The following is a 53847-nucleotide window of genomic DNA, read 5'->3' on the forward strand; positions in this document are numbered from 1 at the left end:
CCGCCGCGAGCAGGCCGGGGTACCCGGCCGGCCGACCGCCCCGGCGCAGCAGCGACGCGGTGCCGAAGGCCCACGCGGCGACCGGCGGATGACCCAGCGCCGCCGCCCGGTCCGCCGCGCGCAGCCGACCCAACGCCCGGTACGCCGCCTCGACCGCCGTCCGGTCCGGATGACCCACCTCGCCGGCGAGCAGCACCACGGCCCGCACCAGCAGCAGGTTCTTGCTGTGCTGGGCGGCCCGCAGCCGGTCGACGGCGTCCGGCCCGCCCCGGCCCGCGGCCAGCTCGTCGAGGACCGCGCGGGGCATCCGGTGCCCGGTCGGGATCACCGCACCGCTCCCCGCAGGGCGGCGACGTCCCGGCGCAGCGCGCGGCGGATGTGGCTGATCAGCCGGTACAGGTCGGCGCAGTAGACCGACGGGTTGTCGAAGCCGGCACCGGCGCGGTAGCGGTGCGTGTAGAGGCCGCCCCCGCAGATCCGGTGCAGGTCACAGGCCCGGCACTCGGCGGGCAACCCGGCCACCCCGGCCTGCTGGGCGCGGATCCCCGGCTGCGCCAGCGCGGCGTCGAAGGTGTCCCGGCCGACGTGCAGCCCGGTCCGCCCGGCGCCGGCGTGCGCGGCGCCGAGGGTGTCGTCCATCTCGATCGCGCCGTCGGTCTCCACCACCGCGACGGCGACCGGGCTGGTCCCCACCCCGGACAGCCGTGAGGCGCCCCCGAGCAGCAGCTGGATGATCTCGTCGAAGAGCCGGACCCGGGTGCGCTGGCCGGGGGTCGCGTACCACTCGTCGAAGACCGCGGTCAGCCAGCGCGCGTACGGAGCCTGCCGGGGGTCCGGTGGGCGGCCCGGGGGCGGGGCCGTCCAGGTGCCGTGCGGCAGGAGGAAGTCCACCGTCGGCGGGTCGTACGCCAGCAGGCTCCGGTAGGTGGTGGCCGGATCGTTGCGCAGGTCCACCGTGCAGAGCAGACCGTTGAACAGCCGCGGGTACGAGGCGGTCAGCCGGCGCAGCGCCGCCTGGACGCGGTCGTGGCTGCCCCGCCCGTCGGGACCGCGCCGGCGCCGGTCGTGGGCGGTCCGGTCCCCGTCGAGGCTGACGCTGACCCGCACGTCGAGGCGGTCGAACAGCCGCAGGAAGGTGTCGTCCAACCGGACCCCGTTGGTCTGCACCGTCACCCGCGCCACCGCCGGTGCGGCGCCGCTCCGGATCAGCGCGACGGCGCGTGCGACGCCCGCCGGGCCGGCCAGCAGCGGCTCCCCGCCGTGCAGGATGACGCCCACCCGGTCCAGGCCGTGCCGGCGGGCGTGCTCGCCGATCCGCTCCCCGGTGAGGGCCAGCACCCGTTCCGACATGGACCGGGGGCGGGAGCGCCAGCGCTGGTCCGCCATCGTGTACACGTAGCAGTGGTCGCAGGCCAGGTCACATCGACTGTGCAGCTTCACCACGAACTGTCTGAAGGGGACGGACCTGCCCGGCGGCGCGGGGCGGGCTGCGGTGCCGCCACAGGGCCACTGGCCGCCAACCGATCCGGGCATCAGACGCTCCGCCGTCCTGTCGGTCGCCGACACCGGCCACCTGCCGAGCAACGAGCATACATCGACAAATGCCGTTCAGTGGGGTGTGGACGGTCGCCGGACCGCCGCGCGGTGGGCCTGTCGTCCCTGCTCGTGCCGCCGTCCGGGTGGCCTCCCGGGGTGCGGCGCACGGTTATCATGATGACACTCAGCGGATCTGGCCACCGGTCGATGGCATGCCCGGCGGTAGGACGGACGGGCACGACGCGCAGACAGGCGGTGGTCGGGGGATGGACACCGGGAAGGACGACGTCCGATCGGATCTGATCGACCTGACCGAGCTCGACCTCGCCGAGCTCGACGCCCTTCCGAGCGCGGTCCTCGTCGCCGCGCTGCGCCGCCTGGAACGCCGCGGCTCCGCCCCCGGCGACCAGTACGCCGGCTTCGAGAGCGCCCTCGATGGCGACGACTGACCCCACGGGCGCCGCGGCCCGCACCCGCCGGCGACCCGCACCACCGCCCGGGCACCGGGGAGAGCCATGACCAGCAGCAGGGATGAGACACCCGGCGCGGCCACGATCGTCTCGTTCGTGGCGCCAGCCAACGGCACCGGGCGCAGCAGCGCCGTCGCCAACGTCGCGTGGATCCTCGCCGGCAACGGCAAGCGGGTGCTCGCCGTCGACTGGTGCGCCAAGACCCCCCGCGTCTACGACTACCTGCGCTCGTTCCAGGTGGACGCCGCCCCGGCCGCCCGGGTGCTTGGCGAGGAACTCGCCACCCTGCTGACCCCCGCACCGGACGCCCCGCCGGTGCGTCCCGCCGCGGTGATCGCGCCGGCGGCCCCCGAACAGGGCACCATCTACCGGTACGCGCTGCCCGGCTCCAGCGCCGGGTTCGCCATGGTCGGTCTCGGCGCCGACGCCCAGGGCCTGCCCCCGGGGGACGCCGCGCGGGTCCGACAGCTGCTCCAGCAGGCGGCCTACGACTACGTCCTGATCGACACCCCGGTGGACCTGACCCTGCCGGGCATCACCTACAGCGCGGTGCTCAGCGACGTCGCCGTGGTCTGCGTACCGCCCCGCCGGGCCGCCATGCAGCAGGCCGCCGGGCTCGCCGGGCAGCTGCAACTGCACGCGACCGGGGGCATCCGGGTGCTCGCCGCGCCGACCGTGCGGGACCTGTCCGAGCCGTGGCACGGCGAGACCCGCGACTCCGCGTGGCGGGCCTTCGCCACCCTGCTCGCCGAGCCGGCGACCGGTGCGCCGGCCACCGCGACGGTGGACATCGTCGAGCTGCCCGAGCAGGACTACGACACCTACGACGACGTGCTGGCCGTGCTCGCCGACGAGCCCGGCGACGAGACCACCCTGCTGGCGGCGTACGAGCGGGTGGCGGCGTGGATCAGCGAGGGCACGGTCGACCGGGCGGCGCCCGTGCCGAAGCGGATCCGCGAGCGCTACCGGCGGGGCGTACAGCTGGAGACGACGGAGCGCCCGGACGACATCTCCGTGGCGTACGAGTCGGCCGACCGGCCCTGGGCGGACTGGATCGCCGGGCAGCTCCGGCGGGCCGGGGTCCGGCCGCACCTACGGGTGGTACGGCCCGGCGTCGACCCGGCGTTCGACGCCGACGCGACCGTCCTGGCGGTGCTCTCGCCGGAGCTCGCCGCCGCGGCCGGAGCCGACCTCGCCGGCCTGCACCCCGGCGCCGCCCACCCGCCCGCGGAGGTGCTCGGGGTGCTGGTCGCCGGCGACCGGTGGCGGGAGCGGTTCGACCCGCAGCGGGTGATCGACCTGCGCGGCGCGGACGCCACCCGCGCGCAGTCGCTGCTGCTGAGCCAGCTCGGCCTCGTCGCGCCCGGCCAGCCGGCCGGCGACGTGCGCAGCGTCCCCCGCTTCCCGGCCGAGGCCGACCGGCGGCTGAGGTCGAACCTGCCGCCGCGCAACCCCTCCTTCGTCGGCCGGGACGACTACCTCGAACGGCTGCGAGACCACCTGGTCAACGACAGCCGGCCGGTCACCCTCACCGGTGGCGCCGGGGTCGGCAAGAGCGAGCTCGCCCGCGAGTTCGCCCACCGCTTCGCCTACGACTACGACGTGGTCTGGTGGATCCCGGCGCAGGACCGGGAAACCGTCCAGACCGGCCTCGGTGCGCTCGCCGAGGAGATCAAGGCGGTGGACAGCACCGGTGCCGCGGAAGCCGCCCTGGACGCGCTCTCCGCGCCCCGCGGCGCCTTCTCGCGGTGGCTGCTGATCTACGACAACGCCGACGACGCCGACGTCCTGACCGGGCTGCTGCCCCGGGCCGGCGCCGGGCACACCCTGATCACCTCCCGCGACGACGGCTCCTCGGGGCTGCCGTCCCCACTGGAGGTCGCGGCGTTCACCGGCGACGAGAGCGTCGCCATGCTGCGCCGGGTGCTCGGCATCAGCACCGAGGACGCCCGCTCGATCGCGGTCGCGCTGGAGCACCTCCCGCTGGCCCTGCGGCTGGCCACCGCCTGGATGCGGGAGAGCACCCGGCGGTTGGAGCGCGACGGCGTACCCAACCTGGAGGCGGTGGGCCGCTGCGTCGTCGAGCTGCTGACCCGGCTGGAGCGTCGCTCCGACGAGGACCCGGACGAGCGGATCCCCGGCTCGCACACGTCCAGCGTGGCGCGGGTGCTGGACATCACCCTCGGCACCCTGCGGCACACCGAGTTCGGTGAGCTCGCGACCAGGCTGGCCGAGCTCAGCGCGTTCCTCTCCCCGGAGGGCATCGGGCTGCCGCTGCTGCGGTCGACCGCCATGCTCACCCAGCTCGCCGCCGCGGCCGGCGTCGACGCCGAGGAGCTGCTGCTCAACGCCGGCGAGATCGACCTGGTGCTCGCCGTGGGCGCCCGCTTCGCGCTCTACGACGTCGACTGGGGGCAGGGTGCGTCGCTGCGGATGCACCGGGCCATCCAGGTCCTGCTGCGGGAGGGGATCGCCGCCCCGCAGCGGCACGAGCGGCACCGCCAGGTCCTGCACGGACTGGCCGGGTACGCCCCGACCGACCCGGAGGCCGACGACGTCCGCTACGCCGGCGTCTTCGACGAGCTGCAACGGCACCTCGTCCCCTCCGGGGCGCTGGACTCCGACGACCGGCGGGTCCGGCACTGGGTGGTCAAGCAGCTGCGCCACCTGTTCCTGCTCAGCGACAGCGACGTCTGGCAGTCGGCGCTGCGGCTGGCCGAGCAGGCCTGCCAGCGCTGGGAGGTGGCGGAGGAACTCGACCAGCTCGGCATGCGGCTCTTCGTCCAGACCGCCAACCTGCACCGGGCGCTCGGGCACTACCAGGAGGCGCTGCGCCTGGACGAGCGGGTCCTCGCCGAGCAGCGCCGCAGCTACGGCCTGCGGCACTTCCGTACCCTGATCGCCGGTCGGGGGCGCGGCGGCGACCTGCGCGGGCTGGGCCGCTTCGAGGACGCCCTGGTCGAGGACCAGGCCACCTTCAAGGGCTTCCGGGAGGTGGTCGGTGACGACCACCCGAACACCCGGATGGCGGTGAACAACCTCGCCATCTCCTTCCTGCTCACCGGGGACGCGCGGGAGGCGCTGCGGCTGGCCCGGCTGGAACGCGACCGCCGGATGGTGCTGTTCGGCCCGGAGGACCCGCGGACCTGGCGGGCGTCGTGCCAGGTCGGCAGCTTCGAGCGGGAGGCCGGCGAGTACGACCGGTCGCTGGCCACCCTGCGCGAGGCGCTGGCCCGGGTGCGTGAACTGCCGGGCGCGCCGGTCCTCGACGAGCTGCGGGTCAACCGCAGCCTCGCGGTCACCGAGCGCCGGCTGGGGCTGACCATCCCGGCCAAGAAGCGCAGCACCGAGACCTTCCGCGGCTACCGGGAGCACCTCGGTGAGGACCACCCGCTCACCCGGGCCAGCCTGCTCAGCCTCGCCGCGGACTACTACCGCGCCGGCGACGCCGGGATCGCCGTGAAGCACGCCATGCGCTGCCTGCGCGGTTACGAGCGGCAGCTGGAGAACGGCCACCCCTTCACCGCGGTCTGCTCGGTCAACCTCGGCCTGTTCCAGCGCGGCGCGGGCGAGCTCGACCAGGCCGTCCACAACGGTGAACGGGGGCTGCGCCTGCTGCGGGCCCGGCTCGGCGAGGTGCACCCGTGGACGCTGGCGGCCACCACCAGCCAGGCCGGTCACCTGGCCGCCCGGGGCGACCTGGACGACGCCCTTCCGATGCAGGAGGAGACGCACCGGGCGTGCCTGCGCTACCTCGGCCGGCGGCACCCCTGCACGGCGGAGGCCGCCGCCAACCTCGCCGCGCTCCGGGCGCTGCGCGACGGCGCCCCGGACGGCGTCGACCTGGCCTTGACCGACACCGACATCGATGTGCCGCAGAGCTGAGGGAGTGACGTGGTGACGGATCCCGAGCTGCTCGACGCCCTGGTCGAGGAATCGGCCGAGCAGGACGTCCCCGGTTTCCGGCGCAAGCGGGACCTCTGCCGGGAGCTGCTGCTCGGCGGGTTCGGCGTCTACCACGTCGCCCACTACACGACAGGGGTGCTCGACTTCGCGCTGGACCTGCTGGCCCACCCGTCGGCGCCCCCTCCGGCGGACGACGCCGACCTGGCGCAGCGCCGCGACGTGTACCGCCGGGTGGGCGCCCAGCTGGTGTACCGCACCGGCGAGCTGAACCGGCGGCTGTGGGAGTTGCAGAGCGGGGCGCTGATCCGCACGGTCGCCCAGACCCGGTCGGGGCTGGTCTTCTGCAACTCGGTGGTCGCCAACGAGCACGTGGTGGGCTTCGGGGCCGTACCGGACGCCGGCGCGGACGCGGTCGCCGACCCGGCCCGGGTGGGCACGATCGACCGGGCGGCCTCGCACCTCGCGACCGACCTGCGGCGGCTGCTGCGGCAGCGGTCGCAGAACCCGGGGGGTTGGCTCACCGACCTGGACGCGTCGCCGACGTCCGGTCCGCCGCCGATCGAGGACGTGGACCTCCCCACCCGGGTGACCGGCCGGCCGGCGCCCGACGGGCTCCTCGAGGGGGCGCTGCGCTCGGCCGGGCTGCACTACCTCAGCCACCACCGGGCGGGGGAGCAGGTGGCGTCGGTCGACATCCTGGAGCACCCCGAGCTGGCCGCGTTCTTCAACCGAGGGATCACCGTCGAGGAGCGCCGGTCGCGCTACCAGCGCCTCGCCGGGGACCTGTCCCTGCTGGCATTGCAGGTCGGTCGGGACCTGCGCCGGGCGGTCGTCGGCGACATCTCCCGGCTGGTCCTCGACGTGGAGATGGGTGCGGTCTTCTACTACCGGCTCTCCCCGGACGACCACCTCTTCGGCGTCACGCTCGACCAGGAGGCGGTGGCGGCGGCCGATCACGCTCTGTGGAGAGTGGCGGCGCGCCTCGCCGAGCAGCCGGTCTGATTCGCGCGGATCATTCGCGCGGTTCGCGATGGAGGGGGGTTTCCCTGCGACGGTATCCTCTCCTCGGATCAACCAGGATCTACGCGTCGGTTGGGTGGCCGTGACCGTACTGGCAAGATCAGCGGCCGTGGTCGCCGCCGCCCTCGCCGGCCTGCTGGTGGCCGGGGTCGGCCACGTCGAGGGGCTGGAACAGGCCCCCGCCTACCTGCTGCTCGCCTCGCTCCTGCTGGCGGTCGGGCTCGTCGGCAGCACCCGGGACATCAGCCTCACCGACGTCCGCGCCCACCTGCGGACCGTCCTGCTGGCCGTCACGATCGGGGTGGTCGCCAAGGCGGCGCTCGTCGCCGCGGTCATGGTCCTGATCTTCCGCGACCCGGCACTGCTGGTCCTCGGCGTGGCGGTGGCCCAGATCGACCCGCTCGCGGTGGCCGCGATGAGCCGCCCCGACCGTACCTCCGCCCGGGCCCGGTCGATCCTGTCCATCTGGGCGTCGTTCGACGACCCGGTGACCGTCCTGCTCACCGTCTACGTCTCCGCCTTCGCCCTCGACCTGCGCGGCGACGGCGGCGGCGCGCTCTCCGGAGCGCTCAGCGACCGCCCGCTCGATCTGCTCCTCGACCTGCTCGCCAACCTGGCCCTCGCGGCGGTCGCCTGGTTGGTGTGGCGGCTGCTGCGCGCCGCCGGCCGGCGCGCCGACGGCGCCCGTCCGGCCCTCAACTGGCTCGCCGTCGCACTGCTGGTCGGCCTCGTCCTCTTCGCCGCCTGGCAGTTCCTCATGCTCGGCCTGGCCATCGCCGGGCTCTTCTTCCGGCCCCGCCTCGGCCCGGTCGTCGGCCGGTCCACCCGGGCCGCCTACCTGATCGCCGCGTTCCTGCTCGGGCTGCTGCTCGTCGACGGCGTCGACGTGCTCACCGGCGTGGTGCTCGGGCTGGCCGCCGTGGCCGCCCAACTGCTGGTCTCCGTACCGATCACCCGGGGCCTGCCCCGCGCCGACCGGCTCTACCTGGCCTGGGGGCAGCAGAACGGCGTCACCGCGGTGATCCTCGCTCTCGTCCTGGAGCAGGACTTCCCCGGCACGGTGGGGGTGGTGGCCACCGCGATCGTGGTGATCAACGCGATCCACGCCGTGGCCACCGCGCTGCTCGACCGGCGCCGGCCACCCAGCGAACCACCGCCGGTCGCGCCCCGCCCGGACGCGGACCCGTCGGGGCCGCCCCGGATGCGGGAGGTCCCGCCGGCGAGGACGCTGGAACCCGAGCGGTAGTCACCGCCCGGCCAGGATCAGCTGACGCACCCGGCCGCCCAGCCCGTCGAAGACCGCACGCGCCTCGGACCAGGTACGCGACCGCTCGGCCGGCTCGGCCCCGTCGTCGCCCCCGTCGTCGACGGTCAAGCCGCCCAGGGTGTCCAGCTGGAACAGCGGCAGGAACTCGGCGATCCCGTCGTACGTCTCGCAGAGCCGGTCCAGCCGTTCCAGGTCGGTGGGCTGGGGATCCGCGCGGTGGTTGTCGTACCACTGCTCGACCCCGTCCCGGAACGCCTCGATCAACCGGCGGAGCAGCACCGACGTGCCCACCGCGCGCTGCACGTCCCGGGAGCGCAGCAGCGACCGCAGCGGAGTCGCGCCGTCGGCGAGCGGGCCGGCCCCGGCCCGTCGGGGGGCGAAGGCGTCCCGCAGCCGCCGTTCGAAGCCGGTGAGCTGGTCCAGCGCCTGGATCGCCTCGACGAAGAGCCGGGCCACCCGCCCCGGCAGCGGGGACGCCGACCCGGCCCGGCGGCGGTCCGGTACGGCCCCGAGCCGACCGGCCGGTTCCTGGCGCAGCGCGCCGCGGATCTCGTCGAGCTGGTACGACAGCTGTTCGATGGAGCGTTGGGTGTTGCTCTGCTGCCGGTGGATCCGCTCGACCCGCTGCCGCACCGAGGTCAGCGCGTCGGCGCCCAGCGCCTCCTCGAGCCGCCGCATCGCGGCCTTCACGCTGCCCGAGAGGTCCTCGGCGAACGACTGCGGGTCGTGCACGATCGGCTCCACGCCGAACGTGACGGACAGTTCCGCGGCGAAGTCGGCCGGGAGGTGGCCGACGACGACCAGGATGACCTCGCTGTCCGGCACCGCCGCCCGGATCGAGACGACCCGGCGGTTCAGCTCGTCGACCTCCTCGGATTTCAGCACCGACTCGGTCAGCAGCACGCAACAGCCGGCGCCCTGCTCCTCCAGCGGTATCCAGTAGTCCACCGGCAGGTCACGCATCGACCCGACCAGATGGTCCCGCTGGTACGACCAGCCGTCCTGGGTGAGCACCCGTCGGACGTCGGCGGCCACGTCCTGCCTGCTGGCCAGGTCGAACTGGACCCGGACCACCTCGCGCACCATCACGTGGGTGACCGGCGTGCCGGCCTGCGCGGCCCGCTGGAAGAGGTGGTAGCAGAGCCGGACCACCCGCCGGGGCACCCCGTCGGCCAGGTTCGTCAGGTATTCGGTGGTCTCCACCGTGAACGGGGCGAGCCGCGCCTCGCCGGACGCCCGCAGCTGGGTCTGCCGGATGAACGCGCGGACGTCCTCGCCGGTGAGCGCGGACATCCGCACGATCGGCCCGATCCGCTGGCGCACGTCGGGGCCGAGCAGGTGCAGCATGTCGGGCAGGCCGGCGATCACCAGCAGGGCGCCGGCCGAGGTGAAGACGCCCAGCAGCCGGGTGAAGCGGGCCATCGTCTCCGGCGCCGGTCGGCCGGCGGCGGCGAGGATCTTGTCGAGCTCGTCGAGGACCAGCACGAAGCGTTCGTGTCGGCGCCCGTACAGCAGGGCGAGGACCCCCATCGCCTCGACCGCGGTCGCCTCGACGTCTCCGTTGGCGGTGACCCCGGCGGCGGTCAGCGCCGGCCCCGGCGGATGGCCGGTCAACCAGTCCCAGCCCGCCGCCTCGGTGGCCGGATCGAGCAGCATCGCCAGGGCGGTGCCGAAGGCCGGGTCGGTGGTGACCTCGGCCAGCTCCTCGGACAACCGGCGGGCCAGCAGGTCGGTGGATTCGACCGGCCCGCTGCCAGCCGGTTCCATCCGGTAGCGCTCCACCAGGTCGCGGACCGCCGTCCGGGTCAACCGGGCCAGGAACCGTCGGTGCAGCGAGAGGAAGGTGTCGCCCGGCGCGTCCAGGTAGATCGCCTGCCCGCGGCCACCGGTGACCCGGTGGGCGTGGGCCAGCAGCTCGCCGGCGAGGTGGGTCTTGCCGGTGCCGTAGTCACCGACCACCGCGACCACCGCGCCGTCCCCGGTCCGCAGGTAGTCGTCGAGGTGGCTGGTCGCGTCGCGGATGGCGGCGGTGACGACGGTGGTCGCGTCGGTGCCCTGCCCGCTCATCCGGGCCACGGCCGTCGGTGAGAAGGGATTGGCCGGGCGTGCCGCCGGGGGACCTTCGAGTGCGTCCATCTCCCTGATCCTCCGGTAGCTCCGGCCTGGGTGCCAGGCGTCCCCGGAGCGGGCGCCGGCTCCGCTCGTCCGCCACCTCCGGGCCGTCTTTGAATCGTAGCCGTCGGCGGCCACCGGCGTGGACCACAACGGAGCCGCCGGATGCCCCGTTCACCTGGGAAAAGAGCCGATCAGCCGGGGTGCCGCTGGTCCGGTCGGATCGACTGCGTCAAATACGATCCAACGGGGGGCGCGCTGGGCGGTTCCGGCGCGGGGGGTGGGCACCGGCACGCGAGGGCGGTGACACTGGTGCGGCGGTGCTCCGCCGACGAGGGAGGTGGTCGATGACCGGTCCGGCACCCGGGGCGTACCGCCCCGGCGGGCGGCTGCTGCGGGTGGTGTTCGCGGTGATCGGACTGGCCGCGCTGGTGCTCGGCTTCATCGGCTTCGAGCGACTGACGAGGGTCCGTCCCGAGACCGGCCACGACCTGTACGACGTGCTCTACTTCGACCTCCAGCTCTTCGTGTTCGGCGCCGAACCCCTGCAGAACCCCGGCCCGTACCCGTGGCAGTTGCAGCTGGCCCGGTTCATCGCGCCGCTGTTCACCCTGCTCGCGGTGGCCGAGGCGAGCCGGCTGCTGCTGGCCGCGGAGATCCGCCGGCTGCGCGCCCGGCGGGCCCGGGACCACGCCGTGGTCTGCGGCGACTCCCAGTTCGCCCACCTGCTCGCCGACCGGCTCTTCGCCGAGGGCACCCGGGTGGTCCTGGTCCGCGCCGCGCCGATCGGCCCGTTGGAGTACCGGCGGCGCCGCTACCTCGGTGTCAGCGGCGACCCGACCAGCGCCGAGGTGCTCCGCGGCGCCGGCCTGCCCCGCGCCCACACCGTGTACGCCTGCACCGACGACGACGACCGCAACCACGCGATCGCCAACGCCGCGAGCCGGCTGATCCAGGACCGGCGCCAACCGGCCCGCGTCTACGTGCAGGTCCACGACCCGGAGTTGTGCCTGTCCCTGCAGGCCCGGCGGCTGGGTGCGGCCGGATCCAGCCGGCTGCGACTGGACTACTTCCACGTCGACGAGGTCGCCGCCCGGGCCCTGCACCGGCACCACCCGTTGCCGTCGCCGTCCGGACGGCCCACCCGGGTGCTCATCGCGGGCGGCGGGAGCTTCCGTCGGGCCGCGCTGGTGGAGAGCGCCCGGCACTGGCGGCTGCGGCAGGCCGCGGCGGCGCCCGGCCGCCCGGTGCCACCGTTGCAGGTGGACCTGGTGGCCCCGGACGCCGGCACCGAACTCGCCCTCGCGGCCGCCCGGCACCCGTTCGTGCGTACCGCCTGCCAGGTGCGGGCCCACGACCTGGACTTCGACGCGCTGGTCGCTTCGTCGATGCTGGGCCGCGGCTACGACCGGATCTACGTCTGCGCGCCCGACGAACGCACCGGGCTCCAGTTGGCGCTGGACACGCCCGCCCTCTGGCAGGGGGCCGGCAGCGCCGTCTTCGTGCCGGTGTACCGGCAGGCGGCGCTCGCCGCCGCCTTTCACGGCGATCGTCGACACGACCTGCTCGACGAGGTGCACGGCCGGCTCCAGCTCTATCCGGTGCTGACCCGCGCCTGCGACGCCCGGCTGATCGCGGAGGACCTCACCGAACGGCTGGCCCGGCAGATCCACGAGCAGTACCTGCGCTCGCGCCTGCGCGCCGGGGCGCGTCCCGGCGACGCGCCGGCCATGGTGGACTGGGCGCGGCTGCCCGAGTCGTTGCGCCGGGCCAACCGCGCCCACGTCCAGGACATCGCCGCCAAGCTGCTGAGTCTCGGCTGCGTGGTGGCGCCCCGGCACGGCTTCGCCGGCGAGGCGGCCGCCGGCCGGGCGATCGACGACCGGGTCGACGAGCTGGCCCGCCGGGAGCACGAACGGTGGTGCCGGGAGCGCCAGGGGGAGGGCTGGGTGTACGGCGACCCGCGCGACGACGCCCGCCGGCGGCATCCCGCGCTGCGGCCCTGGGACGAGTTGACCCCCGACGTCCAGGAGAAGAACCGGGACGAGATCCGGGCGCTGCCGCAGGTGCTGTCGGACGCCGGGTTCGAGATGATCCTGCTGGCCCCCGACGCCGCCGACCCCGGCCGGCCGCCCCGTCAGCCCGACGGTTCGAGCGACTCCCCGCGCGCGTCGGACGAGGCCACGGGGAAGAGAATCCCCTGATGGCGTTGGATCTTCCACCGGTCCGGGTGGGCATCACCGGGCACACCAACCTGACCCCCGCCACCGAGCGGCTCGTCTTCGACGCGCTCCGGGTCGAGCTGCGGCGGATCAGCGACCGGCCGGTGCGGGGCGTGACCTGCCTGGCCGGTGGCGCCGACCAGATCTTCGCCCGGGCCGTGCTGGCCACCGGCGGCGCGTACGAGGTGATCCTGCCGGCCCCCGACTACCGCGAGCTGGCGGTCGCTCCGGCCGGCCGGGCCGCCTTCGACGAACTGCTCGACCGGGCGGCGGAGGTGGTGCACACCGGGCACCGACACGCGGGCACGGCGGCCTACGTGACCGCCAACCGGGAGCTGCTGCGCCGGGTGGACCGACTGGTGGCGGTCTGGGACGGGGAGACCGGCTGCCATGCCGCGGCGACCGACCGGACCGTGGGTCTCGCACGGCAGCTCCACATCCCGACCACCGTGCTCTGGCCGCCGGGGGCGCGACGGACGACGACCACCGGCTGAGCCGGCGGACGCCCTCCGGGAGCCTGTGCGGGGAGCGCCGGTCAGTCGCCCAGCCGCTGCCGGGCGAGGAACTTCGGCACGACCATGCGCCACGCCTCGGTCACCAGCTCGGTCATCTGTTCCTGGTCGAGCCGCTCGGTGTGGCAGCACACCCAGTGAAAGCGCAGGTCGGAAGTGCGCGGCAGGAAGAACAGCTCGGGCTCGGCGGCGATCAGGCCGTCGCGCTGTTCCTTCGGGTAGCCGAAGCCCATTGTCCGCTCGTCCCGGGAGAACGCCACGTAGACGATCGCGCCGACCCGGAACTTCACCCGGTCGTGGATGAGGTGTTCGCTGCTGCGGGGCAGCGTCCGGGCCAGCGCCCGGACGTCGGCGACGGTGACCATGCCCGCACCGTACCGCCGCCCTCCGACGATCCTCCGCAGGCGCCGCGGCCCCTCGGCGGTGCGCCGAGGGGCCGCGGTGAGGCCGTACGCGTCAGGCCCAGTACACGTGGGTGATGACCGCGGTGCCGCCGGCGAAGTGCCGGACGTAGGTGGACTGCCGCTCGGCGCGGGAGCCGCTGACCAGGGTGCCCCACGACTCGGGCGAGTTGCCCACCGACGGCGCGACGGCGGGGGAGGAGCCGACGGTGCTGGTCGAGTCGAGGTGCGAGTAGATGGTCACCAGCTGGTCGTAGTCGTGCTGGTTGGGGTGCTGGTTGGTGCTCGGGTCGTTGGTGTAGTCCATGCAGGTGCCGAGGTTGGCGTTGTTGAAGTTCTCGTCCTGGTGGTCGAGGCCGAAGGTGTGGCCGACCTCCTGGCAGGTGACGAGGTTGCGCCAGGCCGCAGTGTTGTACTGGGCGGTGTTGAAGTAGGTGTCGTTCAGCTTCACCGTGCCCTGGGTGATGTGGGTGCCGCCGGTGACGGAGATCGACGCGATGCCGAGCCAGCCGTTGTTGCCGTAGGTCGAGTTGCAGACCTCGACCCGGCCGGTCGTGCCGCGGCAGTTCTTCGGGTTGCTCTGGCCGGCGACCACCCTGGTGTCCAGCACCGTGGACTTGCTCCAGTCGGTCGACGCACCGTTCAGCGAGGAGTCCCACTGGGAGCTGACGTTGTCACCGAGTTGGAGGGTGAACGGGTTGGCGGTGCGGGCCCAGTGGTAGCCGCCCCAGCTGTGGTTGGCCTGGGCGGACGAGGGGAACATGAGCAGGGCGAGACTCGCGGCGGCGGCGCCGGCCAGCAGTTTCGTGCGCATTGCAGCTCCTCCGAGATGCCGTGGGGATGGGTACGGCAGTGACCCGGGTCACTTCATACGCCCGTCGATGGACCGGCTGGCGGTCGCGGAGGCAACCTTTCACCCGCTGCAAATATGGACGACCGTCGAGTTGTCGGGAGCGGTCCCGAACGCTCCGTGTAGGGCGTCACCCTGCGGTTCTGCGCCGTTCCGGCCCGGTCAGCGGTCGGCGGCGCTCCACGCCCCGGCCGGCACGGCGATGTCGTCGCCGGCGGTACGGGCCCACCGGCCGGCGACCATGGCGTAGCCGGCGGCGAGCGCCGCGAAGCCGGCCGCCGCGCCGGTCAGCAGCAGCGGCGACCGCCCGTCCACCGGTACGACCAGGGACGCCGCCGCCATGCCCAGCACGTACGCGAGGTTGAACGCCGTGTCGTTGACGGCGAACACCCGCCCCCGGAACGCGTCGGCGCACTCGTGCTGCACCATCGTGTCCACCACGATCTTGATGCCGTGACCGGCGACGTTGACCACCAGCACGACCACCACCAGCAGCAGCGGGGCGAACGGCAACCCGAACACGGGCAGCGCCACCGCCACCGCCGCGAGCAGCCCGGTGACCCACCGCCAGCCACCGATTCGCCGGGTCACCGAGGGCGTCACGACCGCGGCGATCAGGACCCCGATTGCGCCCGCGCCGAAGACCAGCCCCAACTGCGTCGGCGCCCCCTCCAGGTCGTGGCCGGCGAAGCGGTTGCGGTAGAGCAGCAGCGTCGCCAGGGCGAGTGCCCCGAACAACAGCCGGAACCCCGTCTGGGCGGCCATCGCGTACGCGGCGCCGCGTGCCCGGGCCAGGTGCCGCACGCCGTCGGCCATGCCACGGACCACCGCCGCCGCCTCCCCGGCGATGCCCGGCCGGTGCGGCAGGGCCTGGTCGGGCCCGAGTTCGTAGCGGGCGAAGGAGAACCGGGCCAGCGCGGCGGCGGCCAGGTAGCCGACCGGGGCGAGCAGGGCGATGGCGGCGTAGCCGGTGTTCCCGGCCGGGAAGACGGTCTGGAGCAGCAGCAGGGCGCACCCCAGGCCCAGCGAGTACGCCACGGAACCGGCGGTGCCGCCGACGGCGTTGGCGGTGACCAGCCGCGCGTCGGTCACCACGTGCGGGGTCGCCGCCGACAGCCCCGACAGCAGCAGCCGTCCCAACCCGATCACCACCAGGGTGGCGACGAAGAAGAGCGGCCCCTCGGAGCCGAGGAAGGTCAGTGCGGCGATCGGCAGTGCGACGCCCGCCCGGATCAGGTTGGTCAGCTCGGCCACCGTCCGGCGGCTCCACCGGTCCAGCAGGACCCCGGCGAACGGCCCCACCAGCGAGTACGGCAGGACCAGCACCGCGGCGGCCAGGGCGATCGCGGTCGGGGTCGCCTGCCGGTCCGGGTTGAACAGCACGCTGCCGGCCAGTGCGGCCTGGAACACCCCGTCGGTGAACTGGCCGCTCAGGCGCAGGGCGAGCAGCCGGCGGAACGCCGGCACGGCGAGGATGGCACGGAGGTCGTGCGTGCGGCGGGCAGCCATGATCCACCAAGCCTACGCGGTGCGCGGCCGGTGCCTCACCGCGTCCGCCGGCTGTCCCCCGGTCGGCCGGCCAGGTGCCGTAGACCTGGAACACCCAGGGGGAATAGCCGTAGCGGGTGGCCGCTGGGTGCCGGACACGCGCACTACTTCCAGACGGCGGTGTCCAGCCCGGTGGTGGCCGGGCCGCCGAAGTCGTCGCTCCGCGTCTCCTGGGGTGGGGTGCGGTGGCGGCAGTCGCACGGCCATCGATGCCTTGCGCTTCGCTGGAGGGCGGATAGACACTGCTCATGACACTAATTCTGAGCTTTTCATAAGACGCGAAATAAGGCGCTGCCGAGTCCACTGGCCATTGACACCGCCCACTGCGCCGGGAAACCTCCACCCCGAACCCGGGCTCGCCGCAACACCGCTGAAACCCGTCCGCAATTCCGGCTCCCCAACCACCAGGGAGAGGTCCATGTCACCCGTCCCACGGAAGGCGACTCCACGCCGACGCCCGGCCGCGCGACTGCTCGCCGCGGCGGTCACCGCCCTGCTCGGCGCCGCCGCGCTGGTCGGCCCGCCGGCCCCGGCCCGCGCCGCCGGCACGCTGCTGTCCCAGGGCAGACCGACCACCGCCTCGTCGGTGGAGAACGCCGGCACCCCCGCCACCAACGCCACCGACGGCAGCGCCACCACCCGCTGGTCCAGCGCCTTCAGCGACCCCCAGTGGCTCCAGGTCGACCTCGGCGCCACCGCCACCATCTCCCAGGTCACCCTCAACTGGGAGGCGGCCTACGCCCGGGCGTACCAGATCCAGACCTCGACCGACGGCGCCACCTGGACCACCGTCTACAGCACCACCAGCGGTGACGGCGGCACCGACGACCTGACGGTGGCCGGCTCCGGCCGGTACGTGCGGCTGTACGGCACCGCCCGGGCCACCGCCTACGGCTACTCCCTCTGGGAGTTCCAGGTCTACGGCACCAGCGGCGGCGGCACCGGTTGCGACACCGCCACCAACGCCGCCCAGGGACGGCCCGCCACCGCCTCCTCCACCGAGAACGCCGGCACCCCGGCCGGCGCCGCCGTCGACGGCAGCCTCACCACCCGGTGGTCCAGCGCCGCCGCCGACCCGCAGTGGCTCCAGGTCGACCTCGGCGCCAGCCGGACCATCTGTCGGGTCACCCTCAACTGGGAGGCCGCCTACGCCCGGGCGTACCAGATCCAGACCTCCGCCGACGGCGCCACCTGGACCACGGTCTACTCGACCACCGGCGGCGACGGCGGCACCGACGCTCTCACCGTCACCGGCGCCGGCCGCTACGTCCGGATGTACGGCACCGCCCGCGCCACCGGCTGGGGCTACTCGCTCTGGGAGTTCGCGATCAACACCACCGGCGGTGGGTCGATCCCCGGCGGCGGGTCGCTCGGCCCGAACGTCATCACCTTCGACCCCTCGATGTCCAGCGCCACCATCCAGAACCAGCTCGACACGGCCTTCCGCAGCCAGGAGGCCAACCAGTTCGGCACCCAGCGCTACGCCCTGATGTTCAAGCCCGGGGACTACTCCGGCATCAACGCGCAGGTCGGCTTCTACACCTCGATCATGGGCCTCGGTCGGAACCCGGACGACGTGCGCATCCACGGCGACATCACGGTCGACGCCGGCTGGTTCAACGGCAACGCCACCCAGAACTTCTGGCGCTCGGCGTCCAACATGCAGGTCTTCCCGTCCGCCGGCTTCACCCGCTGGGCCGTCTCCCAGGCCGCGCCGTTCCGCCGGATGGACATCCAGGGCGACCTCAACCTGGCGCCCGCCGGGTACGGCTGGGCCAGCGGCGGCTACATCGCCGACAGTCGGGTCACCGGCGTCGTCCAGCCCTACTCGCAGCAGCAGTGGTACACCCGGGACAGCAACGTCGGCGGCTACCTCAACGCCGTCTGGAACATGGTCAACTCCGGCGTCGTCGGGGCGCCCGCCACCAGCTTCCCCAACCCGGCCTACACCACCCTCGGCCAGACCCCGGTCAGCCGGGACGCGCCGTACCTCTACCTCGACTCCGCCGGGGCCTACCAGGTCTTCGTGCCGTCGACCCGGACGAACGCCTCGGGCGCGTCCTGGCTGGGCGGATCCACGCCCGGCACCTCGATCCCACTGAGCCAGTTCTACGTCGCCCACCCGGGGGACTCCACCGCCACCATCAACGCGGCCCTCGCCCAGGACCTGAACCTGCTCTTCACCCCCGGCGTCTACAACGTCACCGAGCCGATCACCGTCAGCCGGGCGAACACCGTGGTCCTCGGCATCGGCTTCCCCACGCTCATCCCGCAGAACGGCGTCACCGCGATGACCGTCGCCGACGTCGACGGCGTACGCCTCGCCGGGCTGCTCTTCGACGCCGGGCCGATCAACTCGCCGGTGCTGCTCCGGGTCGGGCCCGCCGGCGGTGGGGTCAGCCACGCCGCCAACCCGACCTCCATCCAGGACGTCTTCTTCCGGATCGGCGGCGCCGGCCCCGGCAAGGCCACCACCAGCCTGATCGTCAACTCCAACGACGCGCTGATCGACCACATCTGGGCCTGGCGCGCCGACCACGGCAGCGGCGTCGGCTGGACCGTCAACACCGCCGACACCGGCCTGATCGTCAACGGCAACAACGTCACCGCGCTCGGCCTCTTCGTCGAGCACTACCAGAAGACCGAGGTGATCTGGAACGGCAGCAACGGCCGGACGATCTTCTTCCAGAACGAACTGCCGTACGACCCGCCGAACGCGGCCGCCTGGATGAACGGCTCACGGGTCGGCTACGCCGCGTTCAAGGTCGCCGACACCGTCACCTCGTTCGAAGGGTGGGGGATGGGCAGCTACTGCTACTTCAACGTGGACCCGACGATCGCCGCGTACCACGGCTTCGAGGCGCCCACCGCCGCGGGCGTGCGCTTCCACGACCTGCTCACCGTCTCCCTCGGCGGCAACGGCTCGATCACCCACGTCATCAACGACACCGGCGCGACCGCGCAGGGCACCAGCACCGTTCCGGTGAACCTGGTCAGCTACCCCTGACGGGACCCCTGGACGCCGTGCCGTTCGACCTCGCCGATCGGGTCGGACGGCACGGCCCTGTCCGGCGACGAACACGGGCAGCGGTCGTGGGACAGCCCAGGGGGACAGTCCCGGCTGTCAACCTGCCGTCATGTCGATCCCAGCGCGCACAGCACGTGATAGGAAGCGACCATAGCGGCTGTTCCGGCTGGGGGTGATGGCGTGGAGCCCGGGATATCGGCCCTCGCGGCGGCGGTCGTGCCGTACGTCTCGGCGGCGGTCGGCGCGTACGGCGCGGGTGTGCTCACCCGGCCCGAGGACGCGGCGACCGACGCCGTGGGCATCGGTGCCCGGCTGCTCCGGCGGCTGCTGAGGAACGACGAGAGTGCCCCGACGGTCTCCGCCGCCGTCGTCGACCTCGCCGACGACCCGGCCGACGAGGATCGCCTGGCGGCGTTGCGCCTCCAGATCCGCAAGGCGCTGGCCGCCGACCCGTCCCTGGTGGCTGACGTGGCGGGCATCGTGGCGGCGGCACGGGCTCCGGTGGTGGTGTCCGGTGAGCGCACCGTCGGCACGCAGGCGATCACCGGCGACTTCAACGTCTTCCTGGGCAACGTCCACTCCGGCTATCCCGGGCGTGGTCGGCCGTGACCGCCGGCTGGGGTTACGTTGCCAGCTTCGTCCTGGGCGGCCTCGTCGCACTCGCGGAGATCGTCTCCCGGTACCGGGACAAGCCGTTCTCGGCGATCCGTGCGCCCGGCGCCTTCTTCTACGTGGCCCTCAACGGGGCCGCGAGCCTGTCCGCCCTGTGGCTGTCGCGGACATTCGGCATCACCTTCGGCGCGAGCGGCAACGCGCTGCTGGTGACGCAGGTTCTGGTCGCGAGCTTCGGCGCGGTCGCCTTCTTTCGGACGAGCCTGTTCGTCACGCGCATCGGCGACGCGGACGTCGGCATCGGCCCGAGCTCCATCCTGGCGACCCTGCTCAGTGCCGCCGACCGGTCGGTGGACCGGCGCCGGGCCACCGTGCGTTCGCAGGAGGTCGCCGAGCTCATGGCGCGGGTCTCCTTCGACAAGGCGCACATCGCCCTGCCCACGCTCTGCCTCGCGCTGCTGCAGAACGTGTCACCGGAGGAGCAGGAGAACCTCGCCGGCGCGGTCAACGCGCTGAAGGCGGTCAACATGAGCGACCGGCAGCGCAGCCTCGCGCTGGGTCTGCGACTGATGAACCTCGCCGGCCCGGACGTGCTCAAGGCGGCGATCGCCGCCCTGGGGGACGAGGTGGCGGCCACCGCCCCCGCGCCGATCGGCTCGCAGCTGGTCGCCGGCGCTCCCGTCCCCGGCTGACGGCCGCCGCCGACCGTTTTCGGGCCGGCCGGCGACGATCTCCGTCAGGTGCCGCGGACGGGCGGGCGCCCGCTCACCAGGCCGACGGTGGCGGCGGGGGGACGACCGGCGGCCGGTCGTCGCAGGTGATGGTGTTCGGCAGCTGCCACCCGGCGAGCCACCCGCCGTCGTTGCCCCCGAGATCCGTCAGGGCGAACTCCGAGCCGGCGGGGGTGAAGTTGAACGACCCGCAGTTGTTGACACCGACCGCGCCCACGTGGCGCGCGTCCACGTTCGCGAACGAGGCCGAGCCCGCCGAGCGGGCGCTCACGACGGACGTTCCCGTGCCGTCGACCCGGATGTCGCGGAAGTGGACGTTCGTGATCGCGTAGCGGTCCTTCACCGGCCAGTCGCTGACCAGCATGATCGCGTTGTAGGTGTTGTCGAGGTAGTGGTCGCCGGCCACCTCGATGTCGGCGTCGATGGTCCCGTCCAGGGCGTAGAACCAGATGGCGCCGAGGCCGATCTTCCAGTTGAGCTCGTAGGTGCCGGCGCGGACGGTGGTGTTCTCCGTGATCCGCAGCCGTCCGGTGAACGGCTCGGCGCCGAACCGGGAGCCGACCTGGATGGCGCTGCCCTCCCGGACGGGGTCGGCGACGAGGTTGTGCGACACGGTGTTGTCCGTGCCGCCGTAGATGGCGATGCCGTTGGCGAGGACCGGTGACTGCACGGTGTTGTGGTCGACGGTGTTGCGGGCGTTGGCCGTCTTCTCCGACCACATCGCCAGCCCGTCGTCGCCGGTGTTGCGCACGACGTTGTTCCGCACGATCGAGTCGGTGACGCCGGTGTGGAAGTTGAGCCCGTCGGCGATCTGGTCGACGATCACGTTGTTGGTGACCCGCAACCCGGTCATCGGCCCGTCGAACCACATTCCCACCTTGGTGTGGTGCAGGTAGAGCCCGTCCACGGTGGAGCGGTTCAGCGCGCCGCCGATGCCGTTGACCTGGTCGGTGTCGATCCGCTCGCGGACGTCACCCTCGATCGCGAAGCCGGACAGGTGGACGTCGTGGCTGCCGCCCGCCGCCGCGTCCCGGCCGTAGAAGCCGACGCCGGTGTGCACCGAGCCGTCCGGGGCGGGGGAGTCCAACGCCACCTCCCGGCCCTTGACGATCGTCCACCAGTTGCCGGCGCCCTCGATCGTCACGTCGTCGACCACGATGTGCCGATTGACCTGGTATGTGCCCGGCGGCAGGTACACCGTCAGGTGGGTGCGCCGGGCGAACGAGATCGCCCGGTCGAACGCGTCGGCCGAGTCGCGCCGGCCGGTGGGGTCGGCGCCGAACGCCAGCACGTTCGCCGCGACCGGTACGACGTGCGGCGGCCCGACCAGCTGGGAGTCGAGCAGGTCGATGACGGTCCACGCGGCGGCGCTGCCGACGGGTGCGGTGAGGCGGACGGTGTCGCCGGCGCGGTAGGTCCGGCCGAGCAGCAGGCGCTGCTCGTCGTAGAAGTGGTGCGGGCGGAAGGGCGTGTCGATCGCCGGGGCGGGTGTGGTGTCCGCCGGGACGCAGGAGCACTCGGTGATCCACCAGTTCGGGTGCAGCAGGCCCTGCCGGGGGTCGTTCGAGAACGGGTACTGGTTGTAGAGCCAGGCGTACGCCGAGGTGAGCGTCATGGTGCGGGCGCGGCCGTGGTTCATCGAGACGTGCAGCGGCGCGGTGATCCCGCCGCCGGTGGCCGAGTCCGGGATGCTGTAGCGGACGGTGATCGCGTTTGCCGCCTCGGGCAGGGTGAACTCGACGTACTGGCCGGGGGTCAGCCGGACCGCCCGGCGCCCGGAGGCCTCGGACGCCAGGGTGTAGGCGGTGCGGTCCGGGCCGATCACCGCCCCGGTCGTGGCGGCGTGTTCCGCCTCCTGTTCGGCGAAGCTGACGTCGGCGCCCCTGCCGGCGACGAGCGTCGGGTCGAGGGCGGCCCGGGTGACCACCGGGGTCGCCCCGGCGGGCGGGGACGCCTCCGCGCGGGCCATGGTGGGTACGCCGATCGTGACGGCGGTCGCCACCGCTGCTGCCGCTACGCGGCTGGCGAGCCGACGTGGCGTTCGGGAGGATGGGTGCGGAGTTTCTCTGGTGCTTCGAGACATCGACCGGTCCGTTCCCTCGAGGTGTCCGACGTCGGGCGGCGACGCCGGGGGCGCCTGCGGGGCGGCCGGAGCGGCGGCGCGGTGCGCGGAAGCGGCGTGAGCCTGGTGCCGGTCATGCTATTTCGCTTTGCTGTCCAGTTTCAAGCAACGATCGGTGCGAAATTTGCTCGTCGGATGGGATGCCAGCCCGGCCGCCGTCGATCCCCCGACGGACGGGGTTGACGTTGGACGGCAGCGCGCCGTTCATTTCTTGCAGGTTTTCTGACGTACGATTGCCGCGTGACGAAGCGACTGACCGAAGTTGCCAGGAAGGCGGGCGTCAGCGAGGCCACCGTCAGCCGGGTACTCAACGGTCGCGGCGGCGTCTCGGAGGCGACCCGGACGGCGGTCCTCACCGCACTGGACGTGCTCGGCTACGAGCGCCCCACGAAGCTGCGGGGGGAACGCGCCCGGCTGGTCGGTCTGGTGCTGCCGGAGCTGCAGAACCCGATCTTCCCGGCGCTCGCCGAGGTGGTCACCGGCACCCTCGCCCAGCGCGGCTACACTCCGGCGCTCTGCGCCCGCACCATCGGCGGGGTGTCCGAACCGGACTACGTCGAGATGCTCCTGGACCACCAGGTCTCCGGCGTCATCTTCGCCGGCGGGTCGTACGCCCTCGCGGACGCCTCGCACGACCACTACCGGCGGCTGACCGACCGGGGGCTTCCCGTGGTCCTGGTCAACGCCGGCGTCGACGACCTCGACTTCCCCCGGGTCTCCACCGACGACGCGGTCGCCGTGGAGCAGGCGTACGGGCACCTGCGCTCGCTCGGGCACGAGCGGATCGGGATGGTGCTCGGCCCGGAGGGGCACGTTCCGTCCCGGCGCAAGCTGGAGGCGATGGTTCGCGCCGCGGGCTGGGCCGACGACCCGGAATACCTCCAGCGCTCCAGCTTCTCCATGGAAGGGGCGCGGGTCGCCGCGACCAAGTTGGTCGAGCGTGGCGTGACCGGCATCATCTGCGCCAGCGATGTGCTGGCCCTGGGCGCCATCCGGGCCGCCCGGCGGCTGGGCCGTGCCGTGCCGACCGAGGTGTCGGTGGTGGGCTTCGACGACTCCGCGTTCATGACCTGCACCGACCCGCCGCTGACCACCGTGCGGCAGCCGATCGAGACGATGGGGCAGGCCGCGGTGGACCTGCTGGTCACCCAGATCGAGGGGGCCGGCGTGCTGCACGACGAGTTGCTGTTCGAGCCCGAACTGGTGGTACGCGGTTCCACCGCGCCCGCCCCCGGCCGCTGACCCGGGTCCGCTCCGGTCGTCGGACGGCCGCCGGCCACCCGTCCCGCCGCTGACCATCGCGCCGCTGACCGACCATCCGGCCGCGGACCGCCGCTCCGACCGCTGAATCGCTGCTTCCGGCCGTCGACCGCTGCTCGCGGTCGACGGCCGTCTCGTCGCTGCCCGCACCGGGCGGCACCAGGGGCGATGACCCTGACCCGCGCAACCGTAAAAGCGGCAAAAGATCCCCAATCCAGGCGGTTCGGCAAAGCGAGGCGAGATCTGCCGCTTGCCTGTCGCGTCCTTCCACGACATCGTCGATTCCTTGCCTAAATCGGTCCGCCTAGCTACAGTGACTCCACTCACACCCCGGCCCTCGCGTCAGCTGGCGGGGGGTCAGGTCGCATGGCGGATACACCACACGAGCAGGGAATCGCCGCGGTGACGATCACCGCAGATCAGCGCAGGTCAGGGAGACACCCGTTCCCGAAGGGATGGACAGATGTCCGTACCGCAGTACCGGAAGGCTGCGGCGTTGGCGCTCGTGGCCGGCCTGGGGCTCAGCCTCGCGGCGTGCTCCACTAAGAGCGACGACGCCACGAACGATGCAGGCGGCAAGGTCACCATCACCGTCGACTGCCAGCCGGTCGGCTCGCAGAAAGAGCTGTTGAAGAACTGGAACGACGATGTCGTCGAGTTCCAGCGGCAGAACCCCAACATCGTCATCAAGAGCGTCAGCGTCGGCGAGCAGTGCAACAACCCGCCGGATTTCACCGCCCGCCTCGCCGGCGGCACCGTGACCGACGTGTTCTACGGGTACATGACCGATCTCCAGCAGGTGCTCGACTCCGGTCAGGCGATGGACATCACCGAGTTCGCCAACAAGGACGCGGTACCGACCTGGGACAGCGTCGACCCCGCACTCAAGGAGGTCTTCACCGACGGCGGCAAGCTCTACGCCGTCCCGGTGAAGAACTACTCGATGGGCCTGGTCTACAACAAGGTCCTGTTCCAGCAGGCCGGGCTCGACGTGAACAGCCCGCCCAGGACGTGGGTCGAGGTCCGGGACGCCGCCAAGAAGATCTCGGCGCTCGGCAAGGGCATCTCCGGCTACTCGGAGTACAGCGCCGGCAACACCGGAGGCTGGCACTTCACCTCGTTGCTCTACTCGCAGGGCGGCCAGGTGCTGACCGCCGACGGCAAGAAGGTCGACTTCAACAACGCGATGGGCAAGCAGGTCCTGCAGAACCTCAAGGACATGCGGTACGGCGACAACAGCATGGGCGACCGCCAACTGCTGCAGTGGGGCGACCTGCTGACCAACGCCGGCGCGGGCAAGGTCGGCATGTTCGTCGGCGCGCCGGACGCCACCCAGGCGATCGTCAGCCAGTTCCAGGGCAAGTTCCAGGACTGGGCGATGGCCCCGCTCCCCGGCCAGGACGGGGCGGCGAAGGCGACCCTCGGTGGTGGTGAGGGGTACTTCTTCAAGAAGGGCCTCACCCCGGAGCAGGTCAAGGCCGGTCTGAAGTGGATCGCGTACCAGAAGCTGACGCCGGGTAAGGGCCAGTTCGACTACGTCCGGGCCAAGCCGCAGAACTACCCGGTGGGCCTGCCCCAGCCGCTGCTGTTCGCCAACGGCAGCGACGCGCAGAAGCAGGAGTTCGAGCTGCGCAAGGCGAACGCGAACGTCGACACCGCGAACTTCGCGATCTTCGAGGCGAACCCGGTCCCGATCAAGGGTGAGCCACGCAACGCGCAGGCGATCTACGCGGTGCTCGACGCCGCGATGTCCGGTGTGCTGACGAACCCGAACGCCAACATCGACGCGCTGCTCAAGACGGCCGAAGACAAGGTGAACAAGCTCCTCGCCGCCGAGAGCTGATCCGCGGTCGGGTGGGGGCCGGCCCGCCGGCCCCCACCCCCGCCGCGCCGCGCCGTTCGCTCGCTGACTCAGGCAGGAGTTGCCTTGGTGATCACCACCCTCCCGGGGACCACGAGAGAACGGGGTCGCCCCACGTCGCCGCACCCGGCGGGGCCGCGGCGTACGAGCCTCGGCCGCAAGGTACGGGACAACCTCACCGGGCACGCGTTCCTGATCGGCGCCGTCATCTGCTTCGCGTTCTTCTCCTGGTACCCGATGATCCGCGGCGTCGTCATGAGCTTCCAGCGCACCCGGCGCGGGGTCACCACCTGGGTCGGCTGGGACAACTACGACCGGGTCATCGCCGATCCCAGCTTCTGGGCGGCCTGGAGGAACACCCTCTACTTCACTGTTCTCGCGCTCGTGCTCGGGTACGCGGTGCCGTTCTTCGTGGCGATCCTGCTCAACGAGTTCCGCCACGCCAAGGGGTACCTGCGGATCCTGGTCTACCTGCCGGTGATGCTGCCGCCGGCCTCGGCGCTCTTCCTCTTCAAGTTCTACGCGTACGACCCCAGCGACGCGGGCCTGTTCAACTCGATCCTCAAGGCGCTGCACCTGCCCACCTCGCAGTGGATGCAGTCCCCCGAGATGACGATGCCGGCGATGGTGATCGCGTCGACCTGGATGAACATGGGCGGCGCGGTACTGATCTACCTGGCGGCGTTGCAGAACATCCCCGGCGAACTCTACGAAGCGGCCGAGCTCGACGGCGCAGGCATCTGGCGGCGGATCCGCCACGTCACTATCCCGCAGACCCGGCTCATCCTCGCGCTCCTGGCGATGCTGCAGATCGTCGCCACGACGCAGTTCTTCATCGAGCCGCTGATCCTCGCGAACGGCACGGGCGCGGAGGACTCCGCGACCTCGGTGGCGTACCTCATCTACCAGCACGGGTTCTTCCAGAACGACCTCAACGGCGCCGCTGCGCTCGGCGTGATCATGCTCGTGGTGCTGGCCGGCTTCTCCGCCGCCTACCTGCGGCTGAGCGCGAAACAGGACTAGGACGGGCGAGGGATGGCACAGGACTCGGGAACCCGGACCCTCATCTCCCACGCCCAGCTCAGGCGGGGGCGCGGCAGGGTCGTCTACTGGACGCTGCTCGCTGTCGTCGTCATGGGCTTCACGCTCGTCTTCCTCGGGCCGCTCTACTGGATGGTCACCGGCGCGCTGAAGTCCGGTCAGGAGATCGCGCAGACCCCGCCATCGCTGTTCCCGAAGGATCCCCAGCCGCGGAACTACGCCGACGCGTGGAACAACCTGGACCTGGCCAAGCTGCTGTTCAACACGTTCTACTACGCGGCCGGCGCGCTGCTGTTCCAGCTCGTGCTCGACACCGCCGCGGCGTACGCCCTGTCGAAGCTCCGACCGGCGTTCGGCAACCTGATCCTCGGCCTGATGCTGGCAACGCTGATGATCCCGGCGATGGTCCTCATCGTTCCGCAGTACGTGACCGTGATCGACCTGCCGATCCTGCACCTCAACCTGCTCGACTCGCCGTTCGCCATATGGCTGCCCGCGGTCGCGAACGCGTTCAACATCTTCCTGCTGAAACGGTTCTTCGACTCGATCCCGGAGGAGCTGATGGCGGCGGCCCTCGTGGACGGAGCGACGCCGCTGCGCACGCTGTGGTCGATCATCCTGCCGATGTCGCGCCCCATCCTCGGCGTGGTCTCGATCTTCGCCGTGACGGCGGTCTGGAAGGACTTCCTCTGGCCGAAGCTCGTCATGCCGTCGCCCGAGACCCGGACGGTCAGCGTCGGCATCTACGCCTTCTCGGGTGGCACGCCGATGAACGTGGTGATCGCCGCGTCGGTCATCGCCGCGATCCCGACCGTCATCGTCTTCCTGATCTTCCAGCGGAACATCATGTCCGGTCTGACCACCGGCAGCCTCAAGGGATAGCCCCGCGGACGCGGACGCCGGCGGAGAACGACCGTTCGCCGGACACACGTTCAGCTCCGGCGGTTCCGCCGACGTACCGACGCAGAAAGCAGGTGCTCGTGTCCACAGCAGACGACGGTCCGTGGTGGCGTGGAGCGGTGATCTACCAGGTGTACCCACGCAGCTTCGCCGACGGCAACGGCGACGGCATCGGCGACATCGCCGGCATCCGGTCCCGGCTGGATCACCTGTCAGCGCTCGGCATCGACGCGATCTGGTTCAGCCCCTGGTACCCCTCCCCGATGGCCGACGCGGGCTACGACGTCGCCGACTACCGCGACATCGACCCGGTCTTCGGCACCCTGGCCGAGGTGGAGGCGCTGATCGCGGAGGCACACGCGCTCGGCATCCGGACCATCGTCGACGTGGTGCCGAACCACTGCTCCGACGCGCACCCCTGGTTCCAGGCGGCGCTTGCCGGGGGACCGGACGCGCCTGAGCGGGATCTGTTCTGGTTCCGCCCCGGCCGGGGCCCGAGCGGCGAGCAGCGGCCCACCGACTGGGTCGGCGAGTTCGGCGGCGAGACCTGGACCCGGACCGTCAACCCGGACGGCACCCCCGGGGACTGGTACCTGCACCTGTTCGCCCCGGAGCAGCCGGACTTCAACTGGGACCACCCCCGGGTGCGGGCCGAGTTCGAGGACATTCTGCGGTTCTGGTTCGACCGTGGTGTGGACGGCATTCGGATCGACTCGGCCGGGCTGCTGGTCAAGGACGGGACGCTGCCCGAGACCCGGCCCGGCCGACCACACCCGTTCCGCGACCTCGACGGGGTGCACGAGATCTACCGCGACTGGCGGCGGATCGCCGACGGATACCCCGGCGACCGGGCGCTGATCGGTGAGGTGTGGCTGCCGGACCGGCAGCGGTTCGCCAACTACCTGCGCCCGGACGAGCTGCACGCGGCGTTCAACTTCGACTTCCTCGGCTGCGCCTGGGACGCTGTGGCGCTGCGCGAGAGCATCGACGGGACGCTGAGCGCGCACGCGCCGGTCGGCGCGCCGGCCACCTGGGTGCTGTCCAACCACGATGTCACCCGCCACGTCACCCGCTACGGCCGGGCGGACACCTCATTCAGCTTCGCCGCCAAGCGTGAGGGCACCCCCACCGACCTGGAGCTGGGCACCCGCCGGGCCCGGGCCGCCGCGCTGCTCTCGCTGTCGCTGCCCGGCGCCGTCTACGTCTACCAGGGCGAGGAACTGGGCCTCTACGAGGTCGAGGACATTCCGTACGCGCTGCGCCAGGACCCGATGTGGCAACGCTCCGGCTGGGTCGACCCCGGTCGGGACGGCTGCCGGGTGCCGCTGCCGTGGGCCGGTGACGAGCCGCCGTTCGGCTTCAGCCCTGACGGCGGCGACGCGCCGTGGCTGCCACAACCGGCGGACTGGAAGGACCGCACGGTCCGGGCCCAGACCGGCGACGCGACCTCGATGCTGGAGCTGTACCGGTCGGCGATCCGCATCCGGCGGGCCGACCCGGCGCTCGGCGACGGTGAGTTGACCTGGCTGCCCGCGCCGGACGGGGTGCTCGCCTTCAGCCGCGGCGCGGGCTTCCGCTGTCTGGTCAACCTCGCCGCCGCGCCGGTCCGGCTGCCCGCCGACGGGGAGCTGCTCCTGGCCAGCGGGCCGCTCGACGATGGTCTGCTGCCCCCGGACACCGCCGTCTGGCTGCGTACCGCCGACCCGGCCGACGCGCCGCGCGCGGCGGACGGAGCCGGCCCGCCGTGATCGCTCGGGTCCCGGCGGCCCGTCCCGTCCGCCGGCACCACGCCACCCACCCTGGCCCCGGGTGGGCCGTCGGGAGGAAGGAGGGGACACCGCTGCACCGCACGGACACGGGGGACCTGGCCTGCCTGACGAAAGGGAGAGCGCAGCTCATGGCCAACCACACCACCGGCACCCCGCATCACCTCCGACACCCGACCCGGGCGGGGCTCGCCGCCGTCGCCGCCACCCTGCTCGTCGCCGCCTAGGTGACCGCCGCCGCGGTCACCGGCACGGCGACCCCGGCCTCGGCGGCCGGGCTGTCCCCCTTCGACATAGCCGGCCGGGGCGCCACCGTGCCGTTCCGAGCAGGAGGCGGAGAAGGCCGCCTACAACGGCACCAGGATCGGCCCGGACCGGTTCTACGGCACGCTGCCGTCGGAGGCGTCCGGCCGGGAGGCGGTCACTCTCGACTCCGTCGGCGAGTACGTCGAGTTCACCCTCACCGTCCCGGCGAACGCGGTCACGTTCCGCTACAGCCTGCCGGACAGCCCGACCGTCGGGGGCACACCGCCTCCGACGGCGCCGGCCCCACGGCCGGCGGTGCCCTCCGGCCGGGTGGCGGTGCTTCGCGGCCGGGCGGTGCGTCGGCCGCGGATCACCCGGGTCGCTCTGCTCGGCGGCGGACCGTCGAGAGGAGACGGCGCGTGCTCAGCGCATGCCCACCGGTTGAGATGACGAGCCGTCGGTAGAGTCCGCCGGCCGGGCCGGGAAACGCGGCGCGAGTCTCCGCGCGCAGCCGCGCCCGGCCGGCATCGAGCTGGTCGATGCGGAAGATCAGCGCGTAGGACGAGAAGCGGTGCCGGCCCTCGAGGACCAGCTCACGCCCCGGCGAGACGGCCACCACCCGGAACCCGGGAAAGGTGGAACCCTCGGCGGGAGGCCGCGGTCCGGCCGCCGCCCTGTCGGCGCACCCCACCAGCCTCGCGTAGCCGGCGGCCGGGCGATGGGAGAAGGAACCGTCCAGCGTCTCGCCCAGGGCGCGCCAGATGGTCTCCGTTCCCGCCACGATGACCGTGGCGTGCTCGTCCAGATACGGCAACGAGTCGTGCTGCATCCCACACCTCCCCGGAGCACCGGCCGCGGTGTGCGGCCGTACCGTCATCCTCCCCGACGGCCCGGCAACCGGACACCCGGCGGGTGCCGGCCATCGGCCGGGTTTCACCCCTGCGGTACGGGGGATCCGGCGGCGATTGACCGCGCGGTGCGGCGGACGGTGTGACGACCTCCGGGAGGACGATGGGCGACGACCGGTGGCCCTCCGGCGGTGGCTTCGGCCGTCGCCTCGACGAGCACGAGCCCGGCGTGCGGGACGACCGGCGGGAACCGGCCGGGCGCGGGCTGGTCGACAACGCCGTCTACACCCACGGCCGCCGCCACGCCTCCCCGGCCACCCTCGGCGACACCTACCGCTGCCTGCAGGAACTCGACCACGCGATGGCCTGGATCGGGCTCTACCGGCCCAGCACCGGCCAGATCCTCTCGCTGGCCAGGGAGTTCCAGTTGCACGAGCTGGCGGTGGAGGACGCCATCAACGCCCACCAGCGGCCCAAGCTGGAGCGCTACGGCAGCACCCTGTTCGTGGTGCTGCGCGCCGCCCGGTACCTCGACGACCGGGAGGCGGTCGAGTTCAGTGAGCTGCACCTGTTCATCGGCCCCGGTTTCGTGATCACCGTCCGGCACGGTGAGACACCCGACCTGGTGGCGACCCGCCGCCGGCTGGAGGCCGACCCGCAGGCGCTCGCCCTCGGCCCGGAGGCGGTCCTCTACGCCGTCCTCGACCGGGTCGTCGACGGGTACGCCCCGGTCGTCGCCGGGTTGGAGAACGACATCGACGAGATCGAGACCGAGGTCTTCGGCGGCGATCCCAACGCCAGCCGCCGCATCTACGAGCTCAGCCGCGAGGTCATCCACTTCCAGCGCGCCGCCCGCCCGCTGCTGAAGGTGCTCGACGCCCTCATCGGCGGCTTCGAGACCCACCGGACCGACGAGGAGTTGCGCCGCCGCCTGCGCGACGTCGCCGACCACCTCACCCAGGTGGTGGAACGCGTCGACGGTTTCCGGCACCTGCTGCAGAACATCCTCACTGTCAACGCCACCCTCGTCACCCAGGCGCAGAACGAGGAGATGCGCACCCTCACCGCCGCCAGCTACGCCCAGAACGAGGAACTCAAGAAGGTGTCCTCGTGGGCGGCGATCCTGTTCGCGCCCACCCTGATCGGCACGGTCTACGGGATGAACTTCGCGCACCTGCCGGAACTGAACTGGCGGTACGGCTACCCCTTCGCCCTGACCCTGATGGCCGTGGTCTGCGGCACGCTCTACCTGGTCTTCAAGCGTCGCGGCTGGCTCTGAGCCGGGACACTTCCGGGCCGCGCCGGCCGCCCCGTGCCGGACGGTGGCCACGCCACCCCGGGCACCCGCCTGGACGCCCCAACTATGATCATGGAAACGGACGAGGGGCGGCCATGAACGCGTGGGGCAACCTGGTGAAGCTGCGGGCGATGGAGCCGTCCGACGCCGAGGCGCTGTGGCGGTGGAACCACGACCCGGATGTGATGCGCTGGATGGACGCGGGCCACCCCCAGCCCCTGACCGTGGTCCGGACGTGGCTGGAGCAGCGGCCCCGCAACGACTACGGCGACGTGCTCTTCGGCATCGAGGTGCTGCACGACGCGCAGCTCATCGGGCTGGTGCGGCTGCACGGCGCCGAGCCGGAGGCGGGCATCGCCGACCTCGACATCTACCTGGGGGAGAAGGAGTACTGGGGCCGTGGGTTCGCCACCGACGCGGTGCGGACGGTGTGCCGCTACGGCTTCGACCGGATGCGCCTGCACAAGATCACGCTGACCGTGGTCGACGGGAACGAGGCGGCCCGGCACGTCTACCGCAAGGTGGGCTTCGTCGACGAGGGCCGGCTGCGTCAGGTCTTCCGCCGCGACGGGCAGTGGCAGGACAAGTTCGCCATGGGGCTGCTGGAGGGCGAGCTGCGCTGAGCCGGCGGTGAGCGCGACGGTGGGCCAGCTCATCGCCCCCGGCGTGCGGGGGCGTCGCACCGGTCGCCGCCCGGTGCGTACAGTTCCCGGGTCGGGTCGGGCGTCGACCCCGGGGACGAGGGCGAGACGGTAGCGGCATGACGGTGGACAACGTCGCACGAACGGGCACGGACGCGGACGTCGTGGGCATCGACGAGGACGAGCTGGCGACCTGCCTGCGGGTCTTCGAGGCGCTGGAGGAGTTGCCGACCGAGCACCCGGACGTGGTGCGGGTGCAGCGGGCCACCGCCCGGCTCTACAAGATGATCAAACAGCGCCGGCGTGAGGAACGCCGCGACGCGATCCTCGCTCACGACCGGGCCGTCACCGCGGCCACCGCCACCGGCGCGCCCGGCCGCATCGACGACGAGACCCAGGGCATCCCGCTCTCCACGCCCACCTCCGGCGCCACCGCCGGCACGCTGATCAACCCGCGCGGCTGCTACATCTGCAAGGAGCGCTACCGCGAGGTCGACGCGTTCTACCACCAGCTCTGCCCGACCTGCGCCGCCACCAACCGGGAGCGCCGCGACGCCCGTACCGACCTGACCGGCCGGCGGGCGCTGCTCACCGGCGGTCGCGCCAAGATCGGCATGTACATCGCGCTGCGGCTGCTGCGCGACGGCGCCCACACCACGATCACCACCCGGTTCCCGCACGACGCCGTCCGCCGGTTCACCGCGATGCCGGACAGCGCGGACTGGTTGCACCGGCTGCGGGTCGTCGGTATCGACCTGCGCGACCCCGCCCAGGTCGTGGCCCTCGCCGACTCGGTCGCCGCGCAGGGCCCGCTGGACATCCTCATCAACAACGCCGCGCAGACCGTCCGGCGCAGCCCCCAGGCGTACGCCCACCTGGTCGCCGCCGAGTCCGCGGCGCTGCCCGAGGGGCCGCTGCCGGAGCTGCTCACCTTCACCGGCGGCCGGGCCGTCGCGGCGGCAGCCCTGCCCGGCGCGGGCTCGCCCACGATCACCCCGCACGCCCTCACCGCGCTCGCGTTGACCGGCCGGTCCGCCACGCCGGAGCGGATCGCGACCGCGACCGCCGTGGACGCGGGTGGCCTCGCGCCCGACCTGGCCCCGGTGAACAGCTGGGTGCAGCGGGTGCACGAGGTGGACCCGGTCGAGCTGCTCGAAGTTCAGCTGTGCAACGTGACGGCCCCGTTCGTACTGGTCAGCCGGCTGCGGCCGGCGATGGCCGCCGCCCCCACCGGGCGCGCGTACGTGGTGAACGTCTCCGCGATGGAGGGGCAGTTCGGCCGGGGCTACAAGGGTGCCGGCCACCCGCACACCAACATGGCCAAGGCCGCGCTGAACATGCTCACCCGGACCAGCGCCGAGGACATGCGCGCCGACGGGATCCTGATGACCAGCGTCGACACCGGGTGGATCACCGACGAGCGGCCGCACCCGACCAAGATGCGCCTCGCCGACGAGGGCTTCCACGCGCCGCTGGACCTGGTCGACGGCGCCGCCCGGGTGTACGACCCGATCGTGCGCGGCGAGCGCGGCGAGGAGCTCTACGGCTGCTTCCTCAAGGACTACGCCCCCTGCGCCTGGTGAGGCGCCCGCGGTGTGACGACGGCCGGGTGAACCGCCGGCCGTCGTCGTAGGGAGCGCGGCGCGTCAGCCCTGCCGGGCCTTCTGGCGCCGGTCCGTCTTGTTGATCACGAAGACCTTGCCGCGCCGGCGCACCACGATCGAGTTCATCTTGCGCTTCAACCCGCGCAACGAGTTCCTGACCTTCATCGCACCCACTCCTTCCCGCTCGTGTCCGGTCCCGCCCGACCATCGGCAGGCCCATCCGGGCCACCATCCCTGCGACCGTGACGCTGCGTACCCGGCGGGAAAACGGTCATGCGTCGAGCCGGTCACGGCAGGGCTCAGCGCTGCGCGGCGCGGCGTCGCAGCAGCTCGTGCGCCATGACGAGCGGCACCACCCCGACCGGATACCAGGCCAGGTCTATCGGATCGAACTGCACGCCCAGCGCCAGCCGGGCCGCCAGGCTGCGCGCCGACAGCTCCGCCGGCACCCCGGTCAGCTGCGCGCACTCCACCGCCCAGCAGAACGCCACCGCGACCACCCCGACCGGCAGCGGCGCCAGCCGCGGCCACAGGAAGAGCACCGCCGCCCACACCATCGACGCGTACAGCGCGGTACCCGAGTACTGGCGCAGGGCGCCGTCGTCGACGGCCCGGATGAGCAGCGCCACGGCCAGGAAGAGCGCTGCCGCCGGCGGCATGAGCAGCCGTACCGTCCTCGGCGTGATCGACATTCCGGCGATCCTAGGGCAACCACGGCGCCACGACGGCCCGCGCGGGCGGCCGACCGAACTGGTTCCCTAGGCGACCCGGGGGACCGGCAGGATCGGCAGCGCGCCGCGGTGGGCCGTGCCCGAGATGTCGCCGGTCTGGTCGACGGCCGGCGCCGGCGGCGCGGCCCGGCCCCCGACGGCGACCGTCGCGCCCGGCCCGCCGACGGTCGGGAGCGGCGCGGGCGGCGCGGCCGACGCCTCGATCTCGGCCAGCAGGGTCCGCGGCGTGGCCACGTCGCCGACCGCCATCCGGAAGGAGCCCCGGCAGGTCGTGCCGTGCCACAGGGACAGCACCACCGCCCCGCGCTCCGGGTGGTAGCTGACCCGCATCGTCCGGTCGTCGCCCCGGGTGTCGGTGAACAGGTCACCGAAGCCGGGCATCGGCAGCACCTCTCCCATCGATCCAGCATGCCCCACCGAGGGCGGGGCCGGAAGGCCGCGACTCAGTCCGGCAGGCGGGGCATCTCGAGCCCCGGGTCGCGGCCGAGCAGCGTGGCCCGGGTCAGTGCCCCCGACCCGAACCGGTCCCGGACCGCGTCCACCGCCGCGTCGAGCTCCGCACCGGGGTGAGGTGTGAACGGCAGTTCCGGCTGCACGGGCGAGTCGTCGAGGTTGCCCACCGACACGCCGACCAGCGTCACGCCCCGTCGGTCGATCTCCGGCAACGCCGCCCGCAGCAGCGCGCGAACCGCGTCGAGCAGGACACCGGTCTGCGCGGTCGCCTTGCCCAGGGTGCGCGAGCGGGTGGCCCCGGTGTAGTCGGCGAAGCGCAGCCGCAGCACCACCGTCCGGCCGGACCGGTCGGCCGCCCGCATCCGCCGGGCCACCCGGTCCACCAGCCCGGACAGGACGGCGTCCAGGTCGGCCGCCGACCGGGGCTCCCGGCCCAGCGCGTGCTGGGCGCCCATCGAGGAGCGGCGCCGACCCACCTGCACCGGCCGGGGGTCACGGTTGTGGGCCAGGGCGTGCAGGTGCCGGCCGGCGCCGGCGCCGAGCAGCGAGACCAGCGCCGGTTCGTCGAGCCAGGCCACCTGGCCGACGGTACGGATGCCGCGCTCCCGCAGCCGCGCCGCCGTGACCGGCCCGACTCCCCAGAGCCGCTCCACCGGCAGCGGATGCAGGAACGCCAGCTCGCCGTCGGGCGGCACCAACAGCAGCCCGTCCGGCTTGGCCACCCCGCTGGCCACCTTCGCCAGGAACTTCGTCCGGGCCACCCCCACGGTGATCGGCAGGCCGACCCGGTCGCGGACCTCCCGGCGCAGCCGCGCCGCGATCTCCGGCGGCGGGCCGACCAGCCGGCGCAGGCCGCCCACGTCGAGGAACGCCTCGTCGATGGAGAGCCCCTCGACCAGGGGAGTGGTCCGCCGGAAGATGTCGAAGACCGCCCGGCTGGCCGCCGTGTACGCCGCCATCCTCGGCGGCACCACCACCGCGTCCGGGCAGAGCCGGCGGGCCTGCCGCCCACCCATCGCGCTGCGCACCCCGTACGCCTTGGCCTCGTAGCTGCAGGCGAGCACCACCCCGCCGCCGACGATCACCGGCCGGCCGCGCAGCCGGGGATCGTCGCGCTGCTCGACCGAGGCGTAGAACGCGTCCAGGTCGGCGTGCAGGATGGTGGCGTCATCACTCGACACGAACACATGTTCGCATGGCGGTCGGCTTCCCCGCGATGACCTGCCCGGACGTCCCCCCGGCCGGCCCGGGACCTCACCCCTCCAACAGCGCCTTCAGCGTGGCCAGGTCCTTGCGGTTGGCCCGGCGCATCGCCGCCGCCAGCACCGGGGCGGCCACCGCGGCGAACCCGCTCGGCTCACCCCGGTTGCGCAGGATCATCCGGGTCCGCCCGGCGCCCTGCGGCTCCCAGCGGTAGGTCGTCTCCATCGGGAACGGCCCCTGCGCGGTCCGCATCACTAGGAGTTCGCCGGGCACCAGCTGCACGATCTCGTAGGTGTAGGCCAACCGCCGACCGAGGAAGTGCGCGACGAACGCCACCCGGGAGCCGACCCGCGGCGGTGGGGGCGTCAGCCACTCGACCGACTCGATGTTCACGTACCAGCTGGGCGCGTTGCCCGGATCGCCCGCGTAGGCGGCCACCTGGTCGACCGGTCGGTCGATCAGCACCTCCGTCACCACGTCCACCGCCACGGCGGTTCTCCCGTCAGGTCGGGTCCGATGTCCAGTTCCGGTCCCCGCCTCGCCCGGACGCCCCCATTCTGGTCGGCGGTCGCCGTCGGCGCCGGACGTTCCCGGCCCGCCGGGCGGGGACGATTCACCCGCCACCGGTCGGGTAACCGCCGCCATGGCCGAGGAGCGCCCGGTTGACACCGTGAGATCGCCGCTGGACGAGGTCGCCGCGCGCGGCGGGCAGGCGGTAGACCGGGTACGGCGTTCCGGCGGGCACGCCGGCCGGGTCCGGATACGCCAGCTGGAGGTCACCATGGTGATCGCCGTGCAGGCCGGGCTGGCCGCGGCACTCGCCGCCCTCATCGCTCAGCGCCTGCTCGGCCCCGGCGCGCACGTCTTCGCCCCGGCCGCCGCCGTCGGTACGATCGCCACCGCCATCGGGCAGCGGGCCCGCCGGACCTTCGAACTGCTCGCCGGGGTCGGGCTCGGCATCGTCATCGGGGACCTGCTGCGCTTCCTGCTCGGCACCGGTCCCTGGCAGACCGGGCTGGTCGTCGCGCTGGCGATCGCGACGGCGCTGGTGGTCGCCGGCCGGGGTGGGGCACTGGTCGGTCAGGCGGGCGGTACCGCGGTGCTGATCTCCACCCTGGCGCCGATGGAACGCAACCTGGAGCTACCCCGGATCTTCGACGCGCTGGTCGGCGCTGCGGTCGGCATCGTGGTGGTGGCCGTGCTGCTGCCGATCAACCCGCTGCGCGTGCTGGACCGGGCCGCCGCGCCGATCTTCGCCACGGTGACCGACCAGTTGCGTGCGGTCGCCCACGCCCTGTCCAACCGGGACGCCGACGCGGCGGTCCGGGCCCTGGAGGCGATGCGTGGGCTGGACGACGACATCGGGCGGCTGCACGAGTCGCTCAGCGGCGCCGAGGAGGTGGTCACCATCGCCCCGGCCCGCTGGCACCGGCGGGCCCAGTACCACCGGTACGCCACAGGTACGCAACACCTCGAACGGCTCATCCTCTACGGCCGCTCGGTGGCCCGCCGTTCGGCGACCGCCCTGCAGTACGGCGAGCCGATCCCGGCGCCGCTGCCGCAGGCCGTCGACCGGCTCGCCGACGCCGTCACCGAGCTGCGCCGCGAGTCCCAGGGCGGCGAGGAGCCGCAGCGGACCCGCCAGCGGGGCTTGGAGAGCGCCACCCTGGCCGGCCGGGCCTGGGCGGAGGGTGTGGGGACCTTCGGCGACGCGGTCGTCACCGACCTGCGCACCGCCGGCAGCGAGCTGCTCCGGGCGACCGGCTGCGAACCCGACGACGCCAATCGGCTGGTGCGGCACGCCGCCGACGCGGGGGCGGCCGAGGTCCGACCCCCGGTTCACCACCAGATGACCCGGCCCGTCACGCGGGCGCGCACCGGGCGGGCCCGGCGTCACCGCCGCTGGGCGGGCCGCCGCCGTACCGAACCGGCCGCGGATTCGCGGTCGCGGTGACCCCCGGGGTGTTCAGCCCTGCGCGGTGGCCGACGGCGGCGCGCTGCCGCCCCGGGGCGCCTCCCCGGTCATCAGCGCGACGATCGCCGCCCGGTCGGCCGCCGACGGCAGGCCCCACTCGGGCCGGTAGCCGTACACCTCGCGCAGCGGGACGGAGGCGGTGCGGCCGTCCAGGATCTCCACCGAGTCGGTGTCGATCAGCCCGGGGTGCTCCACGCCGCACGCCTCGGCGACCTTCACCAGGTCGCGCCGCAGGGTGCGGATGTAGTTGGCGGCCCGCACCGACTTCAGGGTCGGGTCCAGACCGCGGGCCAGCCACGGGTTCTGGGTGGCGACGCCGGTCGGGCAGGTGTCGGTGTGGCACTTCTGCGCCTGGATGCAGCCGATCGCCAGCATCGCCTCCCGGCCCACGTTCACCATGTCGCAGCCGAGCGCGAACGCCACGATGGCGTTGTCCGGCACGCCGAGCTTGCCGGCGCCCACGAAGAGGGTCTGCTCGTGCAGGCCCTTCTCGGCGAAGGTCCGGTAGACCCGGGCGAAGCCCTGCTGGAACGGCAGCGACACCGAGTCGGTGAAGATCAGCGGCGCGGCGCCGGTGCCGCCCTCGCCGCCGTCGATGGTCACGAAGTCCACGCCCCGGCCGGTGTCGCGCATCAGCGTGGTCAGCTCGTCCCAGAACCCGAGGTCGCCCACGGCGGACTTGATGCCCACCGGCAGGCCGGTCTCGGCGGCGAGCAGCTCCACCCAGTCCAGCAGGCTGTCGCAGTCGGAGAACTCGGCGTGCCGGGACGGGCTGACGCAGTCCTGGCCCTGGGGGATGCCCCGGGTCGCCGCGATCTCCGCCGACACCTTCGCCCCGGGCAGCAGCCCGCCCAGGCTCGGCTTGGCGCCCTGGCTGAGCTTCACCTCCAGCGCCCGCACCGGCGCGCCGGCCACCAGGTCCCTGAGTCGGGGCAGACTGAACCGGCCCCGCTCGTCCCGGCAGCCGAAGTACGCCGTCCCCAGTTGGAAGACCAGGTCACCGCCGTTGCGGTGGTACGGCGACAGCCCGCCCTCGCCGGTGTTCTGCAGGCAGCCCGCCAGCGCCGCGCCCCGGTTCAGGGCGGTGACGGCGTTGCCGGACAGCGAGCCGAAGCTCATCCCGGAGATGTTGACGACCGACTCCGGGCGGAAGGCCCCCCGGCGTCCCCGCGGGCCGCCGAGCACCTTCGCTGCCGGCAGCCGCACGTCGTGCCCCGCCGTCGGCGCCGACGGCGGCACGGTCCGGGCGAACGTGCGGTGCTTGATGATCGGGTAGCCACGGGTGCGCTCGATGTCGTTGTCCGTGCCGAACCCGAAGTAGTTGTTCTCCTGCTTCGCCGAGGCGTAGATCCAGCGCCGCTGGTCGCGGGTGAACGGCCGCTCCTCGTCGTTGCCGGCCACGATGTACTGCCGCAGCTCCGGCCCGATCGCCTCCAACACGTAGCGGACGCGCCCGATCAGCGGGAAGTTGCGCCGCAGCGCGTGGTCACGTTGCAGGACGTCGCGCGCGGCCAGACCGGCGACGGCGGCGGCGACGACGGGTACGGCTCGACGGGCCCACTTCATGCCCGCCACACTCCCCGGCGCGGCCGTTCGCCAAACGACCTACATCTGCGCCTGGGTGATGTTGACCATCCAGGGGACGCCGAACCGGTCCTCGCACTGGCCGAACTCGTCGCCCCACACCTGCTTCTCCAACGGCATCTGCACGATCCCGCCCGAGGAGAGCTGCTCCCAGTAGCCGCGCAGCTCGTCGCCGTCGTTGCCGCTGAGGCTGATCGTGTTGCCGTTGCCGCGCAGCAGCTCCATTCCCGGCGGCATGTCCGAGGCCATCAGCACGTAGCCGCTGGGGGTGTGGAGCAGGGCGTGCATGATCTGGTCGGCGAACGCCGGGTCCTCCGTCCCGAACTCGCGGAACGTGTTCAGCGACAGGTCGCCGCCGAAGACCTGCTGGTAGAACTCCATCGCCTCGCGCGCATTACCGGCGAAGTTCAGGTACGGGTTGAGTTGCGACGCCACGACATCCTCCTTGAGGTCGACGACCAGCGCCATCGTCGCACCGCGCCCGGCCGCTACGGGGTCGTACACGCCGGTGACACCGCCCGACCGGGCGCGAGGCGCCCGGCTTCCACCAGCGCTTCTTCGGCACGATGAGCGCCGACGGCGCTACCGTCGACGCCCGGTGGGAACGGTCCGCCGACGGACGGCAGTGGGATCTCGACTTCGCCTTCGGCTACCGCCGGGACGGCTGACCCCGCGGGCGGAGGCCGTGGTCCCGGCGGCGGTGTCGGCACCGGGACCACGGCCGCGCCGCTCACTCCTCGCGGAAGGACTGCCGGACCACCCCGCCGACCAGCGCACACCAGGTGCTCGTGCTGACCTTGCCGCTGTCCGGCAGGCCGTGCAGCTCCTGGACGTCCTGGACGGCCAGCTTGGTCGCGTGGTCGTACTCGCCGGTGACGGCGACGTCGGTGTAGCCCTTCCAGTTGAGGATGAACTGCACCGCCTGCACCGGCAGGCCGGTCGCGTCCTTCTCCAGCTCCGGCGCGAGGGTTTCCCAGGTCGGACCGGTGATGGTGGCGTCGATGTCGACCGGGATGCCGTTGCGGTACTGCCAGTCCTGCACCGCCGCCACGGTGGCCGGGTCGAAGGCGCTGTTCGGGGTGACGGCGTAGCCCCGGTAGGCGAGCAGGTACTGGGCGACCCGGACGGCGGGCGAGCCGACGAAGCGCCACAGGTCGGGCCAGCGGCGGGCCGGCACGTCGGCCAGGTCGGTGCCGAGCTTCCGGAACACCCGCCGGCGCACGGCGGGGAAGAGCCGGTAGAAAGCCGCGCCGGGGCAGGCGGTGGTGCGGAAGTCCCAGTGGCCGAAGATGTCGTGGGCGTGCAGGCCGTACTGCCGGCAGACGGTGACGCAGAGCTTCACCAGCGAGTCGAGCAGCTCCTCGGGCGGCGTCTCGGTGACGTAGGTGCCCTCGTTCTCGATGCCGATCGACCGGCCGTTCTCGCCGGGACAGTGCGCCGAGATCATCTGCCGGTCGCCGGCCTGGAGCCGCTCCAGGCTGCCGTGCCGTCCCTCCAGGACGTAGCCGCCGCGACTGACCGTGAAGTGCTGCCCGGTGTCGGACCAGCCGTTGCCGTCCATGTGCAGGTTCTGGCAGTCGCGGGCCAGCTTGATCGCCTGCGCCTCGGAGTAGTCGGTGACGTTCGGGAACGCCATGTGGTGCACGATGATCTTGTTGGTGGGGATCGCGCTGACCGACAGCGGGTCGGCCGGCGGCCGGGCGCCCCACTCGTCGCAGCTGAGGATCCAGTCGAGGTCCGCGCCGGGGTCGGCCTGCGCGGCGGCCGGAAGGGCCAGTTCGGACCCGACGACCGCGACGGTGGCCGCGCCCAGGCCGGCCCGCAGCAGGGTACGACGGTCGAGTGCAGAGTGGTCGACGTGCATGTCATCTCCTCGGCGGGCCCGGTGGGCCCCGGAAGGGGTGTGAAAAGTAGCTCCATGACGCGCGTGTGAGGTGGAGGATATTGCCATCGACGGCCGGTGCGCTAGAGGGATGTGTCGATCCGTTCGGATGCCGGGGCTCGCGCCCGCCGTCCACCTGCCCGAGTCGCTCCCGCAGCCGCACCGAATCGGCAGGTCGACGGGCGTAGGCTGAGCCGCGTGGATCAAGAAGACCGGATCGCGCTGTTCCTCGACTACGAGAACCTGGCGCTGGGAGCACGCGAACACCTGGGCGGGATGGCCTTCGACCTGCGTCCGATCGCCGACGCGCTCGCCGAGCGGGGCCGGGTCGTGGTGCGCCGGGCGTACGCGGACTGGTCGTACTTCGACGAGGACCGCCGGATGCTCACCCGGTCGCACGTCGAGCTGATCGAGATGCCCCAGCGGATGGGCGCCTCCCGCAAGAACGCCGCCGACATCAAGATGGCCGTGGACGCGGTGGAGCTGGCCTTCGAGCGCACCTACATCTCGACGTTCGTGATCTGCACCGGCGACAGCGACTTCACCCCGCTGGTGCACAAGCTCCGCGAGCTCAACAAGCGGGTCATCGGCGTGGGTGTGGAGAATTCCACCTCCGCGCTGCTGCCCCCGGCGTGCGACGAGTTCCTCTACTACGACCGCCTCGAGGGCGTCGAGGTGCCGCCCGCCCGCAGCCGGCGTGGCCGGCCGGCCCGGCTGCCCAGTCCCGAGCCGCAGCCGCAGCCGGTGGCGCCGGAGCCGGAGCCCGAGCCCCAGCCGGTGGTCGAGGAGCGGGCACGTGACGTCGACACCCTCGCCGTCCTGGTCGCCCAGACCGTGGCCGGTCTCCAGGGCAGCTCCAGCGACGAGGTGACCGCCTCCCGGCTCAAGCGCACCCTGCTGCGCAAGGACCCCACGTTCAGCGAGTCCGACTACGGGTTCCGCACCTTCGGTGAACTCCTGCGCCACCTCGCCGGGCGTAACGTGGTCGAGCTGTCCGAGGGCCCCGCGAAGGGCGACCCGGAGGTGTCGCTGCCCGAGCACGGCGACCGCGAGGTGGCGTTCGCGCTGCTGCGCTCGGTGGTGCTGGAGCTGGCCGGGACCGACGGGTCGGTGGCCCTGTCCGGGCTGAAGAACCAGCTCCGCCGGGCCCGCCCGGACTTCAGCGAGAAGAAGCTCGGCTACCGAGGCTTCCTCCAGTTCTGCAAGGCCGCCGCGACCAGCGGCGTGGTCGACCTGCGGTGGAGCGCGGACGCCGACGACTACCTGCTCACCGCGCCGCCCGCCTGACCGGTCGCCGCACCGCCGTCGGTGTCGCGTCCACCGGCGGCGGCGCGCGGCCGTGCCGTGCTCGGCCGTCAGCCGGCGGCGAAGCGGTCCAGCGCGGCCACGACGAGTCGGCGCGTCTCGTCGGTACCGAGGTGGCCCGCCTCCTCCACCACGATCAGCTCCGAGTCGGGCCAGGCCGCGTGCAGCTGCCAGGCGGTGTCCAGCGGGCCGCCCAGGTCGAGCCGGCCGTGCACGAGCACCCCGGGGATGCCGGCCAGCCGGTGCGCGTCGCGCAGCAGTTGACCCTCCGCCAGCCAGGCGCCGTGGGCGAAGTAGTGCGAGCAGATCCGGACCATCGCGGTACGGGCGGTCGACGGCCGGTCCCCGTACGGGTTGGTGGCGCCCTTCGTCTCGTTCGACACCACCGCGTCCTCCCAGGCGCACCAGTCCGTGACGGCCCGGTCCCGCACCGCCGGGTCCGGGTCGTTCACCAGCCGGGCGTACGCCCCGACCACGTCGCCGTCGCGGGGGGTGCCGGGCGCGCCGGCGAGGAAGCGGTCCCACTGCTCGGGGTAGAACCGGCCCACGCCCCGGTAGAGCCAGTCGATCTCGAACCGGCGGGTGGTGGTGACCGCGTTGATGACGATCTCGGAGACCCGCTCGGGGTGCCGCTGCGCGTACGCCAGGATCAGCGTCGAGCCCCACGAGCCGCCGTGCAGCAGCCAGCGGTCGACGCCCAGGTGCGCGCGCAGCCGTTCCATGTCGGCGATCAGGTGGTCGGTGGTGTTGTGCCGCAGGTCGACGGCCGGGTCGCCGGCGTGCGGGGTGCTCCGTCCACAGTTGCGCTGGTCGAACAGGATCACCCGGTAGCGCTCCGGGTCGAAGAACCGGCGCGCGTTGGGCCCGTAGCCGGAACCCGGACCACCGTGGACCACCAGCGCCGGCTTGCCGTCGGGATTGCCGCAGGCCTCCCAGTACACGGCGTTGCCGTCGCCCACGTCGAGCATGCCGTGGTCGTACGGCTCGATCGGCGGATAGCGCTCGTCCACGTGCGGACCTCCCGGGAAGCAGATACAACAGCGCTGTTATATTACGTCACGTGTCCGACCGTACTCCCGGGCCCGAACTGCTCGGCACCCGGCTGCGCCACCTGCTGGAGCTGCTCGACGGCGACGTCGCCGCCGTCTACGCCGACCTCGGCCTGCCCGGCTTCCGCCCGCGGTACACCCCGATCGTCCGGGCGCTGGCCCAGACCGGGCCGGCCGCGATCCGCGACCTGGCCCGCGCCACCGGAGTGACCCACTCGGCGGCCAGCCAGACCGTCAACCAGATGGCCCGCGACGGGCTCGTCACCCTCCGCCCCGGGGCCGACGCCCGGCAGCGCATCGTCCACCTCACGGGCCGGGCCGAGTCGCTGCTGCCCGTCCTGGACGCCGAGTGGGCGGCCACCACCGAGGCCGCCGCCCGGTTCGAGGCCGAGCTGCCGTACCCGTTGAGCCGCCTTGTCGACGAGGCGCTGGCGGTCCTCGGGCGGCGGTCGATGCGGGAGCGCATCGCCGACGTGGCACCCGATCTGGTCACCCGCCGCTCCACCTGACCCTTCCCGTCCGGTGGCGAGGCCCGGAGAAGACCGGTCAGGAATCAAGAAGCACCGGTCACCGGGCCGCAACTAGCGTCATCGCCATGGCAACAATCGAATCCGTCACCCTCGACGTGGCCGACCCCACGGCCGCCCACCGCTTCTACAGCGCCGCCTTCGGCCTGGAGAACCAGATACGCCTGCGGGCCTCGGAGGCACCGACGACCGGCTTCCGTGGGTTCACGCTTGCGCTCACGGTGTCCCAGCCGGCCACCGTCAACGGCTTCATCGGCGCTGCCCTGGATGCCGGTGCCACGCCGCTGAAGCCCGCCGCAAAGTCGCTCTGGGGCTACGGCGGCGTCGTACAGGCCCCGGACGGGACGATCTGGAAGGTCGCCACCTCGGCGAAGAAGGACACCGGCCCGGCCACCCGGCAGATCGACGAGATCGTGCTCCTGCTCGGGGTCGCGGACGTGGCCGCGAGCAAGCGGTTCTACGTCGAGCGCGGCCTTGCCGTGGCGAAGAGCTTTGCCCGCATGTACGTCGAGTTCGCTGCTGAGTCGAGTCCCGTCAAGCTGGCGCTGTACCGGCACCGTGCCCTTGCCAAGGAGGTCGGCGTCGCTCCCGACGGCACCGGATCGCACCGGCTCACGATCGGCGGCGATGCCGGGCCCTTCACCGACCCGGACGGGTTCGCCTGGGAGGCCGCATCGCTGGCACCCACGCCCTGACGTGCCACCGCCGCCCGCCCAAAGGAAGGGTGGGTCGCGACGTCGGGCTCCCCGGGCGGCGTCCACCTCGTCCCGCTCTCGTACCTCTGGGACGGGACCGCGTTCCTCATCTCGACGCCGCGCACCTCGGTCACCGGCCGCAACCTGCTCGCGGACGGCCGGGTGCGACTCAGTCTCGGGCCGACGCGCGACGTCGTCGTCGTGGACGGCACCGCCGCGCCGGTGGACATCGCCGACCTCGGCCCGGAGACGGGTGACGCCTTCGCGACCAGGACCGGTTTCGAGCCGCGCGAGCTTGACGAGCCCTACCAGTACTTCCTGATCCGGCCGCGCCGCATCCAGGCCTGGCGGGAGGCGAACGAACTGCAGGGACGGGTCCTCATGCGCGACGGCCGCTGGCTCGGCTGACCGCCCGGCGGCGGCACGACCATCACCGCCGGCCCCACACCGACACCTAGTCGATGAGGTACCGGGTGATGGCGGCCCGCAACTCGTCGTGCTTCCCGCTCAGCGCCGTGGCCGGATCCCGCCAGTGGGATGCCGGGTACAGCCAGACGGGCTTACCGACGATCTCCGGCGGCTCCCAGTCGTACCTCGGCCAGATGTGCGCGTGCAGGAAGGGATCGGTGTTGCCGAGGATCTCCAGATTGACCCGCCGGAAGGCCAGGTCCGCGTCGCCGCAGGCCCGCTCGACCGCCTCGCCCAACCGGTCCATGCTCTCGAGGTACGCAAGACGCCCCGCCCTGGGCAGATCGGTGAGCCGCTGCACCTGCGGATCGTCCGCGAGCAGCACGCAGTAGCCCGGCAGCCACTGGACGTCTCCGATCACCGCGAAGCCGCCGGGGAGGCGGGCCAGGACGGTCGGGTTCTCCCCGCGGAGGGCCGCGCCGATCCGGTCACGTCGCCAATCGATCATGAGGCACATGATGCCCTACGCCGGGTCTGGCGTGGCTTCCATGATGCGCCTGCCTGCCGGGGCCGGCGGATCACCGGGAGGCCGTACCCGGACCGGGTCACCTCGTTCGGGTGAGATCGCAGGAATGGCCCACCCCGCAGCGGGTATGCGCCGCGCCGGGAGGCGGAGAGCCTCCGGGATCGAGGGGTCATGGGAGCCGCCGCCGGATTCGTCGGCCTGGTCGTCGTGGTCGTGGTCGTGGTCCTGCTGCTGTCGCTGAGCGTACGGCTGGTGCAGCAGTACCAGCGGGGCATCGTGTTCCGCTTCGGCCGGGTGCTGGAGCGGGTCCGGGGGCCCGGCCTGCACCTGATCGTGCCGATCGCCGACCGGATGGTCCGGGTCAGCCTGCAGACCACGGTGATCGGGGTGCCCGCGCAGGGCGCGATCACCCGGGACAACGTCACCCTCACCGTCGACGCGGTCGTCTACTACCGGGTGGTCGACCCGGTGAAGGCGCTGGTCAACGTCCGCGACTACCCGTCCGCGGTGCTCCAGGTCGCGCAGACGGCCCTGCGTTCGGTGATCGGAAAGGCCGACCTGGACACGCTGCTCGGCGACCGGGACCGGATCAACACCGAACTGAAGCAGGTCATCGACGCCCCGACGGAGAAGCCGTGGGGGCTGCTCATCGAGCGGGTCGAGGTGAAGGATGTGTCGCTGCCCGAGGGGATGAAGCGGTCGATGTCCCGGCAGGCCGAGGCGGAACGGGAACGCCGGGCCCGGGTGATCGCCGCCGACGGCGAGTTCCAGGCGTCCCGCCGGCTCGCCGACGCCTCCCGCGCGATGGCCGACACGCCCGGGGCGTACCAGCTGCGGCTGCTGCAGACCGTGGTGGACGTGGCCGCGGAGAAGAACAGCACCCTGGTCATGCCGTTCCCGGTCGAGCTGCTCCGGTTCTTCAACGAGTTCGCCGGCGGCGGCCGGGAACAGCCCGCCGGTGAGGCGGTGGACATTCCGCCGGCGGTGCCGACCGGCACCGGTGACGGCCACCGCCGGGAGGGGCCCCGCTGAGGACGGTCCACTGACCGGAATCGGACACGCCGGACGACCGGACGGCGGCGAAAACAACCGTTGCGCCGATGGCCGCGACCGCGGGCATGACGACAATCATCAACGTGGCCGTGACCAGAGACCGCCGGTGCCAGACCGGGGAGACCGTCGCGTGACCGGCGACTGGCAGCTGTCCGGATACACCCCGGTCCGGCAGCTCGGCGCCGGCGCGTCCGGTCGCGTGCTGCTCGCCACCCACGACGCCACCGGCACCCCCGTCGCCATCAAGTACCTGACCAGCGCGGTCGGCGACGACCCGGCCTTCCGGGAGGCGTTCCGCGCGGAGGCCCGACTGCTCGTCGAGATCGACGACGCGCACGTCTCCCGGCTCTACGAGTACGCCGAGTCGCCCGCCGGCGCCGCCATCGTGATGGAGCTGGTCAACGGTGTGTCGCTGCGCCAGATGCTGCGTGCCCACGGCGCCACCGAACCCGAGGCGGCGCTCTGCGTCCTCAAGGGCTCCCTGGCCGGGCTGGCCGCCGCGCACGGCCGCGGTGTGGTGCACCGCGACTACAAGCCGGAGAACGTGCTGGTCGACGTCGAGGGGCGGAGCAAGCTCGCCGACTTCGGCATCGCCGTACCGGTCGGCACCGACTCCGGCGGATCGGTCAGCGGCACGCCCCGTTACATGGCGCCGGAGCAGTGGACCGGCGCGCCCGCCAGCCCCGCCTGCGACATCTACGCCGCCACGGCCACCTTCTTCGAGTGCCTGACCGGCCGCCCTCCGTACGACGGGCGGGACCTGACCACCCTGCGCGACCAGCACGCACAGGCGCCGATCCCCACCGAACTGGCTCCGGCGCCCGTGCACGACCTGCTCCGGCACGGCATGGCCAAGCAGCCGGCCGAGCGCCCGGCGACGGCCGAGGTGTTCCTCGCCGAGCTGGAACGCACCGCCGCCGACGCCTTCGGCGCCGACTGGGAGGAGCGGGGCCTCGACGGCCTGGCCCGACGGGCCGCCCTGCTCGCCGCCCTGTTCCCGTTCCCCGACGGCACCGCCGGCGCCACCAGCCTGGCCAGCACGACCTTCGGCGGCGGCCGGCCGGCGCCGCGCCGGGGGCGGGCCCGCAACGCGATGCTGGGGGTGGCGCTCACCGCCGCGCTGCTGGCCGGCGGGGCCGGGCTCAGCTACGCCGCCCGCGGCGACGCGTCGCTCACCCTCGCCGACGGCACCGCCGCGCCGTCCGCCGCGACCTCCCTCAGCCCGACACCGCTGACCGCCGCGCCGGCGATCACCGTGGTGCCGCCCGCGCCGGACCCGACCCCTACCCCCTCGGCCAGCGCCTTCGCCGCCACCGCGGCGGCCGTTCCCACCACGACCGCCCCGTCCCGATCGGCCACCGCGACGCCCACCCGGGTACGCACGCCGAGCCCGACGCCATCCGCGCCCATCAGCCCGCCCCCGCCGCCGGACGTCACCGCCCCGCAGGTCGGCAAGGTCGACGCCAGCCCCACCCTGCTCGACCCCGCGGGATGCCCGTACGGGCCGACGGCCAGCACGGTGACCGCCACCGCGGTCGACGACCGGACCGGCCCCGACGCGCTACGGGTCAGCTTCCGGTGGACCCTCGACGGCGTCACCCACACCGCCGCCATGGACCACGTCGGGCGCGGCATCTACCAGGGCACCCTGGCCGACCTGCCCACGCCGAACTCCGGCACCCGCATACCGATCCGGGTCGTCGCCGCCGACGCCGCCGGCAACGTCTCCACGCCGAGCGCGACCGTGTACGTGTCGCTGCTGTCCTACTGCACTCCCGGTTAGGAAGGTTGGTCCCCCGATGACCAGGCCCGACGAGCGCGGCGAACCCACGGTCCACCTGTCGCCCGGGTCGACCGACCGCACCGTACGCCTCGGCGGGCAGCCGCCGTCCCACCACAGCGACCCGGACGCCACGGTGCACCTCGCCGGCGACCCGGACGCCACGGTGCACCTCGCCGGCGACCCGGACGCCACCGTCCACCTCGCCGGCGACTCCGACGCCACCGTCCACCTCGCCGGGTCCGCCCCCACCCTCGCCCCGGCCGCCGTCGACCGGACGATGACACTCGGCCTGCCGTCGCCCATGGCGGCCTCGGTCCCCACCATCGCGGCGACGGGTGGGGCCGTACCCTCGGCGCCGCCGGCCGGGGGCGGCGGCGAGATGCGGTTCGGGCCGGGCGTGCCGGTGTCCCCACCGGCCGCGCCGCCCTGGCCGTCGGTCCCGCCGCGTCGCCCGCGTTCGGTGTGGCGGGTGACCGCGGTGCTCTCCGGACTGCTCACCCTCGTGCTCGTCGCCGCCGTCGGCTTCTGGCTCTGGCAGCGGCTCAGCCCGCTGGAGGTCACCGGGGTCGCCGTCGCCGTGCCGCGACCGACCGGCGACGCCTGCGACGTCACCGTGGACGTGGTCGCCACTGTGCGGACCAACGGACGCGGTGGTGTCATCGAGTACCAGTGGCTGCGCTCCGGCTCGCCGCCCGGCACCCTGCTCAGCGAGCGGGTCGGCATCGGCCAGCGCACCGTCACGCTGACCCTGAAGTGGGCGTTCAGCGGCGTCGGCAGCACCACCGAGACCGCCACCCTCAACATCGTCTCGCCCGCGCCGGCCCAGGCCCGCACCGAGGTCGGCTACGCCTGCCCGCCGTCCTGACCGGGCGTTTCCCGTTCCTTCGCACGGGGTAGGTCGGGGCCGACGACTCGACGGACAGTGTGGAGGGCCCATATGAAAGACAACTTCGGCGACGCGGTGGGTGACGCCCTCCGCGCGGTGATGCTCTTCCTGCCCAAGGCGGTCGCCTTCGTGGCGATCCTCGTGGTGGGATGGCTGGTCGCCAAGGCCGTTCTCAAGATCGTCAACAAGGTGCTGGAGCGGGTGCACTTCGACAAGGCCGTCGAGCGGGGCGGCATCAAGACCGCGCTGGCCCGCTCCCGCTACGACGCCAGCGACATCGTGGCCAAGCTGGCCTACTACGGCGTCCTGCTGGTCACCCTCCAGCTCGCCTTCGGCATCTGGGGCCCCAACCCGATCTCCGACCTGATCGCCGGGGTCATCTCCTGGCTGCCCCGGGCGTTCGTCGCGATCGTCATCGTGGTCGTCGCCGCGGCCATCGCCACCGCGGTCAAGGACATCATCAGCAGCGCCCTCGGCGGCCTCTCCTACGGCCGGGTGCTGGCCAACATCGCCTCGGTGTTCATCCTCGGGCTCGGGGTCATCGCCGCGCTCAACCAGATCGGCGTCGCCACCGCGGTGACCACCCCGGTGCTGATCGCGGTGCTGGCCACCGTGGGTGGCATCCTGGTCGTCGGCGTCGGCGGCGGACTGGTCCGGCCGATGCAGAGCCGCTGGGAGTCCTGGCTGACCCGGGCCGAGCAGGAGTCGCAGCTGATCGCCACGCACGCCCGCGCCTACCAGGCCGGCCGGCGTGACGTGCGCGCCCACCTCGCCGCCACCGGCGCCGACGGCTCCGAGCCGACCCAGTCGGTGACCGGCTACGGCTCGTCGGAGCCCACCCAGCGGGTGCCGGGGGACGAGGACGCCGACCGTACCCAGGTGGTGTCCCGCTACGACGAGTCGGACCTGACCCAGCCCGTCGCCCCGTACGCCGGGGCGGACCGGACCTCGCCGGCCCACCCGGTGGCGCCGTCGGCCGGCCCGGTGACGCCGCCGCGGCAGGCCACCCCGGAGCACGACGCCTCGGTTGACAGCGACACGACGATGGTCATCCCACCGACCGACGCGGACCGGTTCCGCCGCTGACCGGCATCGACACGGAAGGGGCGGGACCCGCGCGGGTCCCGCCCCTTCGCGTACCCGCCGAACGGGGTCGCTCCGACCGGCGCCGGCGGCTAGCATCGGCGCCATGACCTGGCGATGTTGATCCGTAACTGAAGGCCGAAACCGCGGGCCGCCGCGGACGCCGTACGTCTCCGCGTCCGTTCCGTTCCGTGGAAAGGCCCTCCATGATCGTCGTCTCCGCGCGGGTGCCCGACACCGGCGTGCGCCGCCTCGCGGCAACCCTCTACGGCTACACGTTCCTCACCGACCTGGTCCTGCTCTATCCGGTCTACGCGCTGCTGTTCAGCGACACCGGACTGTCGATCGCCGAGATCTCCACGCTCTTCGTCATCTGGTCGACGGCGAGCATCCTGCTGGAGGTGCCGTCCGGGGCGTGGGCCGACGCCGTCTCCCGCCGCCTGCTGCTCTGCCTCGCACCCCTGCTCGCCGGCGCCGGCTACGCCCTCTGGGTGGTGGTCCCGTCGTACCCGGCGTTCGCCGTCGGCTTCGTCCTCTGGGGGGCCGCCGGCGCGCTCAGCTCCGGCGCGCTGGAGGCGCTGGTCTTCACCGAACTCGACCGGCTCGGCGCCGCCGGCCGCTACGCCCGCACCATGGGTCGCGCCCGGACGGCCGGGGTGCTCGGCGTGCTCGCCTCGGTCGGCCTCGCCGGGCCGGTCCTCGCCGTCGGCGGGTACCCGGCCGTCGGGGCGGCCAGCGTGCTGACCAGCCTGCTCGCCGCCGCCGTCGCCACCCGCCTGCCCGAGCACCGCGGCCCGTCCGCCCCCGCCGACCTGCCGGTCCCCGCCGGTTCGCCCGGCGCGTCCGGGTCGCCGGTCGTTGCCGGGTCCACCGCGGACGACGGTGACGACCTCGGCTGGCTGGCGAGCCTGGGCGCCGGGCTCGCCGAGGCCCGCGCCGACCCGCGGGTACGCGCGGCGGTGCTGCTGGTGCCCGCGGTGACCGCCATCTGGGGCGCCCTCGAGGAGTACACCCCGCTGTTGGCCCGGGACACCGGCGTGCCGGGGTCGACCGTGCCGCTGCTGCTCCTGCTCATCTCGGCCGGGGTCACGCTCGGTGGCCTGCTCGCCCCGGCGGGGGAGCGCCTGGTCAGCCGCGGGTACGCCGTGCTGCTGGGCGCCGCCGCGCTGGCGTTGGCCGTCGGGGCGGGCCTGCGGCATCCGGTCGGTTTCGCGCTGCTCGGCGTCGCGTTCTGTGCCCTGCAACTGGCCACGGTCCTCGCCGACGCCCGCCTCCAGGCGCGGATCACCGGACCCGGTCGGGCGACGGTCACGTCCGTGGCCGGGATGGCCACCGGCCTCGCCATCATCGCGGTCTACGGCGGGTACGCCCTGGTGGCCGGGGCCGCCGGCAACGCGGTCGCCTTCGTGGCGGCGGCCGTGCCGTACCTGGGGTTGGCGCTCTGGCTGCTCATTCGGCGGCCTCCGGCGCCGGCACGGCGGGCCGCTCCCGTCGGTGTCGACGGTTAGCGTGGGCCGATGACCATGAGCTACGACCGCTGGTGTGCCGAGATCGTCGCCCAGAGCGACCTGCTCCGGTCGCACCTCGACGGGGCCGATCTGACCACCCCGGTGTCCACCTGCCCGGGCTGGAACGTGGGCCAGTTGGTCCGCCACCTCGGCGGCGGCCAGCGGTGGGCGGCCGACATCGTGCGGACCCGGCCGACCACCCCGCCGTCGGACGCGCACTTCCGCGACCTGTCCCCGTACGCCGACGAGGACCCGGCGGTGGTCGGTCCCTGGCTGGTCGAGGGGGCGGCCGGGCTCGCCGACGTGCTGACCGCCGCCGGTCCCGACGCGCCGGTGTGGACTCCGCTACCGGCGGCGGGCACCCCGTTCTGGGCGCGCCGGTTCGCGCACGAGACGCTGATGCACCGGGCCGACGCCGCCCTCGCCCTGGGCGTGGACTTCGCGGTGACGCCGGAGCTGGCGATCGACGCGATCGACGAATGGATGGAGCTGGGCTCGCTGCCGCAGATGTTCGACTTCCACCCGCACCGGCGGGAGCTGCTCGGTCCGGGCCGCACCCTGCACCTGCACGCCACCGACGTGCCCTCCGAGGCGGGCGCGGAGTGGCTGGTCGACCTCACCGGCGACCTGCTCGCCTGGCGTCGCGCCCACGAGAAGGCCGCCGTCGCCGTCCGCGGGCCGGTGGCCGAGTTGCTGCTGCTCGTCTACGGCCGGCTGCCGGTCGACGAGGCCGGGGTGGAGGTCCTCGGCGACGCCAAGCTGCTCGACTTCTGGCTGGAACGGGTCAGCTTCGGCTGACCGTGAGAGTCGGGGGTCAGTCGGGCAGCGCGTCGAGGTAGACCCACCGGCCGTCCTCCCGGACGAAGCGGCTGCGCTCGTCGAGGGTGCCCGGCCGGCCCGCCGCGCGGTAGTGCGCCCGGAACTCGACCGTGCCCGTGCTGTCGAACAGGCCGCCCCGCTCGGTGTCCACGATCTCCAGGCGGGTCCACTGCTCGCCGGGGTCGAGCCGCAGCCGGGCCGGGCGGGTCGAGGAGTGCCAACTGCGTAGCAGGTAGTCGGCGTCGCCGACGGCGAAGGCGCTGAACCGGGACCGCATCAACGCCTCGGCCGTGCCGGCCGTGCCCTCGCCGCGGTGCACCGGGCCGCAGCAGTCGGCGTACGGGAGGCCGGTGCCGCACGGGCAGGGCCGGTTCGGGTCCTCGGCCGCGCGCCGGCCGGTTGCTCGTTTCGCCACGAGGCCCATCCTGCCGCAGCGAGCCTCGTCGACGGCCGCCGGTAGCCGGCTCCGGGTACAACGAAGGGCCGGCCCGTGAGGGCCGGCCCTTCGTTGGTTGTGCGCACCCGTCAGGAGGTGGTGTAGCCGCGGGTGGCGATCCAGTCGGCGAGGTTGTCGAC

General features: G+C 73.1%; 46 protein-coding genes and 2 pseudogenes. 29 read left to right on the forward strand and 19 right to left on the reverse strand.

Annotation, left to right across the window (positions count from 1 at the left end):
* Positions 1-328 (reverse strand): hypothetical protein (locus V6U81_RS21100; protein WP_334491591.1); only part of this gene is annotated, 328 nt, incomplete at its 3' end.
* Positions 325-1533 (reverse strand): FxsB family cyclophane-forming radical SAM/SPASM peptide maturase, encoded by a 1209-nt coding sequence (locus V6U81_RS21105; protein ID WP_334491592.1) that lies wholly within the window; start codon positions 1531-1533, stop codon positions 325-327. The genes V6U81_RS21105 and V6U81_RS21100, both read right to left, overlap by 4 nt.
* Before the next feature lie 269 nt (positions 1534-1802).
* On the opposite strand from V6U81_RS21105, the gene fxsA reads away from it, so the two are divergent.
* The 4 genes from fxsA (at position 1803) to V6U81_RS21125 (ending at position 8178) form a co-directional block, all read left to right on the forward strand.
* Positions 1803-1985: an FxSxx-COOH cyclophane-containing RiPP peptide gene (gene fxsA, locus V6U81_RS21110; protein ID WP_334491593.1), complete on the forward strand. Its 183-nt coding sequence runs from the start codon at positions 1803-1805 to the stop codon at positions 1983-1985.
* A gap of 66 nt (positions 1986-2051) precedes the next feature.
* Positions 2052-5891 carry an FxSxx-COOH system tetratricopeptide repeat protein gene (fxsT, locus tag V6U81_RS21115; protein WP_334491594.1) on the forward strand — a complete coding sequence of 1280 codons (3840 nt, stop codon included), beginning with the start codon at positions 2052-2054 and terminating at the stop codon, positions 5889-5891.
* Positions 5892-5903: 12 nt separating this feature from the next.
* Positions 5904-6914 carry a hypothetical protein gene (locus tag V6U81_RS21120; RefSeq protein ID WP_334491595.1) on the forward strand — a complete coding sequence of 337 codons (1011 nt, stop codon included), beginning with the start codon at positions 5904-5906 and terminating at the stop codon, positions 6912-6914.
* Between the two features lie 94 nt (positions 6915-7008).
* Complete coding sequence (locus V6U81_RS21125) at positions 7009-8178, forward strand: hypothetical protein (RefSeq protein ID WP_334491596.1); 1170 nt, start codon at positions 7009-7011, stop codon at positions 8176-8178.
* On the opposite strand, the gene V6U81_RS21130 is transcribed toward V6U81_RS21125, so the two are convergent.
* A complete protein-coding gene (locus V6U81_RS21130) occupies positions 8179-10335 on the reverse strand; it encodes an AAA family ATPase (protein ID WP_334491597.1) in 2157 nt (718 codons plus the stop codon).
* Positions 10336-10658: 323 nt separating this feature from the next.
* On the opposite strand from V6U81_RS21130, the gene V6U81_RS21135 reads away from it, so the two are divergent.
* Positions 10659-12515: a RyR domain-containing protein gene (locus V6U81_RS21135; RefSeq protein WP_334491598.1), complete on the forward strand. Its 1857-nt coding sequence runs from the start codon at positions 10659-10661 to the stop codon at positions 12513-12515.
* Positions 12515-13027 (forward strand): hypothetical protein, encoded by a 513-nt coding sequence (locus V6U81_RS21140; protein ID WP_334491599.1) that lies wholly within the window; start codon positions 12515-12517, stop codon positions 13025-13027. The genes V6U81_RS21135 and V6U81_RS21140 overlap by 1 nt, the downstream gene beginning before the upstream one ends.
* 41 nt (positions 13028-13068) lie before the next feature.
* On the opposite strand, the gene V6U81_RS21145 is transcribed toward V6U81_RS21140, so the two are convergent.
* From V6U81_RS21145 to V6U81_RS21155, 3 genes are all read right to left on the reverse strand, one after another.
* Complete coding sequence (locus V6U81_RS21145) at positions 13069-13410, reverse strand: MmcQ/YjbR family DNA-binding protein (protein ID WP_334491600.1); 342 nt, start codon at positions 13408-13410, stop codon at positions 13069-13071.
* A 91-nt stretch (positions 13411-13501) separates the two neighbouring features.
* Entirely contained in the window at positions 13502-14260 is a 759-nt protein-coding gene (locus tag V6U81_RS21150; RefSeq protein ID WP_334491601.1) for a zinc metalloprotease, read from the reverse strand.
* Between the two features lie 198 nt (positions 14261-14458).
* Positions 14459-15805 (reverse strand): MFS transporter, encoded by a 1347-nt coding sequence (locus V6U81_RS21155; protein ID WP_334491602.1) that lies wholly within the window; start codon positions 15803-15805, stop codon positions 14459-14461.
* Between the two features lie 457 nt (positions 15806-16262).
* On the opposite strand from V6U81_RS21155, the gene V6U81_RS21160 reads away from it, so the two are divergent.
* From V6U81_RS21160 to V6U81_RS21170, 3 genes are all read left to right on the forward strand, one after another.
* The gene (locus V6U81_RS21160; RefSeq protein WP_334491603.1) at positions 16263-18851 is read left to right on the forward strand and encodes a discoidin domain-containing protein; all 2589 of its coding nucleotides are present in this window, start codon (positions 16263-16265) and stop codon (positions 18849-18851) included.
* Positions 18852-19052: 201 nt separating this feature from the next.
* Positions 19053-19481 carry a hypothetical protein gene (locus V6U81_RS21165; RefSeq protein ID WP_334491604.1) on the forward strand — a complete coding sequence of 143 codons (429 nt, stop codon included), beginning with the start codon at positions 19053-19055 and terminating at the stop codon, positions 19479-19481.
* Positions 19478-20176, forward strand: coding sequence for a hypothetical protein (locus V6U81_RS21170; RefSeq protein WP_334491605.1), 699 nt, complete (start codon positions 19478-19480; stop codon positions 20174-20176). The genes V6U81_RS21165 and V6U81_RS21170 overlap by 4 nt, the downstream gene beginning before the upstream one ends.
* Before the next feature lie 73 nt (positions 20177-20249).
* Here the strand turns inward: V6U81_RS21170 and V6U81_RS21175 are convergent, their stop codons facing one another.
* The gene (locus V6U81_RS21175) at positions 20250-22184 is read right to left on the reverse strand and encodes a glycosyl hydrolase family 28-related protein (protein ID WP_334491637.1); all 1935 of its coding nucleotides are present in this window, start codon (positions 22182-22184) and stop codon (positions 20250-20252) included.
* Positions 22185-22577: 393 nt separating this feature from the next.
* On the opposite strand from V6U81_RS21175, the gene V6U81_RS21180 reads away from it, so the two are divergent.
* The 6 genes from V6U81_RS21180 to V6U81_RS29215 all read left to right on the forward strand — a co-directional run bounded on the left by V6U81_RS21180 (position 22578) and on the right by V6U81_RS29215 (position 29861).
* Positions 22578-23579, forward strand: coding sequence for a LacI family DNA-binding transcriptional regulator (locus V6U81_RS21180; RefSeq protein ID WP_334491606.1), 1002 nt, complete (start codon positions 22578-22580; stop codon positions 23577-23579).
* A gap of 481 nt (positions 23580-24060) precedes the next feature.
* Entirely contained in the window at positions 24061-25440 is a 1380-nt protein-coding gene (locus V6U81_RS21185) for an ABC transporter substrate-binding protein (RefSeq protein ID WP_334491607.1), read from the forward strand.
* Positions 25441-25524: 84 nt separating this feature from the next.
* Complete coding sequence (locus tag V6U81_RS21190; RefSeq protein ID WP_334491608.1) at positions 25525-26481, forward strand: carbohydrate ABC transporter permease; 957 nt, start codon at positions 25525-25527, stop codon at positions 26479-26481.
* 12 nt (positions 26482-26493) lie between these two features.
* The gene (locus V6U81_RS21195) at positions 26494-27381 is read left to right on the forward strand and encodes a carbohydrate ABC transporter permease (RefSeq protein WP_334491610.1); all 888 of its coding nucleotides are present in this window, start codon (positions 26494-26496) and stop codon (positions 27379-27381) included.
* A gap of 98 nt (positions 27382-27479) precedes the next feature.
* A complete protein-coding gene (locus tag V6U81_RS21200; RefSeq protein ID WP_334491611.1) occupies positions 27480-29147 on the forward strand; it encodes a glycoside hydrolase family 13 protein in 1668 nt (555 codons plus the stop codon).
* 381 nt (positions 29148-29528) lie between these two features.
* Positions 29529-29861 carry a carbohydrate-binding protein gene (locus tag V6U81_RS29215; RefSeq protein WP_420884053.1) on the forward strand — a complete coding sequence of 111 codons (333 nt, stop codon included), beginning with the start codon at positions 29529-29531 and terminating at the stop codon, positions 29859-29861.
* Here the strand turns inward: V6U81_RS29215 and V6U81_RS21210 are convergent.
* Positions 29782-30240: a hypothetical protein gene (locus tag V6U81_RS21210; protein ID WP_334491612.1), complete on the reverse strand. Its 459-nt coding sequence runs from the start codon at positions 30238-30240 to the stop codon at positions 29782-29784. The genes V6U81_RS29215 and V6U81_RS21210 overlap by 80 nt on opposite strands.
* Positions 30241-30422: 182 nt before the next feature.
* Between V6U81_RS21210 and corA the strand changes: the two genes are divergently transcribed.
* The 3 genes from corA (at position 30423) to V6U81_RS21225 (ending at position 33780) form a co-directional block, all read left to right on the forward strand.
* Positions 30423-31538: a magnesium/cobalt transporter CorA gene (gene corA / locus V6U81_RS21215; RefSeq protein WP_334491613.1), complete on the forward strand. Its 1116-nt coding sequence runs from the start codon at positions 30423-30425 to the stop codon at positions 31536-31538.
* 113 nt (positions 31539-31651) lie between these two features.
* A complete protein-coding gene (locus V6U81_RS21220; RefSeq protein ID WP_334491614.1) occupies positions 31652-32179 on the forward strand; it encodes a GNAT family N-acetyltransferase in 528 nt (175 codons plus the stop codon).
* A 137-nt stretch (positions 32180-32316) separates the two neighbouring features.
* Positions 32317-33780: an SDR family NAD(P)-dependent oxidoreductase gene (locus V6U81_RS21225; protein ID WP_334491615.1), complete on the forward strand. Its 1464-nt coding sequence runs from the start codon at positions 32317-32319 to the stop codon at positions 33778-33780.
* Positions 33781-33843: 63 nt separating this feature from the next.
* Here the strand turns inward: V6U81_RS21225 and V6U81_RS21230 are convergent, their stop codons facing one another.
* From V6U81_RS21230 to V6U81_RS21250, 5 genes are all read right to left on the reverse strand, one after another.
* Positions 33844-33966, reverse strand: a complete 123-nt coding sequence (locus V6U81_RS21230; RefSeq protein WP_334491616.1) for a 50S ribosomal protein L36 — start codon at positions 33964-33966, stop codon at positions 33844-33846.
* 134 nt (positions 33967-34100) lie between these two features.
* Positions 34101-34493 (reverse strand): ribosomal maturation YjgA family protein, encoded by a 393-nt coding sequence (locus tag V6U81_RS21235; protein ID WP_334491617.1) that lies wholly within the window; start codon positions 34491-34493, stop codon positions 34101-34103.
* A gap of 66 nt (positions 34494-34559) precedes the next feature.
* Positions 34560-34931, reverse strand: coding sequence for a hypothetical protein (locus V6U81_RS21240; protein ID WP_334491618.1), 372 nt, complete (start codon positions 34929-34931; stop codon positions 34560-34562).
* 44 nt (positions 34932-34975) lie between these two features.
* The gene (gene dinB / locus V6U81_RS21245) at positions 34976-36172 is read right to left on the reverse strand and encodes a DNA polymerase IV (protein ID WP_334491619.1); all 1197 of its coding nucleotides are present in this window, start codon (positions 36170-36172) and stop codon (positions 34976-34978) included.
* Between the two features lie 67 nt (positions 36173-36239).
* Complete coding sequence (locus V6U81_RS21250; protein WP_334491620.1) at positions 36240-36677, reverse strand: SRPBCC family protein; 438 nt, start codon at positions 36675-36677, stop codon at positions 36240-36242.
* Between the two features lie 181 nt (positions 36678-36858).
* Between V6U81_RS21250 and V6U81_RS21255 the strand changes: the two genes are divergently transcribed.
* Positions 36859-38142 (forward strand): FUSC family protein, encoded by a 1284-nt coding sequence (locus tag V6U81_RS21255; protein WP_334491621.1) that lies wholly within the window; start codon positions 36859-36861, stop codon positions 38140-38142.
* A 12-nt stretch (positions 38143-38154) separates the two neighbouring features.
* On the opposite strand, the gene V6U81_RS21260 is transcribed toward V6U81_RS21255, so the two are convergent.
* The 3 genes from V6U81_RS21260 to V6U81_RS21270 all read right to left on the reverse strand — a co-directional run bounded on the left by V6U81_RS21260 (position 38155) and on the right by V6U81_RS21270 (position 41611).
* The gene (locus V6U81_RS21260) at positions 38155-39729 is read right to left on the reverse strand and encodes a glutamate synthase-related protein (protein WP_334491622.1); all 1575 of its coding nucleotides are present in this window, start codon (positions 39727-39729) and stop codon (positions 38155-38157) included.
* A gap of 39 nt (positions 39730-39768) precedes the next feature.
* Positions 39769-40251 carry a VOC family protein gene (locus V6U81_RS21265; RefSeq protein WP_334491623.1) on the reverse strand — a complete coding sequence of 161 codons (483 nt, stop codon included), beginning with the start codon at positions 40249-40251 and terminating at the stop codon, positions 39769-39771.
* A 226-nt stretch (positions 40252-40477) separates the two neighbouring features.
* A complete protein-coding gene (locus tag V6U81_RS21270; RefSeq protein WP_334491624.1) occupies positions 40478-41611 on the reverse strand; it encodes a peptidoglycan recognition protein family protein in 1134 nt (377 codons plus the stop codon).
* Between the two features lie 216 nt (positions 41612-41827).
* Here V6U81_RS21270 and V6U81_RS21275 point away from each other — a divergent pair, with 216 nt between their 5' ends.
* Complete coding sequence (locus V6U81_RS21275; protein ID WP_334491626.1) at positions 41828-42916, forward strand: NYN domain-containing protein; 1089 nt, start codon at positions 41828-41830, stop codon at positions 42914-42916.
* 68 nt (positions 42917-42984) lie between these two features.
* Here V6U81_RS21275 and pip read toward each other — a convergent pair whose 3' ends face one another.
* Positions 42985-43944, reverse strand: a complete 960-nt coding sequence (pip, locus tag V6U81_RS21280) for a prolyl aminopeptidase (RefSeq protein WP_334491627.1) — start codon at positions 43942-43944, stop codon at positions 42985-42987.
* Between the two features lie 50 nt (positions 43945-43994).
* Here pip and V6U81_RS21285 point away from each other — a divergent pair, with 50 nt between their 5' ends.
* The 3 genes and pseudogenes from V6U81_RS21285 to V6U81_RS21295 form a co-directional block, all read left to right on the forward strand.
* Positions 43995-44492, forward strand: a complete 498-nt coding sequence (locus tag V6U81_RS21285) for a MarR family winged helix-turn-helix transcriptional regulator (protein ID WP_334491628.1) — start codon at positions 43995-43997, stop codon at positions 44490-44492.
* A 116-nt stretch (positions 44493-44608) separates the two neighbouring features.
* Entirely contained in the window at positions 44609-45205 is a 597-nt protein-coding gene (locus tag V6U81_RS21290) for a glyoxalase (RefSeq protein WP_334491629.1), read from the forward strand.
* A 27-nt stretch (positions 45206-45232) separates the two neighbouring features.
* Positions 45233-45613, forward strand: a pseudogene (locus tag V6U81_RS21295) (pyridoxamine 5'-phosphate oxidase family protein); the annotation flags it as partial.
* 46 nt (positions 45614-45659) lie between these two features.
* Here the strand turns inward: V6U81_RS21295 and V6U81_RS21300 are convergent.
* On the reverse strand, positions 45660-46121 hold the full coding sequence (locus V6U81_RS21300; RefSeq protein WP_334491630.1) for an HIT family protein: 462 nt from the start codon (positions 46119-46121) through the stop codon (positions 45660-45662).
* A gap of 189 nt (positions 46122-46310) precedes the next feature.
* On the opposite strand from V6U81_RS21300, the gene V6U81_RS21305 reads away from it, so the two are divergent.
* The 6 genes and pseudogenes from V6U81_RS21305 to V6U81_RS21330 all read left to right on the forward strand — a co-directional run bounded on the left by V6U81_RS21305 (position 46311) and on the right by V6U81_RS21330 (position 53250).
* Positions 46311-47171 (forward strand): slipin family protein, encoded by an 861-nt coding sequence (locus V6U81_RS21305; protein ID WP_334491631.1) that lies wholly within the window; start codon positions 46311-46313, stop codon positions 47169-47171.
* A gap of 151 nt (positions 47172-47322) precedes the next feature.
* Positions 47323-48975 (forward strand): serine/threonine-protein kinase, encoded by a 1653-nt coding sequence (locus V6U81_RS21310; RefSeq protein ID WP_334491632.1) that lies wholly within the window; start codon positions 47323-47325, stop codon positions 48973-48975.
* Positions 48976-48991: 16 nt separating this feature from the next.
* Positions 48992-49840: a hypothetical protein gene (locus V6U81_RS21315; protein WP_334491633.1), complete on the forward strand. Its 849-nt coding sequence runs from the start codon at positions 48992-48994 to the stop codon at positions 49838-49840.
* 72 nt (positions 49841-49912) lie between these two features.
* Positions 49913-50621 (forward strand): annotated as a pseudogene (locus tag V6U81_RS21320) (membrane protein); the annotation flags it as partial.
* A gap of 529 nt (positions 50622-51150) precedes the next feature.
* The gene (locus tag V6U81_RS21325) at positions 51151-52452 is read left to right on the forward strand and encodes an MFS transporter (RefSeq protein WP_334491638.1); all 1302 of its coding nucleotides are present in this window, start codon (positions 51151-51153) and stop codon (positions 52450-52452) included.
* Positions 52453-52461: 9 nt separating this feature from the next.
* Positions 52462-53250: a maleylpyruvate isomerase family mycothiol-dependent enzyme gene (locus V6U81_RS21330; protein ID WP_334491635.1), complete on the forward strand. Its 789-nt coding sequence runs from the start codon at positions 52462-52464 to the stop codon at positions 53248-53250.
* A 16-nt stretch (positions 53251-53266) separates the two neighbouring features.
* Here V6U81_RS21330 and V6U81_RS21335 read toward each other — a convergent pair whose 3' ends face one another.
* Positions 53267-53686 carry a YchJ family protein gene (locus V6U81_RS21335; RefSeq protein WP_334491636.1) on the reverse strand — a complete coding sequence of 140 codons (420 nt, stop codon included), beginning with the start codon at positions 53684-53686 and terminating at the stop codon, positions 53267-53269.
* Positions 53687-53847 lie beyond the last annotated feature (161 nt).

Origin of the sequence: Micromonospora lacuserhaii, assembly GCF_036902735.1 — a bacterium.
GTDB lineage: Bacteria > Actinomycetota > Actinomycetes > Mycobacteriales > Micromonosporaceae > Micromonospora.

Bases quoted from the DNA above. Each gene is read 5' to 3' on its own strand.
- V6U81_RS21315 (WP_334491633.1), top strand. From the start codon at position 48,992: ATGACCAGGCCCGACGAGCGCGGCGAACCCACGGTCCACCTGTCGCCC.
- V6U81_RS21225 (WP_334491615.1), top strand. From the start codon at position 32,317: ATGACGGTGGACAACGTCGCACGAACGGGCACGGACGCGGACGTCGTG.
- V6U81_RS21305 (WP_334491631.1), top strand. From the start codon at position 46,311: ATGGGAGCCGCCGCCGGATTCGTCGGCCTGGTCGTCGTGGTCGTGGTC.
- V6U81_RS21220 (WP_334491614.1), top strand. From the start codon at position 31,652: ATGAACGCGTGGGGCAACCTGGTGAAGCTGCGGGCGATGGAGCCGTCC.
- V6U81_RS21230 (WP_334491616.1), bottom strand. From the start codon at position 33,966: ATGAAGGTCAGGAACTCGTTGCGCGGGTTGAAGCGCAAGATGAACTCG.
- V6U81_RS21210 (WP_334491612.1), bottom strand. From the start codon at position 30,240: ATGCAGCACGACTCGTTGCCGTATCTGGACGAGCACGCCACGGTCATC.
- V6U81_RS21270 (WP_334491624.1), bottom strand. From the start codon at position 41,611: ATGCACGTCGACCACTCTGCACTCGACCGTCGTACCCTGCTGCGGGCC.
- V6U81_RS21240 (WP_334491618.1), bottom strand. From the start codon at position 34,931: ATGGGAGAGGTGCTGCCGATGCCCGGCTTCGGTGACCTGTTCACCGAC.
- V6U81_RS21160 (WP_334491603.1), top strand. From the start codon at position 16,263: ATGTCACCCGTCCCACGGAAGGCGACTCCACGCCGACGCCCGGCCGCG.
- V6U81_RS21175 (WP_334491637.1), bottom strand. From the start codon at position 22,184: ATGGCCCGCGCGGAGGCGTCCCCGCCCGCCGGGGCGACCCCGGTGGTC.
- V6U81_RS21300 (WP_334491630.1), bottom strand. From the start codon at position 46,121: ATGATCGATTGGCGACGTGACCGGATCGGCGCGGCCCTCCGCGGGGAG.
- V6U81_RS21130 (WP_334491597.1), bottom strand. From the start codon at position 10,335: ATGGACGCACTCGAAGGTCCCCCGGCGGCACGCCCGGCCAATCCCTTC.
- V6U81_RS21260 (WP_334491622.1), bottom strand. From the start codon at position 39,729: ATGAAGTGGGCCCGTCGAGCCGTACCCGTCGTCGCCGCCGCCGTCGCC.
- fxsT (WP_334491594.1), top strand. From the start codon at position 2,052: ATGACCAGCAGCAGGGATGAGACACCCGGCGCGGCCACGATCGTCTCG.
- V6U81_RS21330 (WP_334491635.1), top strand. From the start codon at position 52,462: ATGACCATGAGCTACGACCGCTGGTGTGCCGAGATCGTCGCCCAGAGC.
- V6U81_RS21155 (WP_334491602.1), bottom strand. From the start codon at position 15,805: ATGGCTGCCCGCCGCACGCACGACCTCCGTGCCATCCTCGCCGTGCCG.
- V6U81_RS21140 (WP_334491599.1), top strand. From the start codon at position 12,515: ATGGCGTTGGATCTTCCACCGGTCCGGGTGGGCATCACCGGGCACACC.
- V6U81_RS21145 (WP_334491600.1), bottom strand. From the start codon at position 13,410: ATGGTCACCGTCGCCGACGTCCGGGCGCTGGCCCGGACGCTGCCCCGC.
- V6U81_RS21150 (WP_334491601.1), bottom strand. From the start codon at position 14,260: ATGCGCACGAAACTGCTGGCCGGCGCCGCCGCCGCGAGTCTCGCCCTG.
- V6U81_RS21235 (WP_334491617.1), bottom strand. From the start codon at position 34,493: ATGTCGATCACGCCGAGGACGGTACGGCTGCTCATGCCGCCGGCGGCA.
- V6U81_RS21325 (WP_334491638.1), top strand. From the start codon at position 51,151: ATGATCGTCGTCTCCGCGCGGGTGCCCGACACCGGCGTGCGCCGCCTC.
- fxsA (WP_334491593.1), top strand. From the start codon at position 1,803: ATGGACACCGGGAAGGACGACGTCCGATCGGATCTGATCGACCTGACC.
- V6U81_RS21105 (WP_334491592.1), bottom strand. From the start codon at position 1,533: ATGCCCGGATCGGTTGGCGGCCAGTGGCCCTGTGGCGGCACCGCAGCC.
- corA (WP_334491613.1), top strand. From the start codon at position 30,423: ATGGGCGACGACCGGTGGCCCTCCGGCGGTGGCTTCGGCCGTCGCCTC.
- V6U81_RS21195 (WP_334491610.1), top strand. From the start codon at position 26,494: ATGGCACAGGACTCGGGAACCCGGACCCTCATCTCCCACGCCCAGCTC.
- V6U81_RS21185 (WP_334491607.1), top strand. From the start codon at position 24,061: ATGTCCGTACCGCAGTACCGGAAGGCTGCGGCGTTGGCGCTCGTGGCC.
- V6U81_RS21135 (WP_334491598.1), top strand. From the start codon at position 10,659: ATGACCGGTCCGGCACCCGGGGCGTACCGCCCCGGCGGGCGGCTGCTG.